We start from the raw sequence: 55516 nt of genomic DNA, 5'->3' as shown, positions 1-55516 counted from the left end.
GGTAGTAAGCAACAGCTTCTGACTGGCAAAAATACTTCATAGAATCTGGCACTTTAAAGCGCATTTCTTCCGCTATTCTGAAAAAGTGATCTACAGAATTTCGACTTGTAAGTACAATGGCAGTATAGTTGTTTAAATCTATTTTTTGTTGGCGTACATTTTTAGCGTCTACACCTTCAACATGTATAAACGGCCTAAAATCTACTTTCAACTTCTCCTTTTCTATAAGTCGTGAATAGGGAGAGTTCTCCATCTTAGGTTCTGGCTGTGATACCAAGATCGTTTTTATCTTCATAGACATCAATCTTTTAGGTAATTACCTATTATTATTAAAGGTGAGATTTCAAGAGCGCAAAGGTACAAAATAAAATAGAGAAAATTGAGGGTTAGGAACTTTCGATGATTTTTAAGTAGGTTAACCCAGCCAATTACGTTTATGGCGAGAACCAAAACAAAACCGATATAGATAATTATAGCGGAGTTTGGCGTAATATAAGTAAGAAATATATTCGCTATAAAAATAATGATAGCACTGTGGTTAAGATACGATAGTTTTTTGAAAATAAATTCGGTTACGGTTGTTGTAGAATTGAAAACAAAGGCGTTTCCAAACTGTAAAAGGATTTTAACCATAAAAAACAATACAACTAAGCACAGTATTGTAAAATAGGCAAATGTACTTTGGTAGGTTGTTTCTTTGACTATTATTTGCAGTATGTAATACACAAATAGAGAAATGTTAAGTGCTGTAAATGCACTCCAAAGAATGTTAAACCAATTGAATAATATGTGTTTTTTGCTGTGGAGAAAAATGTACTTATTGTTAAAAGGAAGTACTACAAAATTGATGAATTTATTATAAAAGAAGGTCTTGCTTAATACCAATATAAAAAGACTCATAACAAAGATGCTAGTGATCCAATCTACGTTATTAAATCCTCTAAGTATAGATTCCATTTGCGTTGTATTTTTCACCTACTTGGTGATGCATCAAAATTACAAATTATTAGCATACAATTCATTCTAATTCATTATCCTATTGTAAATTAATGGTTCACTATTAAAATCGTAAAAAAATCATAAAAATGAACTTAGATTTTATCACAGCAATTTAAATAGTATTTTTGTCTGTTCAAGATTAGAAAAGAATGACAGATAGCTTAGTTATTATTCCTACTTTTAATGAGATAGAAAATATCGAGGCCATTATTAAAGCTGTATTTGGACTTAAAAAGGATTTTCATGTCCTAATTGTTGATGACAACTCTCCCGATGCAACAGCGCAGAAGGTTGAAGAGCTAATTGGAACATACCCAGGACGGCTGTTCTTAGAGGTTCGCAAAGAGAAATTAGGGCTCGGTACTGCCTATATCCACGGGTTTAAATGGGCAATAGCTAAAAAATATGATTATATTTTTGAAATGGATGCTGATTTCTCCCATCCTCCTGCAGATTTAATCAATTTGTACAATACTTGTGTTGCCGGCGCAGATTTAGCCATAGGTTCAAGGTATGTAAAGGGAATTAATGTAGTAAATTGGTCCTTGTACAGAATCTTACTTTCTTATGGTGCCTCGTTCTACGTAAAAGGAATTACCGGAATGAAGGTAGATGATCCAACAGCTGGTTTTGTATGTTATAAAAGAAAGGTATTAGAAAACCTCAGTTTAGATACAGTGCGCTTTATTGGGTATGCTTTTCAAATAGAAATGAAATTTAGAGCTCACCTTAAAGGTTTTAAGATAGTAGAAGTGCCCATTGTTTTTACGGACAGGGTACGTGGTAAGTCTAAAATGAGTTCTTCAATAATTGGGGAAGCCGTTTTTGGGGTTATAAAAATGAAATATATCAGCCTCTTTCAAAAAAGTAAATTTTAGTATGGGAAAGACACTAATAAAAAATGCCAAAGTAGTAAATGAAGGTGCTGTTATGGCATGCGACATTTTATTAGATGGAAATTATATTGCCAAAATAGACAGTTCAATTAGCGCCGTCAATGCCAAAATTATTGACGCCAAAGGAAATTATGTTCTTCCGGGTATTATTGATGATCAGGTGCATTTTAGAGAGCCTGGCCTTACCCATAAAGGATCTATTGCAACAGAGAGTAGGGCGGCGGTAGCTGGTGGTGTTACCACATTTATGGAACAACCAAACACCAATCCGCAAACCACTACCATTGAAAAATTAGAGGAGAAATTTGCGATCGCCAAAGCCACGGCTTATGCAAACTACTCTTTCTTGTTTGGTGGAACCAATGACAATTTAGAAGAATTAAAAAAATTGGATAAAAACGCCTGTTCTGGAGTAAAGTTGTTTCTAGGATCTTCTACGGGTAATATGTTGGTTGATGATGAAGAAGTCATTGAAAAAATATTTAGAAATACAGAATTGGTTATCTCTGCACATTGTGAGGATGAAACTACCATTCGCAACAATATGGCTAGGTATACAGCGGAGTTTGGAGATGCCATTCCTGTAGCTTATCACCCCAGTATTAGAAGCACAGAGGCTTGTTATTTGTCCTCTTCCAGAGCTATTGCCTTAGCAGAGAAGACTGGAGCACGATTACATGTTTTTCACCTGTCTACGGGTAAAGAAACCGGTCTTTTTAGGAATGATATTCCTTTAAAAGATAAAAAAATAACAGCAGAAGTTTGTGTGCATCACCTGTGGTTTTCTGGGGAAGACTACAAAGAAAAAGGAACGCTTATTAAATGGAATCCGGCGGTAAAAACAACAGCGGATAGAGCCCAATTGTGGGATGCACTTTTAGATGATCGTATTGATGTTATTGCAACAGACCACGCACCGCATACCTTGGAAGAAAAAGACAATGTGTATACTAAAGCGCCATCAGGAGGACCATTGGTACAACATGTTTTGCCCGCCATGTTAGAAAAAGTTATAGACGGCACTATAAGCATTGAAAAAATGGTAGAAAAAATGTGCCATAACCCAGCGATCTTATTTCAAATAGAGAAGAGAGGTTATGTTCGGGAAGGTTATTTTGCAGACTTAGTTATCGTTAACACTGCAGATGCTTGGCAGGTTAGTAAGTCTAATATATTATACAAATGTGGATGGTCACCTTTTGAAGGCCAGACATTTAAATCTAAAATTTCACATACATTTGTAAATGGCCATTTGGCTTATGAAAATGGTGTTGTTTCAGAAGAACGCAATGCGCAAAGATTAACTTTTAATAGATGAAAAAATTTAGTGTAATTATACTCCTACTTGCTTTCGTTTCCTGTGCAGAAAAACTGATTGAGAAGCCACAAAATCTGATTCCTAAAAAGAAGATGATAAATGTGCTTTATGATCTGGCTATAATCACTGCGGCTAAAAACTCTAATTCTGCTGAGTTAATAGAGAATAACATTGAAACAATGCCTTATATCTACGCAAAGTACAATATTGATAGCATTCAATTTGCAGAAAGCGATTTGTATTATGCAGCTGATCCAACCAATTATGAAGATCTTTTTATTCAAGTTCAAACGAGGCTAGACAAAGAAAAATCGGTTTTAACAGATGCTAGAAAGGTAAAGAATGATAGTATTTCGAAGGCGAATGATGCCAAAGCAAAAAGTAAAAAAGTTAAGGATACTCTTCTAAGAAGCGGCCCGAAGTAAAGCGTATAACAGGATCTAAATCTGTAAATTCAAATTTAATTGCCTCCTTTATTTTAGTGTTGCTATATATTTCTTGTCGTTTTAGCCCATGTACCTGCATTTTAGATAACTTTCGGCCTCTTCTAGTTAGTAAATGCACCAGCCAATCTAATTTATACAAAACAGTTAGTTGCCATATTTTTAAAGGTTTCCTAGGCGCAGGTTTCCCTAAGGCAGCTGCAATTTTAGTTAGTATCACCTTGTGTTTTAAGTTTTCAGCAACGGCGATATAATTTTCGTTTTTTATTGGAGATTCCATTAAAGTAACAATCATCCTCACAACATCGTCTACGGCAATAAAACCACTACCATTGGGTGGGTAATAAGATAGTCCCTTTGCAGTTTTGCTAAAAAACTGACCGCTACCAGAATGCCAAAACCCGGGTCCCAGAATAACTCCAGGATTAATAATTACGGCATCTAATCCTTCTTGAGTGCCACGCCAGACTTCCATTTCTGCTGTATATTTGGTGAGCGCATATACATTTACATTGGTGTCGTTCCAGTCGTTTTCTTCCGTGACAATCGGAGACGCTTCATTTTTACCAATAGTGGCAATGGAACTAAGGTAGCCTAGTTTTTTTATATTATGGGCTAAACATAAATTTACAATATTAGCTGTTCCCTTGGTGTTTGTGTTTTTTAGGGTAAAATAGGTGTTGGGATCAAAAGAGATAAGAGCAGCACAATGGTAAACATATGTTATATCCTTAAAGGCTATTTCTAAGGATGGGATATCTGTAATATCGGCTTCTACCCATTCAATCTTAGCAAATAAGGCTTCAAAGTTTTCTTCGTAATACGAAAATACTTTTTTAACCTGTTGTAGGTTGCTATCTTTCCTGTGAATAGCCCTAACAGTTTCTCTTTTTTTTAGAAGATGTACTAAAAGATGTGCACCTACCAATCCTGTGCCTCCAGTTACCAATATCATAGTTCAAATTTAAGAATTTAATTTGCTATGGACTACCGTCAAAGCTTTCTATTTCTTTTATATTTGTAGCTCCTATTAAAAAAACAGATATAATGATTTCTAATTTTGTTGCAGAATTAAAATGGCGGGGAATGATCCATGATGTGATGCCCGAAACCGAAGAACACTTATTAGCTCAAATGCGCGCTGCATATGTAGGTATAGATCCTACGGCAGATTCCTTGCATATAGGGCATTTGGTAAGTGTAATGATGTTGCGTCATTTTCAGTTGGCGGGTCATAAACCGTATGCGCTTATTGGTGGTGCAACCGGAATGATTGGAGATCCTTCTGGGAAATCTGCTGAGCGTAATTTGTTGGATGAAAAAACACTTAGGCACAACCAAAACGCTATAAAAAATCAATTATCTCGTTTTTTAGACTTTAATAGTGATGCAGAAAATGCAGCTATTTTAGTTAACAATTACGATTGGATGAAGGATTTTTCCTTTCTAGAATTTATTCGTGATGTTGGAAAACATATTACCGTAAATTATATGATGGCCAAAGATTCTGTAAAAAAACGCTTGACTTCTGAAGCAAAAGAAGGCATGTCTTTTACAGAGTTTACCTACCAACTTGTGCAAGGCTACGATTTTTTACATTTGTTTAAAGAACACAGCTGCACCCTGCAAATGGGCGGTAGTGACCAATGGGGGAATATTACTACAGGAACAGAAATGATTCGTAGAATTGGCGGTGGTAAAGGCTATGCGCTTACATGTCCGTTAATTACAAAGGCCGATGGCACTAAGTTTGGGAAAACTGAAGGCGGTAACATTTGGTTAGACTCAGAACGCACGTCTCCTTATAAGTTTTACCAATACTGGCTAAACACCTCTGATGAGGATGCAGAAAAGTTTATAAAAATATTTACTTTTTTAACTAAAGAAGAGATTGACACTTTAATTGCAGAACATAAAGAAGCACCACATATGCGTGCTTTACAGAAAAAATTAGCTGAAGAAATTACCATTAGTGTACACGCTAAAGAGGATTTAGACAATGCCATAAAAGCGAGTGATATTCTCTTTGGGAAATCTACTTCGGAAGATTTAAAAACCCTGAATGAAAAAACATTCTTAGATGTTTTTGAAGGTGTTCCTCAAGCAGAAGTTACTAGGGCAGACATTGAAGAGGGCTTGGATATGATAGGAGCGCTAGCTGCAAAAACTCAGTTTTTAGATTCTAATGGGGCTGCACGTAGAGAGTTAAAACAAAATGCAATTTCTGTAAACAAGGAAAAAGTAAAGGAAGATTATCTAATAACTAGCAAAGATTTAATCAACAATAAGTTTGTGCTGTTGCAACGCGGTAAGAAGAACTATTTTGTGTTGGTGGTAAGTTAGGCTAGTTTGGTTGTTGATTTTGGTGCAATGTTGAATAGTTATCCTTATTCTAAGGATGTGTTTTGGTATACAATAATGATCAGGTATATTGTCTTAATTAGGAAATTATGGGTAATATTGACTTCAAAAACGATAACTTAGAGAAAATAAAGACAGCATAAATAATGTCCAAAACCACCTACCGCATCTACGTTATTGAATTGACAAAAAAGGTATTTACAGAAAATGCCAAGTTTAGGACGGCTAATCCGCAGTTCAATGGGGTGTTAGAGTGTCTGTATGTGGGCATGACGAGCAAAACCCCAAAAGAACGCTTTGTACAGCATAAAACAGGTTATAGAAACAAAAAGGGGTATAAGTTATCTTCCAATATTGTTCAGAAATACGGGTCCTACCTTAGGCCTAGTTTGTACAATCATATAGATCCACTAACAAGTAGAGCAGAAGCGCTAAAAATGGAAGAACAACTAGCTTTGGAATTGCGAAGACAGCGCTATGCAGTTTGGTATAATTAAAACCGTCTCTTTTAGCAAATAGTAGAAATAATAGTAACTTTAGTGCTTCATTAAAAATAATACTGCTTTTCGTAAATATAAGCATCATCAAATAAGAAGCAATGAAGAAAATTTTAGTTCTTAGTTTTAGTTTTTTACTGTGTACAACACATGGTTTTTCTCAAGAAAACAACAACTCCGTTTTAACTATAAAACAAATTATGCAAGCCGATGCCTTTGTAGGGCACTTACCTTCTAGTCCGCGTTGGTCTGCAGATAGTAAAGACATTTATTTTAATTGGAATCCTGAAGCCGCTTTTAGCGACTCGCTTTATGTGTATAATCTTAAAAATGAAAAGTCGACTAAGGTTGGGTTTGAAACAGAATACGCTTTACCGTCATTCTATAACACTTTCAATACCAAAAGAACCAAGAAAATCTATGAAAAGCGTGGCGATATCTATATGGTAGATGTTGCTACAAACAAAACCATTCAAATAACCCAAACAGAAGATTACGAAAGAAATGCACAGTTTATAGAAAACGATACTAAAATTGCCTTTCAAAAAGGGCAGAATATCTTTAGCTGGAATATAGCTACTGGTGCAACGGTTCAGCTTACTAATTTTACGGATGTAAAAGAAAAAAAAGAACATAAAAGCGAAAAAGATGATTGGTTGTACAATGACCAACTTGCCCTTTTCGATGTGTTGCGTGAGCGTAAGGCTAAAGCAGACGCACGTACCGAAATGCAAAAGCGATATAAAGAAAAAGAATTGTTTGCCATAGATACGGACGGCCAATCTATAGGCAATCAAAAAATAAGTCCAAACGGAAAATATGTTACCTTTATAACCAGTAAACGCGCTAGTAATAAAGGCACTACAATGCCACATTTTGTAACGGAATCTGGTTATGTAGAAAATGAAAATACGCGATCTAAAGTAGGAGATGAACAAACCAAATACGAGTTATTTGTTTGTGATTTAACAACAGAAAAAACATACCCTGTTATTTTAGATAACTTAGAAGGCTTAGATTATATTCCCGAATACACCAAAGACTATCCGGATAAAGCCTATAAAAACGACAATAGAATTGGATACATCTCAGGCCCTATTTGGAGTGCTGACGGAAAATATGCAATCCTAGATATTAGTGCTAATGATTATAAGGATCGTTGGATTGTTTTACTAAATGCAGAAGATGGCACGGTTACAAACTTAGACCATCAACATGACGAAGCCTGGATTGCTGGCCCAGGTATCGGCAGAGGTAATTTAGGGTGGATGCCAAATAATAAAAGCATCTGGTTTCAATCAGAAAGCACAGGTTATTCTCATTTGTATACGGTAGATGTCACCACTAAAAACACAAAAGCACTTACATCTGGGGAGTATGAGATTTATAGTCCGTACTTATCTAAAGACAAAACACGTTGGTATTTTACGGCAAATAAGAATCACCCAGGAGACAGACAGTTTTATACCATGCCGGTACAAGGGGGTAAATTAACAGCCTTAACGTCTATGACTGGTAATAATGAGGTTAGCTTGTCACCAGATGAACGTCAGCTTGCAATTTTACATTCTTATGCTAATAAGCCAACGGAATTGTATGTTCAAATCAATCCTATCAAGTCAAAAGCCAAACCTGTTGCAAAACAGATTACGAATTCCTTGACAGACGATTTTAAAAAATACAATTGGAGAGATCCTGAAATCATCACATTTAAGGCAGCAGATGGTGCCGAAGTTTACGCGCGCTTATATCAACCAAAAGCAACTGTAAAGAACAAAGCAGCCGTTATTTTTGTGCATGGTGCTGGGTATTTGCAGAATGCGCACAAATGGTGGAGTTCTTATTTTAGAGAATACATGTTTCACAACATATTGGTAGATAATGGCTATACTGTTTTAGATATAGATTATAGAGGTAGTGCGGGCTACGGTAGCGATTGGCGAACCGGAATTTACAGGCATATGGGGGGTAAAGATTTATCAGACCAAGTAGATGGTGCCAAATTATTAATGGATAAATATGGCATAGATCAAGATAAGGTCGGTATTTACGGAGGTTCTTATGGAGGTTTTATTACACTTATGGGAATGTTTAATGAACCCAAAACCTTTACGGCTGGTGCTGCCATACGATCTGTAGGTGATTGGGCAGCCTATAACCACGGGTATACGGCTCGTATTTTAAATACACCGGTAACCGATAGTCTTGCCTATAGAAGAAGCTCTCCTATTTATTTTGCAGATGGTTTGCAAGGTGATTTACTGATTCTACATGGGATGATAGATGATAATGTGCATTTTCAAGATATGGTACGCTTGTCTCAGCGTCTGATTGAATTGGAAAAAAAGAATTGGGAAATGGCATTGTATCCAGTAGAACGGCATGGTTTTGTAGAGCCTAGTAGCTGGACAGACGAATACACCCGTATTTTTAATTTGTTCAATGAAAGTCTCTTAGATATTACTTTAAAAAAATAAGACCAATGCATAAAACGCTATTTAGTTCAATTTTAATACTAATGTTAGGTTCTTGTAGTGCTCCAATAGAACATAAGATGGATGATTTAGCTGAGGCTTATGTAAAATTAGTTTTAGAAATAGGGCAATACGATAGTGATTTTGTTGATGCGTATTACGGTCCTGAAGAATGGCAGCCAACGGCCGTAAAATTAGATACCATACCAGCTGCAGATTTTTTGGCTCGGGCAATTCGCTTATTGGAAAAGTCTGATTCCGTTGCTGTAACTGCTTTTTCTGACTTGGAAAAAGCAAGGCATAGAATGTTTAACAAGCAACTTGTAGCGGTTAAAACGAAATTGAAAATGATGTCTGGTATAAGCTATAGTTTTGATGAGGAGGCAAAACTTTTGTATGATGCAGAACCACCCCATTTTACAGTAGCTCATTTTAATAAATTGCTAGAAACTCTTGAAGAAGAATTGCCTGGGGAAGGTGAATTATCAATCCGCTATAATAATTTTGCCAATCAATTTATAATTCCAAAAGATAAGTTAGACACTGTTTTTAGAGTGGCAATTATAGAAGCTAGAAGACGTACAAATCACCATTTTAAATTACCCGAAAATGAAGATTTTGTATTGGAATATGTCAATGATAAAAGTTGGTCTGGTTATAATTATTACCAAGGAAAAAGTAAAAGTTTGATACAGATAAATACTGATTTTCCAATTTTTATTCAGCGCGCTATAGATTTAGCATGTCATGAAGGCTATCCGGGACACCATGTGTTTAATACTTTATTAGAACAAAACTTGGTAGAAGCCAAAGGGTGGAAAGAATTTTCGGTTTATCCGTTGTTTTCTCCTCAATCGTTAATTGCAGAAGGCAGTGCCAATTACGGTATTGAGGTTGCCTTTCCTGGAGATGAAAGAGTGGCATTTGAAAAAGAGGTGCTCTTTCCTATTGCGGGTTTAAATGCAGCCCAGGCAGATAAATACTACAGAATACTGGATTTATTAGCGCAATTAAATTATGCGGGTAATGAGGCCGCGAGAAGGTACCTAGATGGAGAGTTTACGAGAGGAGAAACTGCCAAATGGCTCCAAAAATATTTGTTCTACGCCCCAGAAAGGGCCTTACAACGCACGCGTTTTATAGATCAATATCGCAGCTATGTGATTAATTACAATTTAGGAAAAGACTTGGTTGCGGATTATGTGAAGGCTAAAGGAGGAACAGTAGATGAACCAGAAAAACGATGGGCTATTTTTAAAGAATTGTTAAGCAACCCACATACGGCAAGTAGTTTAAAATAATTATGGATTATTATGTCCTTCTAAATTGCTGATAAAAGAATCCCTACCAATTTCCCGAGCCCCTAAACTTTCTAGGTGGGGGTTATAAACTTGGCAATCTATGAGTTTGTAGTTCTGGGCAGCGAGTTCTTGTACCATCGTTATAAAACCGTATTTGGAAGCATTGCTAACCTTACTAAACATACTTTCGCCACAAAATACAGTTCCTAAATCAATGCCATATAAGCCGCCTACTAAAACATTATCTAACCAAACTTCGTACGAATGAGCCATACCTATATCGTGCAATTCTTGATAAGCGTTTTGCATTTTTTTGGTAATCCATGTGCCGGCTTGTCCGTCTCTAGGAGCGGTAGCACATTCATGTATAATTTTAGAAAAACATGTGTTCTTGGTTATGGTAAAAGCCTTATCTCGCAAAAGTTTACGCATACTTTTAGAAACTTTTAGTTCGCTAGGGAACAATACCATTCTTGGATCCGGACTCCACCATAAAGGCAGGCGGTCATCTTCAAACCAAGGAAAAATTCCGCTTTTATAGGCGTGAACTAATCGTGCAACCGATAAATCGCCCCCAGCGGCTAACAAGCCATCCTCATTGGCGGTGTCAACTGGGGGAAATTCTATGGTATCTGTTAAATACTGTAGGGGATTGACCATAGCGGTCTAGAAAGGCAAATCGTCGTGATCTTCTTCATTCAGGTTGTCCGCTGGTTCAAAAGCTTCTGCTGGAGCCACAGGAGGCATCCCTGCATCTGTAGAAGCTGTTGCTTGTAAGTTTTCCATGCGCCATCCTTGGATAGAGTTAAAATATTTAGTTTCTCCTTGTGGATTAACCCATTCTCTACCTCTAAGGTTGATGCTTATTTTTACAGTTTGCCCAACGTTATATCCGTTCAATAAATCACATTTATCTTGAACAAATTCTACCATTATGTGTTGAGGATACTGCTCTTCAGTGGTTACAACAACTTCTCTTTTTCTAAATCCGTTACTTCCAAAAGTTTGAGTTTCCCCAACCATTTTAATTTTTCCTTGTACTTCCATCGTAATTGTCTTCTTTGTGGGTGTTTATGTAATCTATTCTTATTCTATTAAATCTATTCTGGCCAATAATAATTTCCATGCTGCTAACACATTATGATTGGCTAGGTATTCTTTTGCTTTTAATTGTATTTGCGCACCATCATTTGTACTTAAGGTGGTGCGAACTGACATATCTGAGGATACAAAAGCATCTACTTCTCCAGCAGTTGGTAATTTCTCGATATTGCCTAGCATTCCTAAGTCGTTCCCAGATAATATACAACTACTTCTTATAGGTAGCGGTATTTTATCTATGCCTATACCAAGTGTTGCTAATGGTTTTTCCACTTCAAATAAACCTTGGTTTGCCCTACTGTACCAATTGCCTCCCATACGGGCAACCAGATCTATTTTATGCTGATCTATGCTTCCATTTGCATCTAAAATATCGGTGTGCAGATGAATTTTTACAACTTCAGAAAAAATGAGGTTTCCTGCTCCTCCTTGATCGCCTAAAGCTTCCACCTTTGTCACTTTACACTCAAATTGTACAGGAGCTTCGCCAACCCTAAAAGGTTTTACAAGATCAGATTTCACCATAGTAAGACCTGCTTTTTTAAACTCGTTTTCTCCTTCTGCATATTCTGTACTAGACAGCGACATTTGTTGAACAATTGCGTAATTTACGATATTGATGACAACTTCTTTAGTTTCTAATACGTTGGCCAATGTGTGTTTAGTGGTGTTGTCCCTTACTCTTCTAGCCGGTGAAAAGATTAAAATGGGAGGGTTAGCACTAAATACATTAAAAAAACTAAAGGGGGATAAATTCGGTTTACCCTTCGCATTTAGGGTACTTGCAAAAGCTATGGGTCTTGGTCCTACGGCACCTAAAAGGTAGCCGTGCAATTTTGGCGTGCTTACCTCGTTTGGTAGTATAGAAATTGTTTTGCTCATACGATGCAAAGGTACATAATTTGTGGGCTATTTAAAACAACAAGCCACTATAGAAATACCAAATACATATGATTTTACGTTATCTTTAAACAGAATTAATTGCTAGAATGAATTTTAATCCTAAAAATAAAACTATAAATATATCCTTAATGGTGGGGGCTTTTCTTATTGTAAGCCTTATCCTTTGGAATACCAATAGTTTTTTTGAAAAATTCAAAAAGGAAGAGCGTCACAAAATGGAGATTTGGGCAACAGCGCAAGCTGAATTTCTTCAGTCTTCACAAACGCAAGACTTAGGTGATTTGCATTTAATGATCTTTCAGAACAACACCTCTACGCCAATGATTTTGGTAAATAAAAGTGGATCTTTCAGTGCTAAAAATATGATGAGCACTAAGATTAAAGACTCTGTTTTTATTCAAGAAAAAATTGAACAATTTAAAAAAGAGAATACTCCCGTTATTATGAACCATCGGGGAGATCATATAGCTACCTTGTATTATGGCAATTCTGAGGTGTTAAATAAGCTAAAGTATTATCCGTTGGCATTGATGCTTATAATTTTCTTATTTGGAGCCGTAATTTTCTTTTTCTTTAAAACAAACAAAGCTTCTGAGCAAAGTAAGCTTTGGGCGGGAATGGCAAAGGAAACAGCTCACCAGATTGGTACGCCTCTAACTTCTCTTTTAGGTTGGAACGAGCTATTGAAAGACGAAAATATAAATCCAGAAATATCAGCCGAAATTGAAAAGGATATTTTTAGGCTGCAAACCATTACGGATCGTTTCTCTAATATTGGATCGTTGCCTAAATTGGAAGCAATGGATATAGTAGCAGAGACAAGGAGTGCTTTCGAGTATATAAAAAGGAGAAGTTCAAAATTGATTCAATTTTCGTTTGACAGTCAGGTAGAATCTTTACCGGTGCTTTTAAATAAACCTTTGTTTAATTGGACCATAGAAAATTTAGTAAAAAATGGGATTGATGCTATGCGGGGCAAAGGGCATATTGCTATTGAAATTACCCATATAGGTGCTGTTGTTAATATTTTGGTATCTGATACCGGGCATGGTATTCCAAAAGGAAACCAACAATCTATTTTTAACCCCGGACATACTTCTAAGAAAAGAGGTTGGGGCTTAGGCTTGTCTCTTGTTAAAAGAATTGTGGAGGAATATCATAATGGAAAAGTAAAAGTATTATCTTCGAGCAAGGAAGGAACTGTGATGCAAATTTCGCTAAAAACGAAAGTTTAACTATGGCTAAGGAAAAATTATTAGTGCTTAAAGAAGCAGACATAAAGAATAATTGCCCAGAATGTTTTCATAATGAACTGTCTGTAACTTTTTATCAAAAACAGAATTTCGGTAAATTTGTTCACAAAACTACTGGTGAAATTAGTAGTGAAATGAAGTGTCAAAGGTGTCATTCTATCATCTACCCTATAAAATGGACAGATGATATTGAACGCTCTTATACGTATTATCAAAAATTAGCAGTGCCTAGAAAAACCAGTGTAAAATTCACGAGTTTGTTTTATATTTTACTCTTGGTTGGGATAGCTGTGGTTGCCGCAGTAGTTTATATTTTTATGCAAAATATTATTCAATTTTAGCGTGGATTGCTGCTGCAATTTCTTGAAATTCTTCAGGGGTAAGTTTTTCTTTTTTCTTAAAAGAAGCATCTTCCATACTGTTTAAAGGGATAAGATGTACATGTACATGAGGTACTTCTAATCCAATTACCGATATTCCTACCCGGTTACAATCAATCACTGCTTCAATAGCTTTTCCTACTTTTCTAGAAAATGCCATAAGCCCTAGATAGGTTTGCTCATCTAAATCTAGAATTTTATCTACTTCCTTTTTAGGAACACAAAGCGTATGACCTTTAGCATTTGGACTGATATCTAAAAATGCAAAAAAATGCGCATCTTCTGCCACCTTATAACAAGGAATGTCGCCATTAATTATTTGGGTAAAAATAGTCGCCATTATGCTCTGGTAATTTCTAAAATTGTAAGTTTTATTTTGCCGTTAGGCACAGCAATTTCTGCTTCATCACCTACTTTTTTGCCTAATAACCCTTTACCGATAGGAGAATTTACAGAGATTTTCCCGGTTTTTAAATCGGCTTCGCTTTCTGCTACTAAGGTGTATTTCATTTCCGTGCCATTAGATTGGTTTTTCAATTTAACGGTAGATAATACCAAAACTTTGGAATTGTCTAATTGCGATTCATCAATGATCCTGGCATTAGAAACAATTTCTTCCAGTTTGGATATTTTTAATTCTAAAAGTCCCTGGGCTTCTTTGGCTGCATCATACTCCGCATTTTCAGATAAATCTCCTTTATCTCGTGCTTCCGCAATATCTTGTGAGGCCTTAGGACGCTCTATGTTTTTAAGCTTATTTAGCTCTTCTTTTAACTTTTTTAAACCTTCAATGGTGTAATAAGATACGTTACTCATAACATTATCGTTTTATAAATAGGAAAATCCTCTAGAAATAAGAGGATTTTATACAAATATACATAATTTTTATACACATTTGCGTTTGTATATGTAGTAAGAGACCTTAAATATGAAATCACTTTTTTACGTTTTAATTGTTTTGCTGCTGTTTTCATGCAGTACAGATCGCACCAATAGAAACCCTTATTTACAGGATATAGGTTTTAGAATAGACCTTAATTTAAGTCTTCCCTCCTATAGTGCTTTAAAAAATACTGGAAACGGTGTATATGTTGGGAGCCAAGGTGTGGGCACTCGAGGAGTTTTTGTAATAAACACGGGGTTTAATAGTTTTATGGCTTTTGAAGCTAGTTGCCCTAATCACGAACCAAATGCTTGTTCAACAATGACATTAGATAGCGATAAACAAAATGTTACTTGTTCTTGTGAAGATTATAAGTACAATCTTTTTACGGGGCAATTTTTAAACAGGCCTGAGGGTGATGTTAAATACCACGACATGTTGTTTTACAGTGCCACGTTTAATGGTAATGTAGTGACTGTAAGAAATTAAAAAGGGAGGGCCATTATTTAAGCCCACCCTTTATAAATGTTGTTAGGCTAACTTTTAAAAGTTAAAAGTAGCTCCTAACAAGAAGTTCGTTCCTGCTTGTGGATAATACCCTTGTACCTCAAAAGTATTTCCTGGTGTAGACCAAGAATCTAAATAGGTATAGCCATTAGAAACATATTTTTCGTTAAAAATATTGTTTACCAAACCAGATAATACGATCGATTTAAAAATGGTATTACAATTTATTTCGTAGGCAAAATTTATATCGTTTACAAAATAACTATCCAGTTTTGAGGCCTCTGTATCTGTATTGCTTAAGTATTGTTCGCTTACAAATTTAGTCATCAAAGACACTTTAAGAGTTTGAATAGGCTTGTAGGTAAATATGTTGCCCAATACCAGGCTAGGTGAAAATGCAATATTAGTATTGCCTAAATCTTGTAAAGCATCATCTCTATTGGTAAAGTAATCTTTATTTTTATTGCTGCTAAGTGCAATGTTAGGTCTCAGAGAAAATTGATCATCCAATACAATAGCGGCATCTATCTCTAATCCTAAACGATGGCTGTCACCAATGTTTTTTCTCAAGGGAGCTCCAACGTCATTCAATTCTCCGGTTAGCACTAATTGGTCTTTATACCCCATAAAATAAACGTTGGTGTTTACTTGTACTAAAGGAGAAACATAGCGCCATCCCAATTCATAGTCATTCAGCTTTTCTGGTTTAGGATTTCCACTTTCATAATCGTTTCTATTGGGCTCTCTGTTAGCTCTAGCATAGGATAGATAGAAATTATTATTCCGATTTAAATTGAAAGTTACACCGGCCTTAGGATTAAAAAAATTAAAGGTGTCGTCTACCAACCCGGTTTCATCACCATTAGCGATATAGCCAACGGTTCTGTATTGTAAATCACCAAAAAGCGACCATTTATCAGTCCATTGATAGTTTAATTTGGTGTACACATTAAAATCTGTTTTTGTAGAATTATCAGCGTAATAGGTTTGATTGTGATTTTTTGCATATTGGGACCAAATAACCTCGCCATAATGATCTCCTTCGTATTTGTTCCATCCTCCTCCAAAGATAAAGTCTACACCCTTGTTGCTATAATTTGCAGAAAAGGTTGTGCCATAAAAATCATTAACCAACCATCTTCTTCTAATTAGGTCCATGGTATTAACGACTTCTCCATTTACCGTAATAGGCTCATAACCATAATCCTCAAAATCGTCCTCCTCTTTGTACTGCTCAAAAAATCCTCTTCCATTGGTGTAATGTATGGCAAGATTAGTAGCCCAATTACTTGAAAGTTTTTCATTCCACAACAATTGAAAATGATCTTGTTTGTAGTTGTCATTTTCATTTTCGTAAAATTTATCTACTCCATTTTCATCGATATACGCACCTACGGGATTAAAAGTTCGATCTTCTTTTAAAGTTGTAGCATCTATACCATCCCAGGATTGATAAGTAACCTGATGTCCGCCAAAAAGCAATGCTTTTATCAAGGTATTGTCATCTACATAAGCGCTTTGTAAAAAGTAAGACTCTAGCTCAGAAGAAGCCCTATCTACATAACCATCGGATATAATTCTAGACAACCTTCCGGAAATTTCGACATGTTCATTGAGCAATCCTGTACTAAATTTGATGTTGTTTTTCATCGTGTTGAAGCTCCCTATAGACGTAGCTATTTGGCCGTACCCTTTATGGGATACCGCATCCGTAAGGATGTTTAAACTGGCCCCAAAGGCACCAGAACCATTGGTAGATGTACCTACACCCCTTTGCAATTGCAAATTTTCAGTAGAAGATGCAAAATCGGGCATATTTACCCAAAATGTGCCGTGAGATTCTGAATCGTTGTACGGAATACCATTAATGGTGACATTTACACGGGTTGCGTCGGTACCACGAACTCGTATGCCAGTATATCCTACACCAGCACCTGCATCTGAAGTTGTGACCACGGATGGTAAAAAATTCATTAAAATTGGAATGTCTTGGCCTAAATTACGAGTTTTAAATTGTTCCTTTGTTAGGTTAGAAAATGTCACGGGAGATTGCTTGGTAACCCGTACTGCAGAAACTAATACCTCGTCTAAGACAATTTTTTTTCCTTCTAAGGAATCTGTAGGTTGTTGTTGGGCAAAGCCCGAAACTGCCAGTCCAAATGTGGCAATTGTTGTGAATAATGTTTTCATTCGTAAAAGTGTTACGAATAAAAGGGGCCGTTATTCTTGTTAAAAATTAGATTTATAGAGTGGCAAGCTCCGTTCATTTGTGCCTTATTTAGATCCTAAAGCGATAATGCTCCTAGTTTCTTTACCTGCGATTCATATTAGAACAAAGTTCTTTTATGAAAATTCCCTTGGCAGCATTACCTGCCCAGGTTCGTTGGGTATAATCTCAGCCTAATTTAATAGGCACCCCTTTGAGATGGCCGCAAATGTATGACGCCCTTTTTATTATTCATAGAAAAAAAGTAACTTTATTAAATTCATCATTTAAAAAGTGTGTTATGAAGTTAGGAGCATTTTCTATTAGTCTTGCAGTAAAAGATTTAACGGTGTCAAAACAGTTTTATGAAAACTTAGGGTTTTCTGTTTTTGCGGGAAATATTGAAAAGAATTATTTAATCCTAAAAAATGGAACTACCTTAATTGGTTTATTTCAAGGTATGTTTGAGAAAAACATATTGACCTTTAATCCCGGCTGGGATGAAAATGCAAGCACCTTAGGTGCTTTTGACGATATCAGAGATATACAAAAGCAGCTTAAAGGTGCCGGTGTTGTTCTGAGTACAGAGGTAGATGAAAAAAGCACGGGTCCCGCAAGTATTGTATTAATTGACCCAGATGGAAACCCGGTGCTTATTGATCAGCATGTGTAACGGCTTATGTTGCATTTTCCGTATCTTATACCTAAGCTATTTTTGTAATGCACAGCTCATGGGTATGCTGTAAACGGCAAATTTTACTATTTGATTTACTTATTTTTAGGTTGATGGCTGTCTTTTAATAAATCGTTCACCGTTTTAACAGGATTAAAAGTTGCAAGCGGTACCTCTACAAAAACAGTATTCCAAAAGGCCATTGCGCCATTCCATAAACCTGGAGATTCTAGTGCTTTTAAAGGCTTGCCGTCTTGTGTTTTTTCTGTGATAAAGCCTTGCTTGTGATTTATATAATCTAGTAAATTATATTTTTCACCTTTGTAATTTTTTATTCCACAAACCAAGTCTACCGGATTAAAATGGGTAGCATTTTGCAAAATTTTAGACTGGTTTTTATTTGATGTATTTATTTGGGCTGTTTCTATAATTTGTAAGGAAACATTCTCTTGATAATCTCTTATCCAAAATGGACCTCCACCGGGTTCTCCTTCATTTTTTACCATACCACAAACGCGAATAGGTCTGTTTAGTTTGTCTTTTAAAATGGCTATTTGCTCCTCATTGCCTAAATGAATAAATCCATTTTGAAAACGAGCATTAAGGTCGTCCATTAAAAAGGATTTTATTTCACGAATAGTTTCATTAGAAACAGCTTCGTTTTCTAATAATTCAGAATACTTAAAAGCTTTGGATTGGACTTTTAGCAAATGCCCAGCTATTATTTTTTTACTAGTTGCCACAGTATCTAGCTGATTAGATACAACTACATTGTCTATGTTTTTAATAAAAATTATAGCGGCATCTTGGTCATTTAAATTTTCAATTAAAGCCCCGTGGCCACTTGGTCTAAATAAGAAACTACCATCTGGTAAACGAAACGGATTGTTATTTAAATCGACAGCAATGGTGTCAGTGGAAGATTTTTGAAAAGAATAATCTACCTGAAATCTAGTATTGGTTTTTTCTGATATTTTTTCAGCAACGGTTTCATACGCTTTAGTAAACAGCTCTTGGTGTTGTTCAGAAATGGTAAAATGTAATTTTGCAACCCCTTTGGTTTTTGCATAAAGTGCTGCTTCATTTAGATGTTCAGCAAAGGGGGTTAGTGTAGCGTCTTTATAGTGGTGGAATGGCAATAATCCTTTGGGAAAAAATCCGTAGTTCAACTTGTCGGTAGACAAAAGTTCGGTTACAAAAGCATGGATTTCTTCTCCAACAGATTTAAAATTATACCCTATTTTTTCTCGGATATTTTCATAGAACGGAAAATGTTCTAAGCCGTTAATGAAAGTTTCAATAGCCTTGTCTTTTGTGGACTCTAAGTAGGCGTCAATGCTTTGTTTTTTAGGGTTGTATCTTTCTAAAAAAAGAAATAAGGCCTTAAACATTCTAGAAGCCGCGCCAGAAGCTGGTACAAATTTCAGAAGCTCTATTTGTTTAGATTGCTCCTCAAAATAGGCAACTAGCTCTTTTTCTTCAGGAGGAGAAAATTTTAAAATACCATCTGATATTACGGCTGCCTTGGATAAATCTACATATTGGATTCCTTCTTTAAAAGTTTCTAACTGGGCTAGTACTTTTTCCTTAGAGATTCCTTTTTTAGATAATTGTTCGATGTCTTGTTCGGAAAAATTCATTTTTCGTGTAATAATTTATCAATATGGTTAATCGCTGTAGCGAGTCTGGTTGGTTTATTTCCTTTTAAAATTATAAAATTACGATCGTATTTTAGTAAAGTATTTTTAAAATAGTTGAACATTTCTTCTCGCTCTTCTGGTTTATCCCTTAAATCATCTGCTTCCCAAGGAATATCAATATAGGTTAGTAAATATAAATCATAGGTGTTTTCTAAGGCATGTTTTTCTAAAATAGGGTCGCAATCCCCCACATAATAGGCTTCAGAATATACTTTGGTTTCCAATAGATCGGTATCGCAAATAAGAACATTGGAAGCTTTTTTACTTAATGTATTTTCTAACTTCATTTGACCTTCAGCAATAGGCAAAAGATCGTTGGGTTCGCATGTTTTACGCTCGTTATTCCATTTGTTTTGCAGATATTCACGAGCGTATTCGGGTACCCAAACTGAATTGTAATGTCTGGCCAATTGCTCAGACAAGGTTGTTTTGCCAGTAGATTCTGGTCCGAACAAAACTATTTTAATAAGGTCTGTGGGCTCTTGCCTATACTTTTTTTCCATGCTAGATAACCTAATATTGCTATTCCTGTAAATATAAAATATTGTAAAGCGCTAAATACAAGTCCTTTGTATAAATACAAAGGAATGGAAATTAGATCTCCAATAATCCAATAGATCCAATTTTCTATTTTTTTCTTTGCCATTAGCCACATCCCAACAAAGAAAATTGCGGTAGTGAAAGTGTCTACATATGCGGTCCAATTTTCAAATTTGTCAAAAACAAGGTAAATTAACCAGACAAAAATTAGAGTGCTAATAAATAAAATGACGGACCATTTTTTTTCGGCTGCTGTTGTTTTTGTTATGGGGATAAAATGAGTGGCATCAACCTTTCGGGTCCAAATATACCAACCATAAATACTCATGGTAAAGTAATAAGCATTAATTAACATATCACCCAACAGTCCAAAAACTAAGAGTATGTAAACAAAAATTGCAGTGCTAATAATTCCAGTCGGGAAAACCAATATATTCTCTCTTTTAGAATATAGTACACTAAGAAGCCCAAAGAAAACACCAAGCAGTTCTAATACAATTAGATAGATCGGCGTATCTTGGTACTGTGCAAAAATCCAATCAAAAATGTGGCTCATAACTGCTTCTGTCAGATTTAACAATCTTCATAAATAACAAACCGCTATCCATTAACTCAAAAGCCTCTTTTATTTCTGAATTCAGCACGTTCATTACCTGGTCATATTCACCATAAACCTGCGTACTTAAAGGGTTTTCTAATATGGTTAAGCCAGATGCTCTAAGTTTTTTTATAAAAGTGATGATGTGTTCTTCAAAAGAATCTTGCAGGGGAGAAAAAGTTAATTCTACAGAAATGTTCATTATTTAATTGTTTTTATTGGTAGATGATATGTAGGTGAAACCTTCATAGATATGGATTTTCCTTTTATTTTTTTATGGCATACACACAGGTAAACGATTCAAATTCTATAAAGTGAATTGTATAGCTTGAAGAATCGCCTTGGTATAATATTTCAGCTGTTGTTTGCTCATCTTCAAATGAAAAATCTTTCACATCAATATGGTGAAGAAAACTTAAGCCTGCCTGAGCATAAATTTTATAAAGAGACTCCTTAGCACCCCAAACTATTGTTAGTTTTTGAGTTAAGGCGTCAGAATTTGCTATGGTTTTATATTCTTCAATAGGAGTAAATTTATGAGCTATTTTTAAAATTTTATCACGCTGCATTTCAATATCTATGCCTACTTTATCCGTTTTACTAAGTATAATTCCCGAGAAAATATGGGAGTGTGTAATGGAGATAAAAGTACCGTCTTTAAGGTGGGGTTTTCCAGAATCATCATAGTATAAATCAAAATCGGAATAACCGGCCTCGGCCAGCAAATGTCGAATGCTTAAAAATCCTTTTCGGTGCATTTCAGACTTCATACTATCAAGCCTCGTTTGGCAGTGCCCCGTAAGTTTTATATTTTTAGCTAATTCAGCCTCAGACTCTTCAATCTTATAGATAAAGATTCTGGTATTACTATTAACTGTTATAGTTTTGTAAAGGGGCATAGCTATATTTAAGATATTTGTATCTTTGCACTGCTAAAGGCAGATAAATAATTTAGATAAGCGAATTTAACTATTTTAAGTTCTATTATCAAAGTTGTCAAGTTATAATAACTATAGAAATAAAAAGAAAAAATGAGCACAAAGACAATTGCTTACGTACCAAATAAAGTAAAAGATATTTCTCTAGCCGCATGGGGTAGAAAAGAAATTGAATTAGCAGAAGCAGAAATGCCAGGGCTTATGTCCTTACGTGAAGAATATAAAAATTCTCAACCTCTAAAGGGCGCGCGTATTGCAGGCTGTTTGCACATGACTATTCAGACGGCTGTTTTAATTGAAACACTTCAGGCTCTTGGTGCGGAAGTAACTTGGAGTTCTTGTAATATTTTTTCTACGCAAGATCAGGCTGCTGCTGCCATTGCTGCAACAGGAACTGCTGTATACGCATGGAAAGACATGACGGAGGAAGAATTCGATTGGTGTATTGAACAAACCTTATTCTTTGGTGAAGATCGTAAGCCGTTGAATATGATTCTTGATGATGGAGGAGATTTAACCAATATGGTATTGGATCGTTACCCAGAATTAGCAGAGGGTATTAATGGATTGTCTGAAGAAACGACTACTGGAGTTCACAGATTGTACGAGCGTGTTAAAAACGGAACATTGCCAATGCCTGCGATTAATGTAAACGATTCCGTAACTAAGTCAAAATTTGATAATAAATACGGATGTAAAGAGTCTGCAGTAGATGCTATTCGTCGTGCAACAGATTTAATGTTGGCTGGTAAGCGTGTAACCGTTTGTGGTTATGGAGATGTTGGTAAAGGGACTGCTGCCTCTTTTAAGGGTGCAGGTAGTATTGTTACGGTAACTGAAATAGACCCCATTTGCGCCTTACAAGCTGCTATGGATGGTTTTGAAGTGAAGAAATTAGAAACTGTTGTTGGAAATTCTGATATCATTATCACCACTACAGGAAATAAAGATATTGTTCAAGGGCGTCATTTTGAAGCGATGAAGGACAAGACTATCGTTTGTAATATTGGTCATTTTGACAATGAAATTGATATGGCTTGGTTAAACGGTAACTTTGGAAATACAAAGGATACCATTAAGCCTCAAGTTGATAAATATACCGTAAACGGCAATGATATCATTATTTTGGCAGAAGGGCGTTTGGTGAATTTAGGTTGTGCAACTGGGCATCCTAGTTTTGTAATGAGTAACTCATTTACCAACCAAACATTAGCACAAATAGAATTGTGGACAAATAAGGATGCTTACAAAAATGATGTTTATATGTTGCCAAAATCATTAGACGAAAAGGTAGCAAAATTACACTTGGCTAAAATAGGTGTAGAGCTTACTGAATTGCGTGAAGAGCAAGCAAGTTATATAGGAGTAACTGTTGATGGCCCATACAAGCCGGAGCACTACAGGTACTAAAAAGCGGTTAACAAAATACAGCTCTTTTTCTATGAAATAAATCTAGAAAAAGAGCTTTTTTTATTCAAAATCTTACGGATGCAAAACAATATGCAAAACAAACCTATGAATATTATCTTAACAGGAGCTACTGGAACCTTGGGTTCTAAAGTTTTGCATACTCTTTTTGAAACAAAATTCAATGAAATCAATACGGTTTACCTTTTAGTACGTAAAAAAGGGCAAATGTCGCCAAATGAGCGGGTGATCAATATGTTGGAAAGCGAGTTTGCGCCTGAATTTATTCAAAAAAAACGAAAAGATGTTCTCGCTAAAATAAAAGTTATTGATGCAACAGCTATTTTAAATCCAGAATTATATCTTACTAAAGGGGAGTTGTGTTACTTTATTCATTCTGCGGGTTATGTAAATCTTTCTGTGGATGAAGTCAACAAAGAAGAAATTTTTAAAGAAAATTATCATTTCACAAAATCTATTTTTAATACTTACGAGAAATTTTTAAAGAAATTTATTTACATAAGTACAGCATTTTCAATTGGTGATTTAGGCGGATTAATAGGAGATGATTATATTGAAATTGAAGGAGGGGCCTATCGTAATTTTTACGAAGCGTCAAAACACGCATCAGAAAAATTTTTAACTGAAGCAGGTAAAGAAAAGAACATTCCCATTCAGATTCTAAGGCCAAGTGTGTTGGGAGGTAATGCTATGGACAGTCCTAGCTTTTTTATCTCGAAGTATATGGTGTTTTATCTTTTTGCAAAATTTTTCCATAATAACGCTTCCAATGATCATATAAGAATTACGGCAAACAAAGATAGTGGGTTAAATATTATACCAACAGATTATGCTGCAAAGGTAATCGTGTCTGTTTTTAATACTGATGTTAAACAATTGAATATTGTGCATTCTAAGGCCACAGATGTTACAAGCGGTATTTCCAAAATATTAGATACTGTTGGTTTTAATAAATACAATATTACTCAGGATATTGTTAGTAAAACCATTGGTTTTGAAAGTAAATTAGAACAATATTATTATGAAACTATAGGGGTGCATTTAAATCCATATTTAACTTCTAAGCCCTATGAATGGGATACTTCGCTCTTAGAGAGTATTTTGCCAATTCCGAAGTACGACCTAGAGCAGTACTTAGAAAATACAGTGAAATTTGCCAAACTAAAAAATTTTAGAAATCAAAAGTGGTGATTTTATATTAGCGTACTAAAAAAAGCCCATTATAACATCGTTATAATGGGCTTTTAAGTTTTATAAAAGTATGCTAATTAAGCTTCAAATGGCTCAATAGAAACAAAAGATTTACCTCCTGCTTTTTTTGCAAACTTTACAACACCGTCAACTCTTGCGTGTAATGTATGGTCTTTACCAGCATATACATTATCACCTGGATTATGTCTAGTACCACGCTGTCTAACTAAAATGTTTCCAGCAATAGCAGCTTGTCCACCAAAAATTTTAACTCCTAAACGTTTTGATTCTGATTCTCTACCGTTTTTAGAACTACCTACACCTTTCTTATGTGCCATAATTTTAAGGTTTTATATTGTTATACTTAAGTGATGTTGCAATTACGCTTTACCACCGTCTAATTCGTCTTGCCATTTCTTTAATTCATCCCATTTGCCTTCAGCAGCTAATTTAGCTTGTGCTGGCCATGTGTCAGTTACGTGGTTACCACGAACGTCTGCAATGATTTCAGAAATCTTAGCTGCGTCAGCCTTAGCCAACTCAGCGAAAGTTGAAATTCCAGCCGCGATTAACGTTTCTGCAATTTTAGGTCCAATACCTTCAACTTTTTTTAAATCATCTGCTTTCCCTTTAGTTGCAGCCTTTTTTGGTGCAGCTTTTTTAGGAGCGGCTTCTTTTACAGGAGCTGCTTTTGGTTCAGCAGTTTTTTTCGGTGCAGCTTTCTTTGCACCTGAGGTTAAAATGTCTTCAATAACAATCTCCGTTAAATACTGACGGTGACCATTTTTCACTTTGTAACCTTTACGTCTTTTCTTTTTAAAGACAATAACTTTATCACCTTTTAGGTGCTTAATGACTTTTGCCTCAACAGTGGCTCCGTCTATAGCTGGGGCGCCAATAGTAATGTCTTTACCGTTTTCTAACAAAAGAACATTGTCAAAAGTTACCTTTTTACCTTCTTCGGTTTGTAAGCGGTGAACATATACTTTTTGGTCTTTCGCAACTTTAAATTGCTGCCCTGCTATCTCTACAATTGCATACATAGCTTGTATATTATTAATTAAATTAATGAACTAGCCTATCTAAATAGGCGGCTGCAAATATACTGCTAATTCCTTAACCTACAAGTCATTTTATAAAAAAAGTAATTTGTGGTTGTAAAATTTAAAAGGATTTTAGTTTGTAAATGTAAAATAGGCTTCTTTTTATGGTTTTTAGGTAGAATTTGATATTTACTTATGAATTATTGAATTGAATTATTTTGTATTTTTGTGTTCTTAAACTAAAGTAAAAAACGCATCACTATGAAAAATATTAGCTTACTGTTGGCCATAACACTAACCATACTTTCAATTTCTTGCAAGGAAAACAAAAAAGAGCCAGAAGTGATCAGCATAGACAATACTGTAGCACCTATACAAACAAAAGAATTGGCTAATGCCATCTACAATAAGGCGGAGTTTACTATTAAAGGAATGACTTGTCAAATTGGTTGTGCAGCTAGCTTAGAAAAAAAATTAGCGAAAATGGAGGGTGTAAAATCTGTTACAGTTAGTTTTGAAAAAGAATTGGCTGTGGTAGAGTATGATACCAATACCTTAAATACGGACGATTTAACGAAAACAGTTACAACTGCTGCATCTGGCGATGTTTATACTGTTGAAGGAATGAAAATTGCTACTGAGTAAAAGACATTTTTGTTAGAGGGATACCCAAGGCTGGTCACTGTAAAAGGTGCCGGCTTTTTTAGTTTAATAACTGAGGTCTAGTTCTACACCATGCTAATATGGGCAAGGCGATAAAAATCTTATTTGGAGTGGGTATAAAGTGTTTGTAATTTTTCCTTAAATCGTAAGGGCTTAGTGTAAACGGTAATAAGGTTGGCTGCAACTAAATGTCACCAGCAGCGAATTAAAAACTGTGTACGGTCTTTAATTGTAATGCTAGTTCTGGGCTTTCCAGCGAAAACTTTCCATTAATTTACGAATATCATCTTGTAAATATATGGCAGCCGGATATATGGAATCATAATTTGGTTTGGTGTTAAAATATAAGGAGCCTGTTAAAAAATGTTTTGTGCTGTCTGTTACGTAAAATTGTGCCTGAGAAGCTGCATCTCCTTTAACGTCATACAACATTCCGTATACATTGTATTCCTCATTAATGAATGGTTGTTCTAGAATGTTGTCAGCCTTTGCTGCATGTTCGTATGAAAGTTTTTGGGCATCAGAAAGTAACTGATTTAAATTTCCTGTAATGGGTTTGTAGCTTAGAAAAACGGTTCCATTCATTTGCGGATAACTCAATGTTATACTATTGTTATTCCCCGTTTTTATTTTAGAGGATGAATTGTGTTTAAATTGAAAGTTGTCCGTTTCAAAAGTTTCTGTTTTGTTTTCTGGGTACTCTAGCCTTAGCATGGCTTTTGGTTTGGGTAAAACTTCTTGTTTGCATCCAACGGTTACGATACTGTAAATTAAAATAAGAACAATTACTTTACGCTTCATTAGGTATTATTATTTTTATTTGTTTTAGCCTTTTTTTATCAAGACTTTCAACAACAAATTGATAGTTATTAAAAATTATTTTTTCCCCGCGCTTTGGAAAGCTTCCTGCTATTTCTAACACAAATCCCGCTATGGTTTCGGACTCTCCCTTTTTGCCTTCAAAAAAATCTTCATCATCTGTTATTCTAGCAACGCGATAAAAATCTTTCAAAGTGGTTTTGCCTTCAAAGACATAGGTTAAATCATCTATTTTAGAAAAAACTAAATCTTCATCATCAAATTCATCACTGATGTCCCCGACAATTTCCTCTATAATGTCTTCTAAAGTTACAATTCCTGACGTGCCTCCGTATTCATCTACCACAATTGCTAGATGATTTTTCTTGTCTTGAAATTCTTTTAAAAGATCATCTAATTTTTTGTTCTCTGGAACAAAATAAGGAGGTCTTAGTAAAGAAACCCAGTTAAAAGTTTTACGGTCTATATAAGGAAGCAAATCTTTGACGTATAGAACGCCTTTGACAGTGTCCATGTTTTCTTCATAAACGGGTATCCTAGAATATCCCTTGTCTTTTATTTCGGTTAAAACCTCTAAAAATTTTAAAGCCGCATCTAATGCAAAAATATCAATACGCGGACGCATTACCTGTTTGGTGTCTGTATTGCCAAAAGAAACGATACCCTCTAGAATTTTTTGTTCCTCCTTGGTGGTGTCGTCTTCAGAGGTCATTTCTAATGCTTGTGATAAATGATCTACACTTAAACTAGACTTTTGCTTTCCCAATTTATTGTGTAAATATATTGTTGCGGAGCGCATTGGACCACTTAATGGCGTAAAAATCACATCTAAAAAGCGCAATGGATACGCCATAAGGTAAGAAAATTGGATTCTATTTCTATTGGCGTATATCTTTGGCATAATTTCTCCGAACATTAAAATAAGAAAAGTAGCAACGACCACTTCTAATAAAAATCGCACCGAAATAACATCAAAAAGTAAATAAGTAATGTTGGAAAAAATTACATCGCCAATGGAGCTAAACAAAAGTACTATTCCAATGTTTATGGCATTGTTGGCAATAAGAATGGTAGCTAGTAGTTTTTTTGGCTTTTGTAGGAGTTTTATAACAGAGCCACCTTTGGGTGATTTGTTTTCTTCTATATTATTGAGGTCTGTAGGAGATAAGCCAAAAAAGGCTACTTCTGCACCAGAAATTAGTGCTGACAAGAATAATGAAAAAATAAGCACTATAACTTTAGAAATTAATGTGCCATCAAAAACAACTGCATTTAGCAGTAAAATAAAGGGATCAGGGTCCAATAATTAAAATTTAGTTGTATTAAAATGGTAAATCATCTTCTTGTTCAGGTTCATTTGGGGCTGTGTTTTTAATTGGGGCAACTTGTTGTTGTTGTTGTTGTTGTTGTTGTTGTTGTTGTTGTTGTTGTTGTGCTGGTTCGGCTTGAGTAGGTTTGTTTTGTGCATTTGCCATACTTTCTTGTTTGGTAGATAAAAAAGTAAAGTCTTGCACATGAATCTCTGTGGAATAGCGGGTATTTCCATCTTCTCCTTGCCATTGGCGGTTTTTAAGCCTTCCTTCTACATAAATCTTATCGCCCTTACTGAGGTATTTTTCACATATTTCTGCCGCCTTATTGCGCACTACAACATTATGCCAATCTGTGTTGGTTACTTTCTCTCCTGTTTGCTTATTGGTGTAGGTTTCATTAGTAGCTATAGGAAATCTTCCTATAGAGCCACCACCTTCAAAATAGTGCATTTTTACTGCATCTCCTAAATGTCCAATTAGCATTACTTTGTTTAATGTACCACTCATAATTATGTTTCTTATATCAAAAATACGAAATTTTAAATGTCTTTATGAAGTCTGCAATTAAAACAGGTACAGGATATTTTTCTAAGTCGGACATTGCAATCCCATTTTCAAGGGTAGAATCAACTGCAATAATCCAGAAATTAGTATGTAAATGCTGGTGCGACAGTTTGTGGACTATAGGCTTATCGTTAAACAATAGGATGTTCTTTGCGCTAATATTGGGTGCTACTTTTTTATATTCATTTGCTACATCGGCCTTTTGTTCTTTTGTTTCTAGTACTGGAAATTCATATAGATTTTGCCAAATACCCTTGCCTGTTCGCTTATTTAAAAGTGTTTTATTAGCACTGTCTATAAAAACTAAGTAGTTAAAATATCTGTTTTTAACTTTTGTTTTATTTGTTTTGATGGGTAATGTAGTTACTAATTGTTGCTGTAGTGCAACACAACTATCGCTTAAAGGGCAGCTAGTGCAGTCTGGATTCTTAGGAGCACATTGTAATGCGCCAAACTCCATAATGCCTTGGTTATAGTCTCTAATATTGGAGTTATGCATTACATGCGAAGCCAACTCTTTAAAGTATTTAATGCCTTTTGTGCTATTAATAGGGAGGTCTACGCCAAAATAACGAGATAAAACCCGATAAACATTACCATCTACAACAGCCTGTTGCTCATTAAAACTGATGGATGCTATGGCGCTAGCCGTATAATCTCCGACTCCTTTAAGTTTTAATAATTCTTTATAAGTACTGGGAAAAGTTCCATTGTAATTTTTTACAATATCTTTAGCTGTATAATGCAGATTTCTGGCGCGTGAATAATATCCTAAACCCTGCCATAATTTTAAAATTTTTTCTTCTGAGGCATTTGCTAGGTCAAAAATGGTTGGAAAATGTTTTTCAAAAGTTAAATAATAAGAAGTTCCTTGTGCAACACGAGTTTGTTGAAGCATAATTTCAGACAACCATATTTTGTAAGGATCTGTAGTGTTTCTCCACGGTAAGGAGCGTTTGTTAAGGGAATACCAGTGAAGAATTTTTTGGGAAAAAGACATTAATTAAATAATAAAAAACAAAAGTACAGGTTTATGCACTTAAAATTAAGTCTATTAGCATAAAAGAATAAATTAAATTTATATATTTGCATCCCGAAAAAACATAGACTTAATATAATAGAGACAATGACGAAAGCGGATATCGTATCGAAAATCTCAGACAAACTGGGAATTGAAAAAGGAGATGTACAGGCGACTGTTGAAACTTTTATGGAAGAGGTGAAAACTTCATTAGAGAATGGAGATAATGTTTACCTTAGAGGTTTTGGTAGCTTTATTATCAAAACAAGAGCAGAAAAAACTGGTAGAAATATTTCTAAAAATACTACCATAAAAATACCAGCGCACAATATTCCTGCCTTTAAACCTGCAAAGGTTTTTGTGGAGGGAGTAAAGAGCAACGTACAAGTAAAATAATATATTAATTAAAAAGCAGATTTTATGCCGAGTGGTAAAAAGAGAAAAAGACATAAGGTAGCTACACACAAGCGCAAGAAGCGTAGAAGAGCTAACCGACACAAGAAAAAGTAGTTGTTAACAACTACTTTTTCGTTTTAAAAAAGTTCATTGACATAGAAATTCTTAAAAGAATTTCAACGGGTATTTTAATACCCGTTACAACTATTGTTTAATCCATTTATCGCTATTATTTAAAGTAGGGATAGATAAAAATTGATTCAGGTGAATAAAGAATTAATCGTAAGATCTGGTTCTGGCGCCGTCGATTTTGCCTTAACTAAGGAAGGAAAACTAATAGAACTTCACAAAGAAGAAGACAATAATAATTTTTCTGTTGGCGATATTTTCATCGCCAAAATAAGAAAACCCGTTACTGGTCTAAACGCAGCTTTTGTTGATGTTGGATATGAAAAAGATGCATTTTTGCATTATCATGATCTAGGACCTCAGCTTTCTTCAATGTTGAAATTCGTTAAAAATGCAAGTACAGGAAAATTAAAAGATTTTTCTTTAAAAGACTTCCCTTTTGAAAAGGATATTGATAAAGATGGTAGCATCAATGATGCTATTAAATCTAATCAGTCCTTGTTAGTACAAATTGTTAAAGAACCAATATCTACCAAAGGACCAAGGATAAGTTCTGAGCTTTCATTAGCCGGACGTTATGTGGTTATGGTACCTTTTTCTGACAGAGTTTCTGTTTCTCAAAAAATAGAAAGTAAAGAAGAAAAAGAAAGGTTAAAAAGACTTGTAAGAAGCATAAAACCGAAAGGTTTTGGTGTAATTATAAGAACAGTTGCCGAAGGTAAAAAAGTGGCAGAGCTAGACAAAGATCTAGAAAACTTACTGAACAAATGGACAGTAATGTGTAAAAAATTGTATAAAGCACCGCATCCATCCAAAGTATTAGTAGAGCTAAATAGAGCTTCTTCAATACTAAGAGATGTATTTAGTGATTCTTTTACTGGAATCCACGTTGATGATCCAACGCTTTACAATGAAATAAAAGATTATGTGCAAGAGATTGCACCGGAAAAAGAATCTATTGTAAAATTACATGAGTCTGCAGTGCCAATTTTTGAAAAATTTGGGATAGAAAGACAAATTAAAACTTCATTTGGTAGAACAGCTTCTATGAGTAAAGGTGCTTATTTAATTATTGAGCATACAGAAGCCTTACATGTTATTGATGTAAACAGCGGTAACAGGTCTAACAAGGCTAAAAACCAAGAAGATACAGCATTAGAAGTAAATATGATTTCTGCTACAGAGATTGCCAGACAATTGCGTTTACGTGATATGGGCGGTATTATTGTAGTCGATTTTATAGATATGGCCAAGCCAAATCACAGAAGTAAACTTTTTGAACATCTTCGCGATGAAATGAAAGATGATAGAGCCAAACACAAAATTTTGCCACCGAGCAAATTTGGCCTTATTCAAATTACTAGACAAAGGGTAAGACCTGAAAGAAACATTAAAACAATGGAGAAAAACCCTAACGCCAACAACGGTGCAGAGGTAGAAGCTCCCATAGTTTTAATTGATAAGATTAAATCCGATTTAGAAAAACTATTAAACGGACCAGCAAAAAGCAACGATGTTATACTACATATTCATCCCTTTATTGCAGCTTATCTAACTAAAGGTGTCCCATCCATTCGTTTCCATTGGTTTATGGAATATAAGAAATGGGTAAAAGTGCAATCTAGAGATGCTTATACGTATCTAGAATACCGCTTTAAAAATAAACAAGGCAAAACCATTTATTAGAAATGCCTTTGAAGTATACAAATTAATTAAAAAGCGACCTTAGCTATAAGGTCGCTTTTTTTGTTTGTGTACCTTTGCGTTATGAATTTACAACCTTCATATACAATTACAGAGGCGACAAAAAAATTGGAGTATTACTGTGCTTATCAAGAGCGTTGCCATAAAGAAGTGACGCAAAAGCTGAAAGATATGGGAATGATTCCCGACGCTATAGATCTTGTAATTACCCATTTAATAACCGCAAATTTTTTAAATGAAAGTCGGTTTGCTCAGAGTTTTGCCCGCGGTAAATTCTCCATAAAAAAATGGGGGAAAAGACGGATTGTAAGTGAATTGAAGCAACGTCACATTTCAGTTTATAATATAACATTGGCACTGAAAGAAATTAGTGAAGATGATTACCGCAATACACTAGATGTTCTGGCAAAAAAAAGGCTGGAGAGTATCAAGGAAACTTCGGTTCAAAAGCGGAGAAAAAAATTAGCAGATTACCTGTTGTATAGAGGTTGGGAGAGTCATTTGGTTTATGAAACGATTTCAAATCTGATCAAATAAAAAACCAGCAAGGCTAACTTGCTGGATTTTCTATTTAAATGGTTTTAAACAGCCAAGAAATGTGGTGCTTAAAAGGCGTATCGTTGAGGTCCACCTCTTCTGATTTCCTCGTTTGCGAACGACTCGTATTTTTTAAAGTTTTCGCGAAAGGCATTGGTAAGTTTGAAGGCTGTTTTGTAATAGGCCTCATCGTCATTCCAAGTCGCTCTAGGGCTTAGCACTGAGGTTGGTACGCCAGGACATTCCCTAGGTTGTGCAACGCCAAAAACGGAGTGAATATGGTATTTGTCGTAGGAGTATAATCCTAAATCACCATTTAAGGCAGCATTAATCATTGCACGGGTATATTTTAATTTCATACGGGTTCCTATACCGTAGGGACCACCTGTCCACCCTGTATTTACCAGCCAAACATTTACGCCAGCCTCTAGCATTTTAGCACTTAACATTTCTGCATATTTTGTAGGATGTAAAGGCATAAAAGGGGCTCCAAAGCAAGCTGAGAAAGATGGTACAGGTTCTACTACACCAGCTTCTGTACCCGCAACCTTAGCAGTGTATCCAGATATAAAGTGATAAGCTGCCTGACTAGGGGTTAATTTAGAAATGGGGGGTATTACCCCAAAAGCATCTGCAGTTAAAAAAAATATATTTTTAGGATTGGTCCCTATTGAGGGAACTTGAATATTGTCAATATTATAAATAGGATAACTTACTCTCGTGTTTTGTGTAATGGAGGTATCTGAAAAATCGACTACACCTTTGTCATTCATAACTATATTTTCAAGAATGGCCCCCTTTTTAATAGCACCATATATTTCTGGTTCATTTTCTTGAGAAAGGTTTATTACTTTGGCGTAACAACCTCCTTCAAAATTAAAAACAGAATTTTCATTGGTCCATCCATGCTCGTCATCACCGATTAGTTTTCTTTTAGGATCTGCTGATAATGTTGTTTTTCCTGTTCCAGACAAACCAAAGAAAATAGCAGTATCACCATTTTCTCCAATGTTAGAAGAACAGTGCATTGGCAATGTATTTTTAAAGACTGGTAGTATAAAATTTAAGGCCGAAAAAATACCTTTTTTAATTTCTCCTGTATAACCAGTACCACCAATTAATGCAATTTTCCGTGTAAAATTTAAAATAGCAAAATTATGCTGACGGGTACCATCTATGCTAGCATCGGCCATAAAACCAGGGGCATTAATAACGGTCCATTCAGGGTCAAATTCCTTCAGTTCTTTTTCTGTAGGACGTAAAAACATATTGTATGCAAACATATTAGACCATGGATACTCGTTTATGACGCGTATGTTTAGTTTATAGTCTGGATCAGCACAAGCATAGGCATCTCTAACGTAAAGCTCTTTTGTATTTAAATAAGCAATGACCTTATTGTATAGAGCGTCAAATTTTTCTGGAGCAAAAGGAAGATTTATATCGCCCCACCAAACTTTATCTTTGGTGATATCATCTTTTACAATAAATCGATCTTTTGGTGACCGGCCTGTAAATTCACCTGTATTAATTGCTAAAGCCCCAGAGGAAGCTTCTTTCCCCATGTCATTTTCTAAGGTAATTTTGTGCAATTCTGATGGAGATAATTGATACTTAATATCAGTGCTATTGATACCATAGTCCTCTAACGAAATCGTTTTCGTAGTTGGAGTATAAATGCTCATAATTTTTAGTTTTTTGTTAATGCAAAGCTAAAAAAAAATTATGGTTATCTAATTTAATTGTTCAATGTTTAGTTAAAACGTTTAAAAATACGATAACCTAATAAAAACCACCCCAAAATTAAGAATATGCCACCTATTGGAGTTGCAAAGGCAATAGATTTAGCATTAAAACCTAAAATTGTATCAATACTTAATAGGTAAATTGAAAAACAAAACAGAAATATGCCAGTTATAAAAATATAAAATATTTGTTTTTTATGTTTTTTTTCAATTTTAGGTAAAATACCCAAAACAAGTAAAAGTAGTGCATGGTACATCTGGTATTGCGCAGCTGTTTTGTAGGATGCAATGGCGTTGGCATCAATTAATTTTTCTAAGCCATGTGCTCCAAAAGCACCAAATAATACAGATGTAAGACCAAAAAAAACTCCAGTCAGTAAAATTGTTTTGTTCATAACAAAAAGTGTTTATATATTTATAAATATAACAAACTGAAATTATAATATCAGTATCACATATCAAAAGTAATAAAACAGATGATAAGAGAAATACTTGTACTAGGCGCCGGAAAATCTACAGCCTATTTATTGGATTATTTGCTGAGTAAAGCACAAGAAGAAAAATTACAGATAACCATTGCAGATATTAAACCAGAGAATATAGCTAAAGAGATTGCAACGCATAAAGCATGTACTGTTATTGGGCTAGATATTTTTAATGAAAAAGAGCGCCAGCGACAGATCCGTATGGCAAATATTGTAGTTTCTATGTTACCGGCTAGTTTGCATTTGCTCGTCGCGAAAGACTGCCTTTTACACGGCAAACACTTAGTAACGGCCTCTTATGTTAGCGATGAGTTAATGGCTTTAAATGATGTGGTGAAAGGAAAGAAACTTGTTTTTATGAATGAGGTTGGTCTTGATCCTGGAATAGATCATATGAGTGCGATGCAGATCATTGATGGTATTCGAGAAAAAGGCGGAAAAATGTTGTTGTTTGAGTCTTTTACAGGCGGATTAATTGCCCCGGAGAGTGATACAAACCTATGGAATTATAAGTTTACATGGAACCCTAGGAATGTGGTTTTAGCGGGTCAGGGTGGTGCTGCAAAATTTATACAGGAAGGTACCTATAAGTACATCCCTTATCATAAACTTTTTAGAAGAACTGAGTTTTTTAATGTTGAAGGCTTCGGAAGGTTTGAAGGCTATGCCAATAGAGATTCTTTAAAGTATAGGGAAGCTTATGGATTGCAAGACGTATTAACCCTATATAGAGGTACCATGCGCCGTGTTGGATTCTCCAAAGCTTGGAATATGTTTGTGCAATTGGGAATGACAGATGATGGCTATGCCATAGAGGACTCTAAAGGGATGACATATAGAGCGTTTACAAATCTATTTTTACCGTATTCCCCAACAGATACAGTAGAACTAAAACTACGGCATTACCTTAAAATAGATCAAGATGATGTAATGTGGGGGAAACTAGTAGAGTTACATCTTTTTGACGCCAATAAAAAGATAAGGGTAAACCAGGGAACACCGGCACAAATATTACAAGAGGTTTTAGAACAATGCTGGACATTAGATACAGCGGATAAAGATATGATTGTTATGTATCATAAATTTGGATACGCATTACATGATAAAAAATATCAAATAGATGCCAATATGGTAGTCATTGGTGAAAACCAAAAACATACCGCAATGGCAAAAACAGTTGGGTTGCCTGTGGCTATGGCTACCTTATTAATTTTAAACAATAAGGTTACCACCTACGGAGTGCAAATTCCCATTACCAAAGAAGTCTATAACCCCATCTTATCTGAATTAAAAGAAAATGGAATCATTTTTAAAGAATATGATATGCCTTATATGGGCTATAATTCGGAATTAGAATATAGTTAGTATTTAAAACTGTTTTGATATATTTATAGTCAATTTGAAACCATACTGATGAAATTTGATAACGAAAGGATAAAAATAGACGGAATTGACAAAAAAATCATAAGGTATTTAATGGAAGATGCTCGTAAGCCCATTTTGGAGATTGCACGTAGCATTGGTATTTCAGGAGCTGCCATTCACCAACGGTTGCGCAAACTAGAAGCTTCGGGTTTAATGACGGGTTCTAAATTTGTAATTAACCCCAAGGTTCTGGGTTATACAACAATGGCCTATATTGGTATTTTTTTAGACAAGGCAATGAGTAATCCTAGCGCTGTAAAAGAATTGGAAAAAATACCAGAAGTTTTAGAATGTCATTATACAACGGGTAATTGGTCTATACTCATTAAAGTATTGTGCAAAGATAATGAACACTTAATGCATGTACTCAATAAGGATATTCAACAAATAAAGGGCATCTCTAGAACGGAAACTTTTATTTCTTTAAATCAACAAATTGATCGGCAGATCAGTATTTAAATAAAAAAGAGGCTGTTTTAAAACAGCCTCTTTTTTATTTTGTTATTAAGCAACTCATTAATCCCTTCCAAAAACTTGAAAAGCCCAATATACTAAGGAAGCTAATGCACCTAAAGCGGCAACCAAATAGGTTCTAGCGGCCCACTTCAAAGCGTCTTCTGCCCCTGCATATTCTTCTTGACTAAGCATATTCTTATTTTTTAACCACGCGAGTGCACGGTTACTAGCATCGTATTCAACGGGTAAGGTTACAAAACTAAATAATGTTGCAAAGCCCATCATTACCAATCCGGCTACGGCTACATAAAATCCAATGCCTCCTGCTATTCCGGATACCGCCATTAAAATAACACCACCATATACAACCCATTGAGACATGCTAGAGGTGACACTTACAACCGGAACTAATTTAGAGCGCATGGTTAACCATTCGTATGCCTGAGCATGTTGTACTGCATGTCCACATTCATGGGCAGCTACTGCAGCCGCAGATGCATTGCGTTGACTGTATACACCTTCACTTAGGTTCACTGTCTTATTTTTTGGATTGTAATGGTCTGTTAACATACCAGGGGTAGAAATTACCTTTACGTCTGTAATGCCGTTATCAGCTAGCATTTTTTCCGCTATTTCAGCGCCACTCATGCCATTGCGCAAGTGTACTTGAGAATATTTTTTAAATTTGCTTTTTAGCTTGTTACTTACGATCCAGCTTACTAAAGCAACTGCACCAATGATAATATAATATGTAAACATAATCTTTATTTTTAAAGTTAAATATAGAAATATATAAGCAAAAACCTCGCCATATTAGGCATCATTTTTATTTCTGACAAAATGTCTAATGGTTACTTGAATTTGTATTTTAGAACCAAGACAAACATAATTAATATTGCAGTAATGCCGTTTGCGAGAATAATGGGAATACTTTTATAATGTATGCCATAAATTAACCATAATAGAACGCCCGTAAACATGGCGGCATACATACTCAAAGAAATATCTTTGGTAGATTTTAATTTCCACGTTTTATATACTTGGGGCACATAGGCACCAGTTGTTAAAACGGCAGCTATAAAACCTAAAATTTCTATGTTTTCCATAATTCTACTTCAATGTTGAATTAATTGATGTCAAAAGGTTAATGTTCAAGGTGCAAAGTATTGTGATTTTTGCTGCAGCCCAAACCTCAATACTTTGTCCTCAATATGAACTTACCCAACTATATTTATAATTTTTCCTGGTACTACAATTACTTTTTTGGGTTCCCTACCCTGTAATTGCTCAATGGTTTTTTCGTGTGCCATTACAGTTGCTTCTATTTCTTCTTTAGATAGGTCTAAAGGTAACTCCAATTTAAAACGCATTTTGCCATTAAAAGAAATAGGGTATTCCTTACTGCTTTCTACCAAATGTGAGGCATCAAATTTAGGAAAGGGTGCTGTTGCAATAGAAGTAGTGTTTCCCAATTGCTCCCACAATTCTTCAGCAATATGCGGGGCATATGGAGAAACAAGTATCGCTAAGGATTCTAGAATTTCTTTACTAGTACATTTTTGTGCCGATAACTCATTAACACAAATCATAAAGGTAGAAACCGAGGTATTAAAAGAAAAGTTCTCAATATCTTCCGCCACCTTTTTAATGGTTTTGTGTAATGTTTTTAAGTTGTCTTTTGTTGGAGCTGCATCCGTGAACTTGGCGCCATTATCCTCTAGATATAATCGCCATAATTTTTTCAAGAATCCATGAGTTCCTGTAATGCCAGCCGTATTCCAAGGTTTAGATTGCTCTAATGGCCCTAAGAACATCTCGTACAAACGCAAACTGTCTGCGCCGTAGTCCTCACAAATACTATCTGGACTTACCACATTGTACTTGGATTTGGACATTTTTTCGACTTCACGACCTACAATATATTTGCCATCTTCTAAAACAAAGGCTGCATCTTTATATTCTTCACGCCAGTTTTTAAAGGCTTCAATATCCAATTCATCAGAAGCATTTACAAAGGATACATCTGCGTGAATAGGAGAAACTATTTTGCCATCAATTAATCCCTTAGAAATTATTTGGCCTGATTCCTCTTCTCTATAAACAAAAGCACTCGTCCCCGTAATCATTCCTTGGTTGATCAGTTTTTTAGCAAACTCCTTTTTAGGAACTACCCCTTTGTCGAACAAGAATTTCTGCCAAAAACGGGCATATAGTAAGTGACCTGTTGCGTGCTCACTACCACCAATATATAAATCCACATCTTGCCAGTAGTTCATAGCATCCTCAGAAAATATGGCCTCTGTATTGGTAGGGTCCATATAGCGGTTAAAGTAAAAGCTACTTCCTGCCCAGCCTGGCATAGTATTTAATTCTAGTGGCCACACTGTTGCATTATCTATCTCGCTGTTGTCTACAACTTTATTTGTAACGGTATTCCAAGCCCAAACGGTAGCGTTACCTAAGGGTGGTTCGCCAGTTTCGGTGGGTAAATATTTTTCAACTACGGGTAAGGCTATCGGCAAGTGCTCTGTAGCTATCATTTGGGGCATTCCGTCTACGTAATACACAGGAAATGGTTCTCCCCAATACCGTTGTCTACTAAAAACAGCGTCGCGCAAACGGTAGTTGATTTTTCCTTTGCCTTGTCCTAATTTTTCCAATTCGTATATCGCTAATTTCATCGCTTTCTTATACGGTAATCCGTTTAAAAAATCTGAATTCGCTATTACTGTTTTGTCTTTATCGGCATGAGCTTCTTCAGAAATATCGACACCCTCAAAAATATTGGGAATTGGAATATTAAAATGTTTTGCAAAGTCGTAATCCCTTTGGTCACCACAAGGAACAGACATAACTGCACCTGTACCATAGCCAGCTAAAACATAGTCGCCAATCCAAACAGGAATGGGTTCTTTAGAAAAGGGATGTTCTGCATAGGCGCCTGTAAATGCGCCCGAAATTGTTTTTACATCGGCCATACGCTCGCGCTCACTACGTTTTGCGGTGGCTTGGATGTAGGCTTCAACTTCTGCTTTTTGTTCTGGTGTTGTAATAGTGGCTACAAGCTCGTGCTCTGGAGCTAATACCATAAAGCTTACCCCAAAAATAGTGTCTGGTCTTGTTGTAAATACTTCGATCCCCCTGTCCAAGTCGACCTCACCCCAGCCCTCTCCAGAGGAGAGGGAGCTTAGTTTTTTTTCAATTTTAGCAATTACGGCCTCTATATTATTAAGAACATCATCATTGGAAAATCTTAAAACTGTAAATCCTTTTTTCTGTTCCAACAATAACTCGCGTTCGTCATCTTTTTCTAATTGGTATTGATGAATCTCCCCATCAACTTCAATAATTAAATTCTTTTCAATACAAACAAAATCGACGATATAATTAGAAATTGGATGTTGTCTCCTAAACTTATCATTTAAATTTCTATTGCGAAGTTCATCCCAAAGCTTAGCCTCAGCTGCGGTTGGATTTTTTCGCATTTCTTTGGCACGCTCTAAAAGTATCCCGTAAATTTCTGAATTACCTGTGTAATATCTTGGTGAGGAGGAGTCTGTCCCCCCTCCTTCGGAGGGGGTTAGGGGGAGAACTTTAAATGTGACCGAAGCACCTTGACTTCTTCCAATCCAATTGGTTTGTGAGTCTTTTAAGGGTTGGGGCCAGTCTATTGTATTTAAATCGTCTAGAAGGCGTTGTGCATAAGCAGAAATGCGCATGCTCCATTGCGTCATTTTTTTACGGACAACCGGATGCCCACCACGTTCTGATACGCCATTTATGATTTCATCATTCGCCAATACAGTTCCCAAAGCCGGACACCAATTTACTTCGGTTTCGGCCAAATAAGTAAGTCTGTATTGCAATAATAATTCCTGTTGTTTTTTAGGGTCAAATGTGTTCCATTCATCAGCTGTAAAAACTGGGATGTCTTCATCAGAAACTGCGTTTACGGTTGCATTTCCGTCTTTTTCAAAAAGAGCAATTAAAGTAGCAATATCCTCAGCCTTATCCGAGTCTTTATTGTACCACGAATTAAATAATTGAATAAATATCCACTGTGTCCATTTGTAATAATCAGGATTAGAAGTCCGTACCTCGCGACTCCAATCGAAAGAAAAACCTATTTTGTCTAGTTGTTTTCTGTACCCTTTTATAATATTCTCTTGATAGTTTTCGTCTTTTTTTGAAGTTGCTATCGTTTTATCTATTAATGCTTCATTTTTAATACTATCATCGACATTCAAATATTTTGGTAGAATATTACCCGCTGCATCTAAACAACCGTCAATATTAATAGAAGTAGTTACCGCTGGATGTAATCCAGTCTGAATAGCATATTGTTCTGCTGGCAATCCAAAAGAATCGTACCCCATTGGGTGCAACACATTAAAACCTTGATGCCTTTTGTAACGTGCATAAATATCACTGGCAATATACCCAAGTGGGTGACCAACATGAAGCCCAGCCCCAGAAGGATAAGGAAACATATCTAAGACATAAAATTTTTCTTTATCAGAATTATTTTCTGCTTTAAACGTTTGGTTTTCTGCCCAATATTTTTGCCACTTGGCTTCAATCTTTTTAAAATCGTAATTCATATTTGTTGTTTCAATACAGCTGTAAGTTTATAACCTAGAGCATTCTTTGCGTCAATATTTTGCGCAAAAATAAGTTTAATCATTCAATTGAATGGTATAAAAAGTAAGAGACCTATGCTATAGCTGTGAAAATGTTAGTTAATCATTACAATTTCCGCTATATTTTTGGCTATTCGTGTATATCCTTTGCCATTGGGGTGTAAACCATCTAAAAACAAGTCCTTATTTATTTCTCCGTTTTCTAACAATAAAGAGGTTCCAATATCCTTAAATAACACACCTTCTATAGCTGCTATCTTTGCTGTTTTTTGGTTAATCGTCTTAATTTGTTGTTCTTTTCCTGCTCGGGGTAAAATTCCAATAAGGATAAGGCTACTGTTTGGTTGTCTTCTTTTGATGGCTTGTATTAGATTTTTTATTCCTAGAATAATATCATTTTCAGTATCTGAATCTAGGTTATTGGTACCTGCCATAACTATAATTTGTGCAGCTTCAAAACCATCCAATTCGTCATGCTGTATGCGCCAAAGCATATTTTCTATTTTGTCCCAACCAAAACCAAAATTGCGTATTCCTAAGGGTTGCAAAATGTTGGTCCAGCTGTCTTGTCCATTAAATAGGGGATCATTAACTTGGCCTCCCCAAAAATGAACAATAGAATTTCCAAAAAAACAGATTTTTGGAGGATTCGTTTTGTTGGTGTTAAGAATATTTTGATGTCGATCTTCCCATTTGTATACAGCAATATCCCTGCTTTGTGTTTTGGGTACGGTCGTAGCTAAATTCCCAATGGGCTCGTCTAAAATTTCTCTGATTATTTTCTCATAAGCGTCTGCATATTGCATCATTCCCAGGTCGTTAGGGTGAATATAATCTACAAAAGAATCAAAATTAAGATTCATATCTTCCTTTTGTAACATAAAAATAGAAGTGTAACCTTCTGCTTTTAATTGGTGATAAGCAAGTTGCATAGCAGTGTTCAATGCAATAGGAATGTCCCTTCTTTCTTTGTTGCTAAAAGAATTTGCATAGCCAATATGTGCGGTTAAAATTATTGGGGTATTGGGTCTCTTTTCTCGTAATTTTTTTACGGCATTTACAAGTAATAACTGAGTGTCATGTTTTTTTGGAGATAAATTGGGCAAACAATCCAAGATGTAGATTTTGGCATCAATCTCAGACATTAAATCGATAAGTTCGGGCTCTAATCTGCCATTGCCAGAAAACCCTAGGTTAATTACTGGTCGTTCTATTTTTCTTTCTAAAATATTTGTCCAAGCCATTCCAGGTCTAGAGGCACATGCTCCTTGACAGATAGAGGTGCCATAGGCTACAATGGGTTTTTCTTGCCGAATTGGTAAAGGGTCTAAAAAGGAATCTGAGTCAATTCCAATTTCTAAAGATTCAACCTCATTGTACAAAGGTAAAAACAGTTGATATTCTCTACCGTGTTTTTTATGAAAATTGGATTCACCATCCATTACAAAGCTATAGGTACTAGTCTCGTTAATGGAGTAAGTCCCCCAATTTCTTATCCATTCCCCATTTGAGGTTTTACCGTATAAATCTAAACCACTAACACCTGTTGCCGGCATATGAGGCATAGCCGTTGGTCTTTTAAGTTTGTATTTTACATGAATAGTAGGCGCATTGCTCCAAAATCGAATAGAGAGCCCTGCTGCATGTTTTGATAAATTCCAAACAGCATTCCTTACCTTTTCTTCTGCTTTAGAAGGAAGCCGATGGTAAATAGAAGCACCTGCTTTGGGCCATCCGTTACCGGCAATAACGGAAGTTGTGTTGTTGGCAGGATTCCACCATTTTAGTGCTGTTTTTTCTTGAGCAAATGAAACTAAAATTGTAAATAGGAGTAAAAGGAGGGTGTATTTTTTAATCATAATTTCTATCTTAGTTTTATAGATACAAGTTTTTAAGGAAACAGATTTGGAAGTAGGGTAAAAATAAAGCTAAAAATTTAGATTTTAATCATAGAACTCAAAAATGCATTATTCCAATTACTTTACTATTTTTACGCATTCTTATAAGTTATGAGCAAATCTTTTGAACGTTATCAAAAAAGGAAATTAATTTCCTCTTATTTTTCGGTTGTACTTAGTATAGCCCTAGTATTATTTTTGTTAGGGATATTGGGCTTATTGGTCTTGAATACTAAGAAAATGGCGGATCATTTTAAAGAGCAGATTACTGTTTCTGTTTTTCTAAAGGACGAAGCCAAGCAAGTAGAAATAGACCAATTGCAAAAAAGTTTGGCAATGGCAGACTATACTAAATTAGCAACTTTTGTGTCTAAGGAAGAAGCTGCCGAAAAACACAGCGAAGCCATAGGAGAGAATTTTATGGATTTTTTGGGGTATAACCCGTTAAAGAATTCTATTGATGTACAACTAAAGGCAGATTTTGTCTCCCCAGAAAAAATAGAAGAAATAGCTAATGCAATTGCAACCAAAGGGTATGTAGAGGAGGTTAGTTACGACAAACCTCTTATTTCTTTGTTAAATGATAACGTCAAGAAAATTAGTTTATGGATCTTAGTGGCTAGTGCAATTTTTACGTTTATTGCCTTTTTGTTAATCAATAGCTCTATACGTTTATCGGTCTATTCAAAACGATTTATTATTAAGACCATGCAGATGGTGGGGGCTACCAAACAATTTATACGCAAACCTTTTATATGGACCAATATTAAATTAGGTATGTTGGGTGCCTTGTTGGCAATGATTGGGTTGGCAGGTGCCATTTATTATATAAACACTAATTTCCCAGAATTAGCGCTTTTTAAAGAACCTCTAATTTTAGGGTTTTTATTTACAGGAGTTTTTGTTTTGGGAGTCTTAATTTCGTTTATAAGTACCTATTTGGCTACACAACGTTTTTTAAACCTTAGAACAGACGATTTATATTATTAAATTTGCAGCAGAAAAACCGAAAGGGATCAAAATTTATTTCAGATGAAAAAAAATCAAAATAGAACAGCACAAAATTCTAACACAGAATTTATTTTTCAGAAAAAGAATTACATGTTTATGTTTATTGGTATTGCCTGTATTGCCTTAGGTTTTATTTTAATGAGCGGTGGTGGTAGTAATGATCCTAACGTTTTTAATGAAGAAATATACAATTTTAGAAGAATACGCCTGGCGCCAACTTTGGTGTTGATAGGTTTAGGCATAGAAGTTTACGCTATTTTGTTGAATCCACACAAGAAGAACTAATTTGGAGATTTTTGACGCCGTTGTCCTTGGAATCATACAGGGATTAACCGAATTCCTACCGGTATCTTCTAGTGGCCATTTGGAATTGGGAAAAGCAATTCTAGGAGACCATTCCGTACCTGAAGAAAGTTTATTGTTTACCGTAATACTGCATTTTGCTACCGCATTAAGTACCATAGTAGTGTTTAGAAAGGATGTGCTAGAAATTATCCGTGGTTTGTTTCAGTTTAAATGGAATGAAGAATCACAATTCTCATTAAAAATCCTTATTTCTATGATTCCAGCAGTCTTAATCGGACTATTCTTTGAAAGGGAGCTGGAAGCTTTTTTCGATGGTAACATTCGCTTTGTTGGCCTCATGCTTTTAGTGACTGCAGTATTGCTATATTTTGCAGACAAAGCGAAAGACACTACTAAGAAAGTTACTTTTAACAATGCCTTTATTATTGGAGTATCACAAGCAATAGCGATGCTACCAGGGATTTCTAGAAGTGGGGCTACCATTTCTACTTCGGTACTTTTAGGTGTAGACAAAACCAAGGCGGCCCGTTTTTCTTTTTTAATGGTGGTACCGTTAATTTTTGGAAAAATAGGAAAAGACATGCTTAGTGGCGATCTTAATTTTGAAAGCAGTCAATCTGTAGCTATGGGTGCCGGTTTTGTAGCTGCCTTTTTAGCGGGTCTTGTAGCGTGTACTTGGATGATACAACTAGTGAAGAAAAGTAAACTGTCTTATTTTGCAATCTACTGTTTGCTCGTGGGCTTGGTTGCTATAGGGTATAGCATTTGGAGCTAAGTTATAATTTGACTACATTTAATTCTATTAAATTCTTTTCAATATGTTGTTTATAGGGCCTCTTGAAATAGTATTGTTAGTTGTGGTGTTAACCTTTATTCCCGTTGTTATCGGGTTTTATGTGTATAAATTGGGAAAAAAGGCAGGCTACAAGGAAAAAGTAGAGGCAATGACCATAAATGATGAAAAACTTTAATTATTGATTACAAAAGAAGAATTTTTAGAAGGACAAATACTACTGATAGACAAACCACTAACCTGGTCATCCTTTCAGGCAGTTAATGCCTTAAAATGGGGAATACGTAGAAAGTTTGATTTAAAGAAAATAAAAATTGGGCATGCGGGAACCTTAGATCCTTTGGCTACAGGACTGTTAATTATCTGCACAGGAAAATTCACAAAAAGAATTCCAATACTACAAGGGCAGGTCAAGGAGTATACCGGAACAATTACTGTGGGGGGCACAACACCATCTTATGATCTTGAAACGGCGGTAAATGAGACCTTTGCTGTAGATCATATTACGGCTGAACAAATTGAGGCAACTACCTCTAAATTTATAGGAAAGATTTCCCAAATACCTCCTGTTTTTTCTGCCTTAAAAAAAGATGGAAAGCGTTTGTATGAATATGCAAGAGAAGGACAAGCCGTTGAAATAAAGTCCAGAGAGGTTGAAATATCTGAATTTGAAATAACAAAAATAAATTTACCAGAAATTGAGTTTCGGGTAATCTGTAGTAAAGGAACCTATATACGCTCTTTGGCACACGATTTTGGGAACGCCTTGCAGAGTGGAGCACACTTATCTGCCTTGCGAAGAACCAAAATAGGTGATTTCAACGTAGATAATGCAGTTACTCCTGCCGATTTTCACACAAATGTTCTCGGTATGGAGAAACCTAAAGATGTGTAAAATTTGGGTTTTTAGCGAATATTTAAAATATTTTTGAAAAAATACGGTTATAGCATATATGTTTAAAGACAGCAGATCATTATCCTTTATCATAACATTTTTTTCCATGTCTATCATGGTATTGTCCTTGTACAATATTCATTTAGGGGCAAAAGAAGTGGAAGATGAGTATGTTGTAGAAATGGCAATGATTGATGAAGTTGAAGAAGAAGAAATACAGAAGGAAGAGCAAGAAGCTTTAAACCAAGAAAAAATAAAAAGTCATTTAGCGTATAATGAAACGGCCAAACCATCCTATGGTAACCCGGAGCCTTTAAAAACGTTGGATGAATTAATGCAGGAGGCAAAATCCAATGAAGAAAGTGATCCAAACGCTGAGGTTTTAAGTGCTGATAATGGGTATGCAGCTAGCTTAAAGGAACTCGCAAAAAAAAGACAAGAATTATTAGAAAAATTAGGAGAGAAAGATGCAAAAAAGGATCCGGTTTCTCATAATTTAGCTAAAAGAAGAACTTCTATCTCGTTTTCCTTAGTAAAAAGAAATGCATACAATTTACCACCACCTACATATACCTGTATTGAAGGTGGTAAGGTAGTAGTGAATATCATAGTAAATAATGACGGTAATGTTATAGAGGCTGAATACAACAAGAAAAGCTCTAACACTAGCAATGGGTGCCTGGTTGATAATGCTATTGAATACGCTTTAAAATCTAGATTTAATGACGCTGACAAAGAAAGACAGAAAGGCACTATAACCTATTTATTTCAAGGGAAGTAATTGTACAAGATCTGCAATAGTATTCTGCCCTTTGTCTTTGGTATACCAAAGTTGTAATTCTTCTTTAAATTCTGCAGTTAAAGACCCGTGTTTGGTTTTATAATCAGAAACAATTTTTGTTAAATTACTAGGTCTTGGCCCCCAATCTCCAATAATTTCTTCTGTATTGTTATTTATGGCTATAAGTCTAGGGATAGATAAGGTATTGTTGTAAAGAAAGTGATTCATAAGTTCTAAGTTTTCATCTCTAAGAATAACTTTTACATCAATATTGGAATTTTGCTCTGCAAATTTTTGCATAATGGGCATAGTTTGCGCCGCATCTCCACACCAACTTTCAGTTAAAACCAGCCATGTTATAGGAGTGTCAATTTGTTTAATTTTATCGATGGTAAGGCTGTCAATTTTTGTGGTTTTACTCAGGCGTTTCATTCGTTTCTCGTTGAGAAATGTGTAGTGTGCTAAATCTTCAGACTGTTCTGTTCCTGTAGATTTTTTATCGGCAACCAAAACTCTCATTAAATCTCGATAGGTCTCATAGGTCATTGCCGTTTTTAATGATTTCCTTAGAAGTGTTTTTACTTGTGTGTCTAGGGTTGCTTGCATACGTATTTGCCTTTATTTAATATCAAAAATAGAATATGAGCTTTTAACAAAAGCTGATATTAGTCACATTGGTAGTAAATTTTCAAGAAAACTTACAATATAGATCCATGACGTTAGTTTGTACTGGTTTGGTTGCCCTCTAGAAAGTCTAAAAAACTACTTCTAAATTTTTGACCGATAGGAATTTTGTGGTTTGTGGTTAAAACTTGGTTGCCAGCTACACTTTTTATTTTTTCTAAGTTTACAGCAAAAGATTTATGAGTTCTAATGAATAACTTATTTGGCAACGATGCTAGCATAGTGCTAAAAGTAGTATTGGTAATTATGCATTGGTCTTCTACATATACTTTAACATAGTCTCCAGAGGCCTCTATAAATAGGATGGCATTGGGAAGTACCTTATGCAACACCTTATTGGCTTTAATTAATAAGAAATCGTAGGTTGGAGTTTCTGGGCCGACATCCGTTTTTTTAATTTCTAACTTATTTACAGCCGTTAAAAAGCGATCAAAAGAAAAAGGTTTTAGCAAATAGTCTAAGGCGTTTACCTCAAACCCGTCTATTGCATACTGTGAATAGGCCGTAGTAAAAATGACTTCTGGTGGATTTTGCAAGGACTTGTAAAATGATAACCCTGATATTTTTGACATATTAATATCTAAGAATAGCACCGCAATAGTGGGGTGTTTTTTTAATTGCAATAGGGCATCATTGGCTGAATTACAAACACCGACAAGTTCTAAAAAATCGACATCGGATATAAATTTTTTTAAAATTTGTTGAGATGAAGGTTCATCGTCTATAACCAAGCATTTAATACGCATTAGAAATTGATTTTGTTAGCGTTATGGTTACCGCAAAGGTATCTTTGGTTTCTACAACATGAAACGTATGTGCGTTTGGGTAGACCAATTCTAAGTTGTTTTTTATGTTCTCTAACCCAATACCAGAATATTCTTCAGAAACTGGATTTTCGGTTTTAAAACTATTGTTTTCAATGGAAAAAACAAAGGTATGTTCTTTTTGTAGGATTTGAATAGTAATAAAAGCATTTCCAGAGTCATCAATGGTACTGTGTTTAAAACTATTTTCTACTAGGGGCAATAACAACATTGGGTACACTAAATAATTTTCATTTTCTACTGTAGTGTTAAACTGGATGTTTTTGAAGTTATGAGATCTAAATTTATGAAAATCGATATAATTTTTCAATAATGTGATTTCATCTTTAAGCGGAATGGTTTGTGTGTTGGAATCATAAATAACATACCTTAAAATATCGGATAATTGCACTATGGCATCTTTGGTTTCTTCCTTTTTCTCCAGTGCAAGTGCGTAGATAACATTGAGCGAATTAAATAAGAAATGAGGGTTAATTTGTGAACGCAAGGAGGTAAGTTGCATTTGAATGTGTTGGTTGTCCAATTTTAATCGTCTGTTTTCTTCTCTATTAAAATAAAACCAATCTTCAGCTAATTTTAATAGTGTAGTTGCTATTAAGAATATGATAAAGATAGTATTAACACCTATAGGGCTGGTATAGGAAATAAAGAAATAGTTGGGATAGAGCCAATCTAAAATAGGCTCTAAAAACCACTGATTAAGTTTGGTGAAAAGGATTAAGTTTACAATAAACCCTAATGCGTAATATACATACTTTTCCCTTTTTAAGAGTTTTGGAATTAGCAGGTATAGGTTAATAAGTACGGGTATGGCAACGGTAATAAGAAAGCCAATAGTGTATGCGAAATCAATTTTGATTGGAATATTTCCTTTGCTAAAAGCAAAAAGTAAAATGACATAAGAAAAAAGCCAAACCACTACATTAAAGAGTAGTGGTCTGTGTATTTTTTTAGGTATTGCTTCTTTATTAGTGCGTTTCATTAGCTCGGGTTAAGGTAAATTTTTTATCTGTTTTCCACTTGTCTTTGTTGTCAGATTCTAGATATTTTTTTAAGAATTTAAAAAGCTCTTTGGAAGAGGCTGTTAATACAAGTGTTTCGTTAATACCAACCTTTTCATGTTTTAGTTGGATCTGTTTTTTTTCAAAAAGTTCAGTTAATCGATCTTCATCGAGCCACTTTAAGCTCATATTACCATTTTCTAAAATATCTAATTTTGCAACGGTATGGGTTTCTATGATATTGGACTTAGCAAGGCTATTTAAATCTTCAGAATTGTAATCAACCATATTAAAGTTGATGAATAATTCATTATTTATTTTAAAGGGGACACCAATAAAACTAGCTTCTTTTTCGTTTTCGGTATATTTTATAAAGTAACCATCTTTGTATTGTTCGTATATTTTTTTATCGTATTCAAACTTTGGTTCCTTGTCTTTTTTAAATTCTTCTTTTAGGGATGTTACCTCCCATTTTCCTTGTTTAGCATCTTCCCAATTACCAATAAAAGATGCCTCATAAAAAACGGCACTCGCAATGTAAAACGGATGTAAGGATTTTAAAACACATGAATTAAAAAGTAATATACAAAGGGCGATAATGATATTTTTAATTTTCATAGGATTTGTTTTATAATGTTCATTCAAAACAATAACAATTTACAACGCATACCAAGTTGTTTCGGCAAACAAGGGCTAACTAATGCCAAACAATGGATAAGTATGTTCTTTTATTGTAAAAATAAGGCTTGTTTTAGAAACTTATTTATCTTTAATCTTGTAAACTTTTAAAATGGAAAAACATAGGTGTGGTTGGTGTGTTGGGGATGAATTGTATGAAGCATACCACGATAAAGAATGGGGGGTTCCTGTACGAAATGATGCTGCCTTGTTCGAGTTTTTGGTCTTGGAGACTTTTCAGGCGGGTTTAAGCTGGATTACCATATTGCGAAAACGGGAAAACTTCAGAATGGCCTTTGATCATTTTAATTATAAAAAAATTGCCACCTACAAGCAAACTAAAATTGATGAATTATTAGAGGATGCGGGTATTATTCGGAACAAATTAAAAGTACATGCAACAGTTTCCAATGCCATTTCTTTTATGAAAATACAAGAAGAGTTTGGTAGTTTTAATGCGTATATCTGGGGTTTTGTAAACAATACACCCATTACAAATAAAGTAAAGCATTATAAAGAAGCACCAGCAAATACACCCTTGTCAGACACCATTAGCAAAGACTTAAAAAAAAGAGGATTTAAGTTTGTAGGGAGCACCGTTGTTTATGCGTACATGCAAGCTACAGGAATGGTAAATGATCACGAAATAAATTGTTTTAGGTATACTAAAGTTTAAGATGTGCTGTATGAATAAATTAGATAGAATTTTTGTTTTTGTTTTTTTGATGTTTTCTGTTTTAGGAATAGCTCAAGAAAAGGTAGAAAGAGAACACAGAATATTAAAGTCTCAGTTTCCGCCAATTGTTTATCATAAAGCAGCCTTGGGGGATCATGTGAAAAAGATGAGGTATTATAAGGAAGTTGCTACCGAGCAGGTGGTATACAGTACTAAATTTAAAAAAGATAGATTGCATTATCAAATGTTTTACACTGAGGAAGGAACCCTAAAAAGTGTAGCCTTTGCAATCAAGCAAATAGATGTTCCAGATACTGTATATGCACTTTTTGAAACGTATTTTAACGGAACTTTTGATAGCTGGAAGTTGGTTGAACTGGATCAGCTGTACCCCGTAGCTTCTAAAGATTTAGAAACGGAAACTTTTAGCAATGCTTTTCAGAATTTAATGCTTCCCAGTATTCTTTATAAATTAGTTGTTAAAGGAAAACAAGATGCCCAAAAAGTGCATCAGGAGTTTTGGTTTACTGCCGAAGGTAAATTTGTTTCGTCAAGAGATATGTTGCCTGCCAATCACGATAGAGTGTTGTATTAGGTGCTAAAACCAATAGATTACACCCTCAAATACCAGAATTATCTAACTTTATTTAATTATAAGGTACAATTTGGTTTCCCCTATTTATGACTGTCGTTATACTATTAGTGGGTAAGAGATTTGTTTTTGATTGTTCCAATTATGTATATAGGGCCCTATGAGAACAGTTTTTATGGTTATAATCTTAGGTTTAAATGATTGGTGATTATATCTCATTCATATAAATAATAGATAACGCAATATAATTTTTAAAAGAGTAGTATATTTGGTCAACTACTAAAAAACTATACTTTATGAAAGCACTTTTTAGCTTTATATGCGCATTTGCATTTTCGTTAATTTCAATTTACGCTCAAAAACCAATAGAAGGTAGGTGGGACTTGGTATTACAAATGGATGGTAAAGAACACCCATCTTGGTTAGAAGTTACTCATTCTGGAATGAATACCCTAGTAGGGAGATATGTGTTTTTAAACGGGAGCGCAAGGCCAATTAGTGAGGTAAAGATAGATGAGAATAATTTTTCGTTTCGTATTCCACCACAATGGGAAAGCGGCGATGATCTAGAGTTTAAAGGGACACTTGTTAATAATGAATTAAAAGGAACCTTTACGTATACGGATGGAAAAACCTATAACTGGAAAGGAGTTAGGGCTCCTATATTTGAGTATAACAATAATCCAATATGGGGAGCGCCCATTACGTTGTTTAATGGAAGAGATTTAACAGGATGGACTCCTATGGGAGAAAATCAATGGGTAGTGGAAGATGGTGTTTTAAAAAGTCCAAAATCTGGCGCTAACTTGGTAAGTGATACTAAATTTACCGATTTTAAACTGCACATAGAATTTAAATTTCCGGCGCAGAGTAACAGTGGAATTTATCTAAGAGGTCGCTATGAGGTACAAATAATGGATAGTCAAGGAGAGCCTTCAAGTATACTTTTTGGTGGGGTTTATGGGTTTTTAACACCTAATGAAATAGTCTCTAAAGGTCCGGATGTATGGCAACAATTTGATATTACTCTGATTGGGAATCGCGTTACAATTGTAGCCAATGGAAAATCTGTTATTACCGATCAAATTATACCTGGAATCACTGGAGGTGCTTTGGATAGTAATGAAGGCGAGGCAGGACCGTTTTTAATTCAAGGAGATCATGGTCCAATAGAGTACAGAAATATTATTGTTACTCCTATTTTGAACAGCAAAAAATAGTACAGCTCTTAAACCAATAGTTATTGTAAATTGAAGTTAATGGTGCTAAAGTTGTGCCAGGTTTTATGGGTGTAAGAGGTTTTATTTAAACTTACAGCACCATTAAATTACACCCTCGAATATCAGAGTTATCAAATCGTCCCATAATTTCGAAACTCTGGTTTGGATGTATTTTTCCTAGATCTTGGGTCGCAATAAAAGAACAAGAATTTACATTGGCAAGGTCAATTACATTAATGCCCCCCGTTTTTCCTATAGGAAGTAGCGTTAATGGGTCTTCTGTGTCTCGTACCATTATTTTCATCCAAGGAGGCGTATTAAAAATTCCGTTTCCCTTAGAATAAGCTTGAGAAAGTAGTTCGGTCATTCCGTATTCAGAATGAATTTCAGATACACCAAACCCTTTCTGTAATTCTTGGTGTAGTTCTTCACGAATCATTTCTTTTCTGCGTCCTTTCATACCACCTGTTTCCATGATAATTGTATGCTGTAAGTTGAGGTGATACTGTTCTGCAACATCTAATAATGCAAACGAAACACCAATAAGAATGACTTTGGTTTTCTGTGCCTCTAAGCCTTTTAAGGTGTCAACCAATGCTTCAATTTCATTGAGGTAAAACCCGCTGTTTGGATGCTTGCTTTTTTTTATCAGATCATCCGCCATATAAATTAAAGAAGAGCCTTCTCGTTCTAAATAAGAAGGTAATAAGGCCAAAACACAGTATTGGGTTATGTCACCATAAAAATAATGAAATCCGGCTAGGTAGCTGTCCTTATATACTTGCGCCTTAGTAACGTAGTGCTTGCTCGTTATTGCTGCCGTTGTACCGCTGCTACTGAAGGTGATTTCTGGGATAGCATTTTCTATCAGGACCTTTTTAGATTTAAAAAACTGAATTGGTAAAAATGGAATTTCCGTATAATGTTTTACGTTGCTGTCATTTTTATGGAAGTGATTACAAAACTCCTGATAAACTTTAGTCTTAGTGTACTGAAATTTGAACACTTGCAACGCAGCAGAATTAAATTCTTCTTCTGTTTGTATTTTAAATAGGGGCTCTGTGTTCATTTGTTAGTTTACTGCTTGCAAAAGTAAGTAACTAGTTAGATGAAAAAAATAAAAAAAGTCCCAACTTAGTGGAGCTTTTTATTTTGTTGGTTTGTGGTTTATTTTACAACTAATTTTCTAGTAATGGATTTTTTATTTTCTGTTACTTGAATAAGGTACATTCCGGAAACTAATTTGGAAATGTTTAATTCTTTTGTAGTGATTCTTTGTTTTAAAACAACTTCTCCAAATATGTTATAGACAACAATATCTTTGGTTGCATTATTTTTAGTGGTAATATATACTCTATTCTCTGAAACGGGATTTGGATATAGTTTAAAATCTACAATTTCAGAAGGTTCAGCATTCTGTGTTATGTCTTTTACGAGCGCTTGTTGGGCCGAAAGAAATATAGCGAATGTCATAAAAAAGAAAAGAAAGTAGCGTTTTTTCATTTTTGCTGATTTGGGATTAGCATTGTAAATGTATGGGAAGGAAGTGTTTAAAAATAGTTATTGTTGTGAAAACGGGCTATTTTGTAGGTAAAAGTAACTTTTTCCTATTTTTAGGAAATAATTTTTGGAAAAATGCGTTGCCGAGAAAAGCGTTTGCCTATTTGATAATTAATTTGCGAGTGGCAACTTTATCTTTTTCATAGATGCGTATCACATAAACACCAGCATCCAAGTCAGTTACATTAAGTTCTTTGCCAATTAGTTTTGTTTCCAAAGCTTTGGTTCCAAGAACGTCAAAAATTAATATCTTTTTAGGTGCATTATGTTTGGTGCTAATATAAACTTTACCGTTTGTTGCAGGATTAGGGTATAACTTAAGACCTTCTATTTCAGAATTGTTTTTCACCTCTTGCCCAAGGGCAACGGCAGTAGAAATTAAGAAAAAGAATACAAGGTATACGTGTTTCATATATAGCAGCTAGCAATAAATATACCACAAATATAATAAATATGCTGCTTTGACGTTGTAAACTTTATTTTTTTTCGATTAAAGTAAAAAGTCCGGCTATTTGCCGGACTTTTAATAATGTTGATATGCTTAGTTGTTATAAACCAACTGTCCAGCCAGCAGCCCAATCAGGAGCGTTAGCCCCATTCCCGGCACCTGTTGCTGTGGCTTCAGTAAAGAAAGCTTGGTTTAAACCAGAATAGTTTGTTTCATCAAAACCTGTAGCTTTATTGTCAAACTGTATGTTGGTTATTGTTAAATTGTTTGCTTCAATCCTAGCTGCAGCTTCTGCATCACTAGCGGTCCACAAAACACCTAAATTAATTCCAGAAGTGTAGAAGTTGTCAATAGTAAAGTTTCCACCACCTTCTTTAAAGAAAAGTGCGCCTTCACCTACAGGACCAACAACAGTTATATTAGAAAGTGTCGTAGTTGTTACAGGAGTAGCATTGCCGTTATCTCCGTTGTTAGAACCTTCTATCCCAGCTTTGGCACCTCCTTTTATGTACCAATTAGAACCACTACCAACCCATCCATCAGCAAAATCGATAGAATCGTCACCACTATTAATTGAAACTAAGTAATTACCTGTTACAGTTCCTCCAAAGAATTCAAT

At 35.1% G+C, this 55516-nt stretch carries 61 protein-coding genes, 1 pseudogene and 1 riboswitch (1 of these 63 cut by a window edge); of the genes and pseudogenes, 28 read left to right on the top strand and 34 right to left on the bottom strand.

The genetic code is table 11. The features are described from left to right. Positions 1-295: the beginning of a uroporphyrinogen-III synthase gene (locus tag MWU65_RS15830; protein ID WP_247079517.1), read on the bottom strand. Its footprint begins 452 nt before the window's first position; only the first 295 of its 747 coding nucleotides appear in the window; it begins with the start codon at positions 293-295; the stop codon falls past the left edge of the window. 5 nt (positions 296-300) lie between these two features. Then, a complete protein-coding gene (locus tag MWU65_RS15825; protein WP_281501075.1) occupies positions 301-957 on the bottom strand; it encodes a DUF4271 domain-containing protein in 657 nt (218 codons plus the stop codon). Between the two features lie 191 nt (positions 958-1148). Here MWU65_RS15825 and MWU65_RS15820 point away from each other — a divergent pair, with 191 nt between their 5' ends. Genes MWU65_RS15820 through MWU65_RS15810 form a run of 3 tightly spaced genes read left to right on the top strand, consistent with a single transcriptional unit; the run spans position 1149 to position 3638 of the window. Continuing rightward, positions 1149-1877 carry a polyprenol monophosphomannose synthase gene (locus MWU65_RS15820; protein ID WP_247079516.1) on the top strand — a complete coding sequence of 243 codons (729 nt, stop codon included), beginning with the start codon at positions 1149-1151 and terminating at the stop codon, positions 1875-1877. 1 nt (position 1878) lies between these two features. Next, entirely contained in the window at positions 1879-3213 is a 1335-nt protein-coding gene (locus MWU65_RS15815) for a dihydroorotase (protein ID WP_247079514.1), read from the top strand. After that, the gene (locus MWU65_RS15810; RefSeq protein WP_247079511.1) at positions 3210-3638 is read left to right on the top strand and encodes a DUF4296 domain-containing protein; all 429 of its coding nucleotides are present in this window, start codon (positions 3210-3212) and stop codon (positions 3636-3638) included. The genes MWU65_RS15815 and MWU65_RS15810 overlap by 4 nt, the downstream gene beginning before the upstream one ends. On the opposite strand, the gene MWU65_RS15805 is transcribed toward MWU65_RS15810, so the two are convergent. After that, positions 3604-4611 (bottom strand): NAD-dependent epimerase/dehydratase family protein, encoded by a 1008-nt coding sequence (locus MWU65_RS15805; RefSeq protein WP_247079510.1) that lies wholly within the window; start codon positions 4609-4611, stop codon positions 3604-3606. The two genes, MWU65_RS15810 and MWU65_RS15805, sit on opposite strands and share 35 nt — an antisense overlap. Positions 4612-4703: 92 nt before the next feature. On the opposite strand from MWU65_RS15805, the gene tyrS reads away from it, so the two are divergent. The 4 genes from tyrS to MWU65_RS15785 all read left to right on the top strand — a co-directional run bounded on the left by tyrS (position 4704) and on the right by MWU65_RS15785 (position 10289). Beyond that, positions 4704-5999 (top strand): tyrosine--tRNA ligase, encoded by a 1296-nt coding sequence (gene tyrS, locus MWU65_RS15800; RefSeq protein ID WP_247079508.1) that lies wholly within the window; start codon positions 4704-4706, stop codon positions 5997-5999. Between the two features lie 164 nt (positions 6000-6163). After that, entirely contained in the window at positions 6164-6514 is a 351-nt protein-coding gene (locus tag MWU65_RS15795; protein WP_247079506.1) for a ribose-5-phosphate isomerase, read from the top strand. 101 nt (positions 6515-6615) lie between these two features. Beyond that, positions 6616-8991: a prolyl oligopeptidase family serine peptidase gene (locus tag MWU65_RS15790; protein ID WP_247079504.1), complete on the top strand. Its 2376-nt coding sequence runs from the start codon at positions 6616-6618 to the stop codon at positions 8989-8991. Between the two features lie 5 nt (positions 8992-8996). Then, positions 8997-10289 carry a hypothetical protein gene (locus tag MWU65_RS15785; RefSeq protein WP_247079502.1) on the top strand — a complete coding sequence of 431 codons (1293 nt, stop codon included), beginning with the start codon at positions 8997-8999 and terminating at the stop codon, positions 10287-10289. Here MWU65_RS15785 and aat read toward each other — a convergent pair whose 3' ends face one another. Genes aat through MWU65_RS15770 form a run of 3 tightly spaced genes read right to left on the bottom strand, consistent with a single transcriptional unit; the run spans position 10290 to position 12272 of the window. Next, a complete protein-coding gene (gene aat, locus MWU65_RS15780) occupies positions 10290-10949 on the bottom strand; it encodes a leucyl/phenylalanyl-tRNA--protein transferase (RefSeq protein WP_247079500.1) in 660 nt (219 codons plus the stop codon). Between the two features lie 6 nt (positions 10950-10955). Beyond that, positions 10956-11336, bottom strand: coding sequence for a DUF3127 domain-containing protein (locus MWU65_RS15775; protein ID WP_247079498.1), 381 nt, complete (start codon positions 11334-11336; stop codon positions 10956-10958). A gap of 39 nt (positions 11337-11375) precedes the next feature. After that, entirely contained in the window at positions 11376-12272 is an 897-nt protein-coding gene (locus MWU65_RS15770) for a flavin reductase family protein (RefSeq protein WP_247079496.1), read from the bottom strand. A gap of 107 nt (positions 12273-12379) precedes the next feature. Here MWU65_RS15770 and MWU65_RS15765 point away from each other — a divergent pair, with 107 nt between their 5' ends. After that, positions 12380-13528 carry a HAMP domain-containing sensor histidine kinase gene (locus MWU65_RS15765; RefSeq protein WP_247079494.1) on the top strand — a complete coding sequence of 383 codons (1149 nt, stop codon included), beginning with the start codon at positions 12380-12382 and terminating at the stop codon, positions 13526-13528. 2 nt (positions 13529-13530) lie between these two features. Further along, positions 13531-13887 carry a hypothetical protein gene (locus MWU65_RS15760; protein WP_247079492.1) on the top strand — a complete coding sequence of 119 codons (357 nt, stop codon included), beginning with the start codon at positions 13531-13533 and terminating at the stop codon, positions 13885-13887. Here the strand turns inward: MWU65_RS15760 and MWU65_RS15755 are convergent. Next, entirely contained in the window at positions 13874-14266 is a 393-nt protein-coding gene (locus MWU65_RS15755) for an HIT family protein (protein WP_247079490.1), read from the bottom strand. The genes MWU65_RS15760 and MWU65_RS15755 overlap by 14 nt on opposite strands. Beyond that, complete coding sequence (greA, locus tag MWU65_RS15750) at positions 14266-14742, bottom strand: transcription elongation factor GreA (RefSeq protein WP_247079488.1); 477 nt, start codon at positions 14740-14742, stop codon at positions 14266-14268. The genes MWU65_RS15755 and greA overlap by 1 nt, the downstream gene beginning before the upstream one ends. A gap of 112 nt (positions 14743-14854) precedes the next feature. Between greA and MWU65_RS15745 the strand changes: the two genes are divergently transcribed. After that, positions 14855-15298, top strand: a complete 444-nt coding sequence (locus MWU65_RS15745) for a hypothetical protein (RefSeq protein WP_247079486.1) — start codon at positions 14855-14857, stop codon at positions 15296-15298. A gap of 54 nt (positions 15299-15352) precedes the next feature. Here MWU65_RS15745 and MWU65_RS15740 read toward each other — a convergent pair whose 3' ends face one another. Continuing rightward, on the bottom strand, positions 15353-17506 hold the full coding sequence (locus tag MWU65_RS15740; RefSeq protein WP_247079484.1) for a TonB-dependent receptor: 2154 nt from the start codon (positions 17504-17506) through the stop codon (positions 15353-15355). 145 nt (positions 17507-17651) lie between these two features. Then, positions 17652-17746, bottom strand: a riboswitch (TPP riboswitch). A 77-nt stretch (positions 17747-17823) separates the two neighbouring features. Between MWU65_RS15740 and MWU65_RS15735 the strand changes: the two genes are divergently transcribed. Next, on the top strand, positions 17824-18195 hold the full coding sequence (locus MWU65_RS15735; protein ID WP_247079482.1) for a VOC family protein: 372 nt from the start codon (positions 17824-17826) through the stop codon (positions 18193-18195). A 95-nt stretch (positions 18196-18290) separates the two neighbouring features. On the opposite strand, the gene MWU65_RS15730 is transcribed toward MWU65_RS15735, so the two are convergent. The 5 genes from MWU65_RS15730 to MWU65_RS15710 form a co-directional block, all read right to left on the bottom strand. After that, on the bottom strand, positions 18291-19835 hold the full coding sequence (locus MWU65_RS15730) for a DUF4301 family protein (protein WP_247079481.1): 1545 nt from the start codon (positions 19833-19835) through the stop codon (positions 18291-18293). Next, positions 19832-20398 (bottom strand): ATP-binding protein, encoded by a 567-nt coding sequence (locus MWU65_RS15725; RefSeq protein WP_247079480.1) that lies wholly within the window; start codon positions 20396-20398, stop codon positions 19832-19834. Before MWU65_RS15725 ends, MWU65_RS15730 begins: the two co-directional genes overlap by 4 nt. Next, positions 20353-20991, bottom strand: coding sequence for a nicotinamide riboside transporter PnuC (pnuC, locus tag MWU65_RS15720; RefSeq protein ID WP_247079479.1), 639 nt, complete (start codon positions 20989-20991; stop codon positions 20353-20355). Before pnuC ends, MWU65_RS15725 begins: the two co-directional genes overlap by 46 nt. After that, positions 20975-21235: a thiamine-binding protein gene (locus tag MWU65_RS15715; protein WP_247079478.1), complete on the bottom strand. Its 261-nt coding sequence runs from the start codon at positions 21233-21235 to the stop codon at positions 20975-20977. The genes pnuC and MWU65_RS15715 overlap by 17 nt, the downstream gene beginning before the upstream one ends. A 64-nt stretch (positions 21236-21299) precedes the next feature. After that, a complete protein-coding gene (locus tag MWU65_RS15710; RefSeq protein ID WP_247079477.1) occupies positions 21300-21932 on the bottom strand; it encodes a 4'-phosphopantetheinyl transferase superfamily protein in 633 nt (210 codons plus the stop codon). A gap of 132 nt (positions 21933-22064) precedes the next feature. Between MWU65_RS15710 and ahcY the strand changes: the two genes are divergently transcribed. After that, a complete protein-coding gene (gene ahcY / locus MWU65_RS15705) occupies positions 22065-23381 on the top strand; it encodes an adenosylhomocysteinase (protein ID WP_247079476.1) in 1317 nt (438 codons plus the stop codon). A 105-nt stretch (positions 23382-23486) separates the two neighbouring features. Continuing rightward, entirely contained in the window at positions 23487-24590 is a 1104-nt protein-coding gene (locus MWU65_RS15700; protein ID WP_247079474.1) for an SDR family oxidoreductase, read from the top strand. Between the two features lie 77 nt (positions 24591-24667). On the opposite strand, the gene rpmA is transcribed toward MWU65_RS15700, so the two are convergent. Both rpmA and rplU read right to left on the bottom strand, forming a co-directional pair. After that, on the bottom strand, positions 24668-24928 hold the full coding sequence (rpmA, locus tag MWU65_RS15695) for a 50S ribosomal protein L27 (protein ID WP_247079472.1): 261 nt from the start codon (positions 24926-24928) through the stop codon (positions 24668-24670). 42 nt (positions 24929-24970) lie between these two features. Then, entirely contained in the window at positions 24971-25633 is a 663-nt protein-coding gene (rplU, locus tag MWU65_RS15690) for a 50S ribosomal protein L21 (protein ID WP_247079470.1), read from the bottom strand. A gap of 261 nt (positions 25634-25894) precedes the next feature. On the opposite strand from rplU, the gene MWU65_RS15685 reads away from it, so the two are divergent. After that, complete coding sequence (locus MWU65_RS15685) at positions 25895-26278, top strand: heavy metal-associated domain-containing protein (RefSeq protein WP_247079468.1); 384 nt, start codon at positions 25895-25897, stop codon at positions 26276-26278. 255 nt (positions 26279-26533) lie between these two features. On the opposite strand, the gene gldD is transcribed toward MWU65_RS15685, so the two are convergent. The 4 genes from gldD to mutY are packed head-to-tail and all read right to left on the bottom strand — an operon-like array spanning position 26534 to position 29992. Then, positions 26534-27097: a gliding motility lipoprotein GldD gene (gldD, locus tag MWU65_RS15680; protein WP_247079466.1), complete on the bottom strand. Its 564-nt coding sequence runs from the start codon at positions 27095-27097 to the stop codon at positions 26534-26536. Continuing rightward, on the bottom strand, positions 27087-28418 hold the full coding sequence (locus tag MWU65_RS15675) for a gliding motility-associated protein GldE (RefSeq protein WP_247079464.1): 1332 nt from the start codon (positions 28416-28418) through the stop codon (positions 27087-27089). The genes gldD and MWU65_RS15675 overlap by 11 nt, the downstream gene beginning before the upstream one ends. Positions 28419-28437: 19 nt before the next feature. Next, positions 28438-28935 carry a single-stranded DNA-binding protein gene (gene ssb, locus MWU65_RS15670; RefSeq protein ID WP_247079462.1) on the bottom strand — a complete coding sequence of 166 codons (498 nt, stop codon included), beginning with the start codon at positions 28933-28935 and terminating at the stop codon, positions 28438-28440. Positions 28936-28951: 16 nt separating this feature from the next. Beyond that, entirely contained in the window at positions 28952-29992 is a 1041-nt protein-coding gene (mutY, locus tag MWU65_RS15665; RefSeq protein WP_247079460.1) for an A/G-specific adenine glycosylase, read from the bottom strand. A gap of 126 nt (positions 29993-30118) precedes the next feature. Between mutY and MWU65_RS15660 the strand changes: the two genes are divergently transcribed. The 3 genes from MWU65_RS15660 (at position 30119) to MWU65_RS15650 (ending at position 32779) form a co-directional block, all read left to right on the top strand. Further along, complete coding sequence (locus MWU65_RS15660; protein WP_013620605.1) at positions 30119-30409, top strand: HU family DNA-binding protein; 291 nt, start codon at positions 30119-30121, stop codon at positions 30407-30409. Positions 30410-30673: 264 nt separating this feature from the next. Beyond that, on the top strand, positions 30674-32224 hold the full coding sequence (locus tag MWU65_RS15655) for a ribonuclease E/G (protein WP_247079459.1): 1551 nt from the start codon (positions 30674-30676) through the stop codon (positions 32222-32224). Positions 32225-32305: 81 nt separating this feature from the next. Beyond that, complete coding sequence (locus MWU65_RS15650) at positions 32306-32779, top strand: regulatory protein RecX (protein ID WP_247079458.1); 474 nt, start codon at positions 32306-32308, stop codon at positions 32777-32779. A 68-nt stretch (positions 32780-32847) separates the two neighbouring features. Here MWU65_RS15650 and pckA read toward each other — a convergent pair whose 3' ends face one another. Together pckA and MWU65_RS15640 are read right to left on the bottom strand one after the other, a co-directional pair. After that, a complete protein-coding gene (gene pckA / locus MWU65_RS15645; protein WP_247079457.1) occupies positions 32848-34464 on the bottom strand; it encodes a phosphoenolpyruvate carboxykinase (ATP) in 1617 nt (538 codons plus the stop codon). A 68-nt stretch (positions 34465-34532) separates the two neighbouring features. Then, positions 34533-34919 carry a DUF423 domain-containing protein gene (locus tag MWU65_RS15640; RefSeq protein ID WP_247079456.1) on the bottom strand — a complete coding sequence of 129 codons (387 nt, stop codon included), beginning with the start codon at positions 34917-34919 and terminating at the stop codon, positions 34533-34535. An 81-nt stretch (positions 34920-35000) separates the two neighbouring features. On the opposite strand from MWU65_RS15640, the gene MWU65_RS15635 reads away from it, so the two are divergent. Continuing rightward, positions 35001-36374 carry a saccharopine dehydrogenase family protein gene (locus tag MWU65_RS15635; RefSeq protein ID WP_247079455.1) on the top strand — a complete coding sequence of 458 codons (1374 nt, stop codon included), beginning with the start codon at positions 35001-35003 and terminating at the stop codon, positions 36372-36374. 48 nt (positions 36375-36422) lie between these two features. Then, positions 36423-36893, top strand: a complete 471-nt coding sequence (locus MWU65_RS15630; protein ID WP_247079454.1) for an Lrp/AsnC ligand binding domain-containing protein — start codon at positions 36423-36425, stop codon at positions 36891-36893. 57 nt (positions 36894-36950) lie between these two features. Here MWU65_RS15630 and MWU65_RS15625 read toward each other — a convergent pair whose 3' ends face one another. The 4 genes from MWU65_RS15625 to MWU65_RS15610 all read right to left on the bottom strand — a co-directional run bounded on the left by MWU65_RS15625 (position 36951) and on the right by MWU65_RS15610 (position 43389). Then, entirely contained in the window at positions 36951-37649 is a 699-nt protein-coding gene (locus MWU65_RS15625) for a zinc metallopeptidase (protein ID WP_247079452.1), read from the bottom strand. 92 nt (positions 37650-37741) lie between these two features. Continuing rightward, on the bottom strand, positions 37742-37996 hold the full coding sequence (locus MWU65_RS15620) for a SemiSWEET transporter (protein ID WP_247079450.1): 255 nt from the start codon (positions 37994-37996) through the stop codon (positions 37742-37744). Between the two features lie 111 nt (positions 37997-38107). Next, positions 38108-41491, bottom strand: a complete 3384-nt coding sequence (leuS, locus tag MWU65_RS15615) for a leucine--tRNA ligase (protein ID WP_247079448.1) — start codon at positions 41489-41491, stop codon at positions 38108-38110. A 134-nt stretch (positions 41492-41625) separates the two neighbouring features. Continuing rightward, positions 41626-43389: an SGNH/GDSL hydrolase family protein gene (locus MWU65_RS15610; RefSeq protein WP_247079446.1), complete on the bottom strand. Its 1764-nt coding sequence runs from the start codon at positions 43387-43389 to the stop codon at positions 41626-41628. Positions 43390-43539: 150 nt separating this feature from the next. Between MWU65_RS15610 and MWU65_RS15605 the strand changes: the two genes are divergently transcribed. From MWU65_RS15605 to MWU65_RS15580, 6 genes are all read left to right on the top strand, one after another. Next, the gene (locus MWU65_RS15605; RefSeq protein ID WP_247079444.1) at positions 43540-44418 is read left to right on the top strand and encodes a permease-like cell division protein FtsX; all 879 of its coding nucleotides are present in this window, start codon (positions 43540-43542) and stop codon (positions 44416-44418) included. A 42-nt stretch (positions 44419-44460) separates the two neighbouring features. Next, the gene (locus MWU65_RS15600; protein WP_247079442.1) at positions 44461-44724 is read left to right on the top strand and encodes a DUF3098 domain-containing protein; all 264 of its coding nucleotides are present in this window, start codon (positions 44461-44463) and stop codon (positions 44722-44724) included. A 1-nt stretch (position 44725) separates the two neighbouring features. Beyond that, positions 44726-45520 carry an undecaprenyl-diphosphate phosphatase gene (locus tag MWU65_RS15595; protein ID WP_247079440.1) on the top strand — a complete coding sequence of 265 codons (795 nt, stop codon included), beginning with the start codon at positions 44726-44728 and terminating at the stop codon, positions 45518-45520. Positions 45521-45563: 43 nt separating this feature from the next. Continuing rightward, complete coding sequence (locus tag MWU65_RS15590; protein WP_247079438.1) at positions 45564-45716, top strand: hypothetical protein; 153 nt, start codon at positions 45564-45566, stop codon at positions 45714-45716. A gap of 3 nt (positions 45717-45719) precedes the next feature. After that, positions 45720-46433 carry a tRNA pseudouridine(55) synthase TruB gene (truB, locus tag MWU65_RS15585; RefSeq protein WP_247079436.1) on the top strand — a complete coding sequence of 238 codons (714 nt, stop codon included), beginning with the start codon at positions 45720-45722 and terminating at the stop codon, positions 46431-46433. A 106-nt stretch (positions 46434-46539) separates the two neighbouring features. Beyond that, entirely contained in the window at positions 46540-47214 is a 675-nt protein-coding gene (locus MWU65_RS15580) for a hypothetical protein (protein WP_247079434.1), read from the top strand. Here MWU65_RS15580 and MWU65_RS15575 read toward each other — a convergent pair. The 4 genes from MWU65_RS15575 to MWU65_RS15560 all read right to left on the bottom strand — a co-directional run bounded on the left by MWU65_RS15575 (position 47197) and on the right by MWU65_RS15560 (position 50341). Continuing rightward, entirely contained in the window at positions 47197-47820 is a 624-nt protein-coding gene (locus tag MWU65_RS15575; RefSeq protein WP_247079432.1) for a thioredoxin family protein, read from the bottom strand. The two genes, MWU65_RS15580 and MWU65_RS15575, sit on opposite strands and share 18 nt — an antisense overlap. 113 nt (positions 47821-47933) lie before the next feature. After that, a complete protein-coding gene (locus tag MWU65_RS15570) occupies positions 47934-48644 on the bottom strand; it encodes a LytTR family DNA-binding domain-containing protein (protein ID WP_247079431.1) in 711 nt (236 codons plus the stop codon). Beyond that, positions 48634-49704, bottom strand: coding sequence for a histidine kinase (locus MWU65_RS15565; protein ID WP_247079430.1), 1071 nt, complete (start codon positions 49702-49704; stop codon positions 48634-48636). The genes MWU65_RS15570 and MWU65_RS15565 overlap by 11 nt, the downstream gene beginning before the upstream one ends. Continuing rightward, the gene (locus MWU65_RS15560; protein WP_247079429.1) at positions 49691-50341 is read right to left on the bottom strand and encodes a hypothetical protein; all 651 of its coding nucleotides are present in this window, start codon (positions 50339-50341) and stop codon (positions 49691-49693) included. The genes MWU65_RS15565 and MWU65_RS15560 overlap by 14 nt, the downstream gene beginning before the upstream one ends. Positions 50342-50513: 172 nt before the next feature. On the opposite strand from MWU65_RS15560, the gene MWU65_RS15555 reads away from it, so the two are divergent. The 3 genes from MWU65_RS15555 to MWU65_RS15545 all read left to right on the top strand — a co-directional run bounded on the left by MWU65_RS15555 (position 50514) and on the right by MWU65_RS15545 (position 52889). Next, positions 50514-51077, top strand: a complete 564-nt coding sequence (locus MWU65_RS15555; RefSeq protein WP_247079428.1) for a DNA-3-methyladenine glycosylase I — start codon at positions 50514-50516, stop codon at positions 51075-51077. 10 nt (positions 51078-51087) lie between these two features. Beyond that, positions 51088-51672 carry a hypothetical protein gene (locus MWU65_RS15550; RefSeq protein WP_247079427.1) on the top strand — a complete coding sequence of 195 codons (585 nt, stop codon included), beginning with the start codon at positions 51088-51090 and terminating at the stop codon, positions 51670-51672. Positions 51673-51965: 293 nt separating this feature from the next. Next, positions 51966-52889 (top strand): DUF1080 domain-containing protein, encoded by a 924-nt coding sequence (locus MWU65_RS15545; protein WP_247079426.1) that lies wholly within the window; start codon positions 51966-51968, stop codon positions 52887-52889. Between the two features lie 91 nt (positions 52890-52980). Here MWU65_RS15545 and MWU65_RS15540 read toward each other — a convergent pair whose 3' ends face one another. The 4 genes and pseudogenes from MWU65_RS15540 to MWU65_RS15525 all read right to left on the bottom strand — a co-directional run. Further along, positions 52981-53958, bottom strand: a complete 978-nt coding sequence (locus MWU65_RS15540) for an acyl transferase (RefSeq protein ID WP_247079425.1) — start codon at positions 53956-53958, stop codon at positions 52981-52983. Between the two features lie 98 nt (positions 53959-54056). Next, positions 54057-54392 carry a T9SS type A sorting domain-containing protein gene (locus MWU65_RS15535; RefSeq protein ID WP_247079423.1) on the bottom strand — a complete coding sequence of 112 codons (336 nt, stop codon included), beginning with the start codon at positions 54390-54392 and terminating at the stop codon, positions 54057-54059. Between the two features lie 157 nt (positions 54393-54549). Further along, positions 54550-54861, bottom strand: coding sequence for a T9SS type A sorting domain-containing protein (locus MWU65_RS15530; protein WP_247079421.1), 312 nt, complete (start codon positions 54859-54861; stop codon positions 54550-54552). Positions 54862-54997: 136 nt separating this feature from the next. Next, positions 54998-55516: pseudogene (locus tag MWU65_RS15525) on the bottom strand (hypothetical protein); the annotation flags it as partial.

This window comes from Cellulophaga sp. F20128 (assembly GCF_023015805.1).
Taxonomy (GTDB): Bacteria; Bacteroidota; Bacteroidia; order Flavobacteriales; family Flavobacteriaceae; genus Cellulophaga.
This window is presented reverse-complemented; position numbering and strand designations above follow the sequence as displayed.

What these genes read in the sequence shown, in the direction of transcription:
- MWU65_RS15825 (WP_281501075.1), bottom strand. Translation starts at nt 957, where the DNA reads ATGGAATCTATACTTAGAGGATTTAATAACGTAGATTGGATCACTAGC.
- MWU65_RS15820 (WP_247079516.1), top strand. Translation starts at nt 1,149, where the DNA reads ATGACAGATAGCTTAGTTATTATTCCTACTTTTAATGAGATAGAAAAT.
- MWU65_RS15815 (WP_247079514.1), top strand. Translation starts at nt 1,879, where the DNA reads ATGGGAAAGACACTAATAAAAAATGCCAAAGTAGTAAATGAAGGTGCT.
- MWU65_RS15810 (WP_247079511.1), top strand. Translation starts at nt 3,210, where the DNA reads ATGAAAAAATTTAGTGTAATTATACTCCTACTTGCTTTCGTTTCCTGT.
- MWU65_RS15805 (WP_247079510.1), bottom strand. Translation starts at nt 4,611, where the DNA reads ATGATATTGGTAACTGGAGGCACAGGATTGGTAGGTGCACATCTTTTA.
- tyrS (WP_247079508.1), top strand. Translation starts at nt 4,704, where the DNA reads ATGATTTCTAATTTTGTTGCAGAATTAAAATGGCGGGGAATGATCCAT.
- MWU65_RS15795 (WP_247079506.1), top strand. Translation starts at nt 6,164, where the DNA reads ATGTCCAAAACCACCTACCGCATCTACGTTATTGAATTGACAAAAAAG.
- MWU65_RS15790 (WP_247079504.1), top strand. Translation starts at nt 6,616, where the DNA reads ATGAAGAAAATTTTAGTTCTTAGTTTTAGTTTTTTACTGTGTACAACA.
- MWU65_RS15785 (WP_247079502.1), top strand. Translation starts at nt 8,997, where the DNA reads ATGCATAAAACGCTATTTAGTTCAATTTTAATACTAATGTTAGGTTCT.
- aat (WP_247079500.1), bottom strand. Translation starts at nt 10,949, where the DNA reads ATGGTCAATCCCCTACAGTATTTAACAGATACCATAGAATTTCCCCCA.
- MWU65_RS15775 (WP_247079498.1), bottom strand. Translation starts at nt 11,336, where the DNA reads ATGGAAGTACAAGGAAAAATTAAAATGGTTGGGGAAACTCAAACTTTT.
- MWU65_RS15770 (WP_247079496.1), bottom strand. Translation starts at nt 12,272, where the DNA reads ATGAGCAAAACAATTTCTATACTACCAAACGAGGTAAGCACGCCAAAA.
- MWU65_RS15765 (WP_247079494.1), top strand. Translation starts at nt 12,380, where the DNA reads ATGAATTTTAATCCTAAAAATAAAACTATAAATATATCCTTAATGGTG.
- MWU65_RS15760 (WP_247079492.1), top strand. Translation starts at nt 13,531, where the DNA reads ATGGCTAAGGAAAAATTATTAGTGCTTAAAGAAGCAGACATAAAGAAT.
- MWU65_RS15755 (WP_247079490.1), bottom strand. Translation starts at nt 14,266, where the DNA reads ATGGCGACTATTTTTACCCAAATAATTAATGGCGACATTCCTTGTTAT.
- greA (WP_247079488.1), bottom strand. Translation starts at nt 14,742, where the DNA reads ATGAGTAACGTATCTTATTACACCATTGAAGGTTTAAAAAAGTTAAAA.
- MWU65_RS15745 (WP_247079486.1), top strand. Translation starts at nt 14,855, where the DNA reads ATGAAATCACTTTTTTACGTTTTAATTGTTTTGCTGCTGTTTTCATGC.
- MWU65_RS15740 (WP_247079484.1), bottom strand. Translation starts at nt 17,506, where the DNA reads ATGAAAACATTATTCACAACAATTGCCACATTTGGACTGGCAGTTTCG.
- MWU65_RS15735 (WP_247079482.1), top strand. Translation starts at nt 17,824, where the DNA reads ATGAAGTTAGGAGCATTTTCTATTAGTCTTGCAGTAAAAGATTTAACG.
- MWU65_RS15730 (WP_247079481.1), bottom strand. Translation starts at nt 19,835, where the DNA reads ATGAATTTTTCCGAACAAGACATCGAACAATTATCTAAAAAAGGAATC.
- MWU65_RS15725 (WP_247079480.1), bottom strand. Translation starts at nt 20,398, where the DNA reads ATGGAAAAAAAGTATAGGCAAGAGCCCACAGACCTTATTAAAATAGTT.
- pnuC (WP_247079479.1), bottom strand. Translation starts at nt 20,991, where the DNA reads ATGAGCCACATTTTTGATTGGATTTTTGCACAGTACCAAGATACGCCG.
- MWU65_RS15715 (WP_247079478.1), bottom strand. Translation starts at nt 21,235, where the DNA reads ATGAACATTTCTGTAGAATTAACTTTTTCTCCCCTGCAAGATTCTTTT.
- MWU65_RS15710 (WP_247079477.1), bottom strand. Translation starts at nt 21,932, where the DNA reads ATGCCCCTTTACAAAACTATAACAGTTAATAGTAATACCAGAATCTTT.
- ahcY (WP_247079476.1), top strand. Translation starts at nt 22,065, where the DNA reads ATGAGCACAAAGACAATTGCTTACGTACCAAATAAAGTAAAAGATATT.
- MWU65_RS15700 (WP_247079474.1), top strand. Translation starts at nt 23,487, where the DNA reads ATGAATATTATCTTAACAGGAGCTACTGGAACCTTGGGTTCTAAAGTT.
- rpmA (WP_247079472.1), bottom strand. Translation starts at nt 24,928, where the DNA reads ATGGCACATAAGAAAGGTGTAGGTAGTTCTAAAAACGGTAGAGAATCA.
- rplU (WP_247079470.1), bottom strand. Translation starts at nt 25,633, where the DNA reads ATGTATGCAATTGTAGAGATAGCAGGGCAGCAATTTAAAGTTGCGAAA.
- MWU65_RS15685 (WP_247079468.1), top strand. Translation starts at nt 25,895, where the DNA reads ATGAAAAATATTAGCTTACTGTTGGCCATAACACTAACCATACTTTCA.
- gldD (WP_247079466.1), bottom strand. Translation starts at nt 27,097, where the DNA reads ATGAAGCGTAAAGTAATTGTTCTTATTTTAATTTACAGTATCGTAACC.
- ssb (WP_247079462.1), bottom strand. Translation starts at nt 28,935, where the DNA reads ATGAGTGGTACATTAAACAAAGTAATGCTAATTGGACATTTAGGAGAT.
- mutY (WP_247079460.1), bottom strand. Translation starts at nt 29,992, where the DNA reads ATGTCTTTTTCCCAAAAAATTCTTCACTGGTATTCCCTTAACAAACGC.
- MWU65_RS15660 (WP_013620605.1), top strand. Translation starts at nt 30,119, where the DNA reads ATGACGAAAGCGGATATCGTATCGAAAATCTCAGACAAACTGGGAATT.
- MWU65_RS15650 (WP_247079458.1), top strand. Translation starts at nt 32,306, where the DNA reads ATGAATTTACAACCTTCATATACAATTACAGAGGCGACAAAAAAATTG.
- pckA (WP_247079457.1), bottom strand. Translation starts at nt 34,464, where the DNA reads ATGAGCATTTATACTCCAACTACGAAAACGATTTCGTTAGAGGACTAT.
- MWU65_RS15640 (WP_247079456.1), bottom strand. Translation starts at nt 34,919, where the DNA reads ATGAACAAAACAATTTTACTGACTGGAGTTTTTTTTGGTCTTACATCT.
- MWU65_RS15635 (WP_247079455.1), top strand. Translation starts at nt 35,001, where the DNA reads ATGATAAGAGAAATACTTGTACTAGGCGCCGGAAAATCTACAGCCTAT.
- MWU65_RS15630 (WP_247079454.1), top strand. Translation starts at nt 36,423, where the DNA reads ATGAAATTTGATAACGAAAGGATAAAAATAGACGGAATTGACAAAAAA.
- MWU65_RS15625 (WP_247079452.1), bottom strand. Translation starts at nt 37,649, where the DNA reads ATGTTTACATATTATATTATCATTGGTGCAGTTGCTTTAGTAAGCTGG.
- MWU65_RS15620 (WP_247079450.1), bottom strand. Translation starts at nt 37,996, where the DNA reads ATGGAAAACATAGAAATTTTAGGTTTTATAGCTGCCGTTTTAACAACT.
- leuS (WP_247079448.1), bottom strand. Translation starts at nt 41,491, where the DNA reads ATGAATTACGATTTTAAAAAGATTGAAGCCAAGTGGCAAAAATATTGG.
- MWU65_RS15610 (WP_247079446.1), bottom strand. Translation starts at nt 43,389, where the DNA reads ATGATTAAAAAATACACCCTCCTTTTACTCCTATTTACAATTTTAGTT.
- MWU65_RS15605 (WP_247079444.1), top strand. Translation starts at nt 43,540, where the DNA reads ATGAGCAAATCTTTTGAACGTTATCAAAAAAGGAAATTAATTTCCTCT.
- MWU65_RS15600 (WP_247079442.1), top strand. Translation starts at nt 44,461, where the DNA reads ATGAAAAAAAATCAAAATAGAACAGCACAAAATTCTAACACAGAATTT.
- MWU65_RS15590 (WP_247079438.1), top strand. Translation starts at nt 45,564, where the DNA reads ATGTTGTTTATAGGGCCTCTTGAAATAGTATTGTTAGTTGTGGTGTTA.
- MWU65_RS15580 (WP_247079434.1), top strand. Translation starts at nt 46,540, where the DNA reads ATGTCTATCATGGTATTGTCCTTGTACAATATTCATTTAGGGGCAAAA.
- MWU65_RS15575 (WP_247079432.1), bottom strand. Translation starts at nt 47,820, where the DNA reads ATGCAAGCAACCCTAGACACACAAGTAAAAACACTTCTAAGGAAATCA.
- MWU65_RS15570 (WP_247079431.1), bottom strand. Translation starts at nt 48,644, where the DNA reads ATGCGTATTAAATGCTTGGTTATAGACGATGAACCTTCATCTCAACAA.
- MWU65_RS15565 (WP_247079430.1), bottom strand. Translation starts at nt 49,704, where the DNA reads ATGAAACGCACTAATAAAGAAGCAATACCTAAAAAAATACACAGACCA.
- MWU65_RS15560 (WP_247079429.1), bottom strand. Translation starts at nt 50,341, where the DNA reads ATGAAAATTAAAAATATCATTATCGCCCTTTGTATATTACTTTTTAAT.
- MWU65_RS15555 (WP_247079428.1), top strand. Translation starts at nt 50,514, where the DNA reads ATGGAAAAACATAGGTGTGGTTGGTGTGTTGGGGATGAATTGTATGAA.
- MWU65_RS15550 (WP_247079427.1), top strand. Translation starts at nt 51,088, where the DNA reads ATGAATAAATTAGATAGAATTTTTGTTTTTGTTTTTTTGATGTTTTCT.
- MWU65_RS15545 (WP_247079426.1), top strand. Translation starts at nt 51,966, where the DNA reads ATGAAAGCACTTTTTAGCTTTATATGCGCATTTGCATTTTCGTTAATT.
- MWU65_RS15540 (WP_247079425.1), bottom strand. Translation starts at nt 53,958, where the DNA reads ATGAACACAGAGCCCCTATTTAAAATACAAACAGAAGAAGAATTTAAT.
- MWU65_RS15535 (WP_247079423.1), bottom strand. Translation starts at nt 54,392, where the DNA reads ATGAAAAAACGCTACTTTCTTTTCTTTTTTATGACATTCGCTATATTT.
- MWU65_RS15530 (WP_247079421.1), bottom strand. Translation starts at nt 54,861, where the DNA reads ATGAAACACGTATACCTTGTATTCTTTTTCTTAATTTCTACTGCCGTT.